The following is a 57407-nucleotide window of genomic DNA, read 5'->3' as shown; positions in this document are numbered from 1 at the left end:
ATATCCGGAAACACCGTACCCACACCTGGGCAATAGTACTTAAAAATCCCCCTACTGTTTATATCATCGCCGCTCCCAATACTTGCATGAATTAGCCTAGAGACATTACTGCAAGATGGAGAAACCGATGAACCATCAGCCTTATCGTTATTATTAGTCCCATCAAAACCAAGTGTAATATGGATAGCTTTACAGCAAGGCGCACCACCGACTACGTCACCTTCAGAAAGCCTTTTTTGCTCTTGCGCCCTTGAAAAAACCCGTTCATCGCTCTGCTGCTTTAATATATTTTCTGATAATTTTTTAGAATCATAAATCAGGCGCCCTGCCACAGGATGGGCGGGTGCTATATGAAATCCAAAATTAGGCATCTTCCCACCTGCCTTCAGTTAGCCGGACATATCGTTGACTTTCTCATCTCGAAATAGGCCTTATCAGGATATTTTGGATGATTTGGCCCATAACAAGTCGTAGAAACAGCCACCTCGTCACACGGCAAGAAGTGCACCTGCAGCAAGCACACCTTTTCATCATACCTAGGCACATTCACAGTCGCCTTGTGACGGGTGTAACTTGAGGCATGCCTCAAATAATCACTCTCATCCAACCGCCCATATTTATCTCGTTTTATAACGGCACGGGGATTTGGATCCTTCTCCCATTCCACAATAACTTTCAAATTTGGATTCCATCTCTTTGGAATTACCCCACAACAAACTTGACTACCATCTCCCTGATAAGGACCTAAGTTCGGTCCGCCAGCACCATTCACCGTGAATTCGTTAATCGCCGCCGGAGTATGGTTGTAACCCATGATAGGTGCAGACAGCACTTCAGGCCCAGCCTGGCATGCCACCAGCCCAAAGAAGGTGCTGAGAAAAACCACCAGCCCAATGGAATTTTTATTTCCCACACAGATCAAGCTCATCAACTTCTGCATGACATACCCCTCATATCAAAGCAACCTTTATTCGGATATTCAGGATGAAACGGCGTATAACAGGCAGCTGAAGTAGCAACCTTATCACATGGAAGAAAGTGTATTTTTAGCGAACAAACCTCCTTACTATCACAAGGAGGTATATCGACGGCTTCCTTATGACGAACATACAAGAGCCCATGCTCTCTCATACGTTTTCTCCAGCCATCTGAAAATATCTTTCCGGCCAGTCTTTATAAGCCCCTGGCTCAGGAACCACCTCCCACTCTACGGTTGCCTTCAAGCCCGACTTCCAAACTCTAGGAACGACACCACAACATACCTGCCCTGCTCCCCCTGAAATGGACCAAGGTTTAATCCGCCAGCACCATTTACACTGAATCTGTTAATAGCCGCCGAAGTATGGTTGTATCCTCCGATAGGAGTAGACACCATATCAGGGCCTGCCTGGCACGCTTGTAAAAACAAAAAACCTATCAGTAAAGCAATCAGCCAATCAGGTGTCCTTAACCCCTTTGCATTCAAGAGCTTTTGCATGAAGGCTCTCTCTTCTGAAAATACTTTCTATCTGGGTACTCTGGATGCCCCTGGCTGTAATAGGTTGTTGAGACCGCGACCTGGTCACACGGGAGGAAATGCACCTGCAACAGGCATATTTTTTCACTATATCTAGGTATATCCACGATCATCTTGTGTCGGGTGTAGCTTGAGGCATGTCTCAAGTAATCATCTTTATCCAGCCGTCCATATTTATCTCGCCTTATAGCGGCGTGCGGTTTGGGATCTTTCTCCCATTCCACGACAGCTTTCAAATTTGGATTCCACTTCTTTGGAATCACTCCGCAACAAACCTGGCTACCATCCCCCTGATAAGGGCCTAAACGCGGTCCACCCGCCCCATTCACCGAAAACCAATTGATCGCCGCGGACGTATGGTTGTAACCCATCACCGGCGCCGCCAGCATGTCCGGCCCGCTCTGGCAGCTCGCGGCCAGCAGGGGCCCCGGAAGCAGGGCGGGAAGGCCGATGCCGCGCCCGTTCATGCGCGACTCGTTCCCGCCGGGGAAAAGCCGGGGCCGGGGGTCTGTTCGCGTAGCCATTGGGCGACGAAGGCATCGCGCTGGTCGAAGTCCTGCAAGCCCTGGCGGTCGGCGGCCAGGTGCGCCTGGACCAGATGCTGGAGCAGGCTTTCCTGGCTGCCCAGGCCATGCTCGCGGGGCAGCACGAAGTATTCGCGGCGGTAGGCTTCGGCCTCGCTCCAGGCGCGCAAGGCAGCGACCTGGTGCGCTTCCAGGCGGAGGGCCGCTTGCAGCGGCGGCGTCTCGTGGGCCTGGTAATGACCGGCCAGCGCCCTCGGCCGGCCGTCGCGGTCCAGCCAGTGCCAGCTGGAAACCGGGGCATGCAGGTAACGGCTCTGCCGGGGATCGAGCATGTCGCTGACGGCCATGAACAGGCCCGGCTCGTAGAAACGCAGTACGCCGCTGGAACGACCCTGGTTCCACTCGGCCTGGGTGCAGCTGCGCAGGTGCTCGCCCAGGCGCGGCAACGGCCAGGGGCTGAACAGGAGCATCAGGTGGCGGCGGCAGTCGATGCGTTCGAGCAGTTCGTCCAGCCAGGCCGCGTGGCCGTCTTCCAGGCGCAGCAGCAGCGGGCCCTCGTCGGCCAGGGCGGCCTCCGGGGTTTGCTCCAGCAATTTGAACAGCGCCGGAGGATCGCTTTGCCGCGCATGCTCGGCGAGCAAGGGATAGTCGTCCAGCCCGGTGGCATCGACCAATACATCGATGTGGGTCTGCAAGCCGCGATCGCGGGAGCGCTGCCACAGCTCACGGGCCCAATGGCGGGGGTTCGGCGTCATCGCGGTTCCTCAGCGCTCGGCGAGCGCCTGGCCTCTTTTCTTCGCCTGTAGCAGGCACTCTTCGCAGACCGGTTGCCGCGGCGGCAGGTTGGCCGCGACCGCCTCGGGTGGCGCGCCGGAGCTGTCCTGGTCGGCCATGCCCGGCACCCGCGGCATCTTGATCGCGATCCCCGAGCCGCTTCCCGGCGCGCCGCCTGCATTGATCCGTGCCAGCGGGCCGCTGATGGCGATGCCGCTTGCGTCGAGCCGGATGAAGCTGCCGCCGGCCTTCACCGTCAGTTCGCTGTCAGCCTCGATCACCATCTTCTGCCCGGCCTTCAGGTGGATCTCGCGCCCGGCCCTGGCCAGGTAGGCACGACCGAGCTTCACGTGCTGGCTGTCGCCGACCGTCAGGTGGTCATCGGCCTTCAGCTCGACCTTGCGCTCTCCGTGCACGGTGTGATGCTCCTCGGCCTTGAACTCGCTGTAGCTGTTCGCCTCCACGGTGTCGTGGCGTTCGTGGCCGACGCGGATCTTCTGGTCATGCTCGATGTTCTCCTCCCAGTCGCGCTGGGCATGGACGAAGATCTGTTCCTGGCCCTTGCGATCCTCGATGCGCAGCTCGTTGTAGCCACCGCCGCCAGGGCTGCTGAGGCTCTTGAAGACGCTGCGGGTCTGGTTCGCCGGCAACTCGTAGGGCACCGGGTGGGCGGCGTGGTAGACGCAGCCGCTGACCAGCGGCTGGTCGGGATCGCCTTCGAGGAAGTCCACCAGCACTTCCATGCCGACCCGCGGAATGACGATGCCGCCATAGCCGTTGCCGGCCCAACCGCTGGCTACGCGCAGCCAGCAACTGCTCTTGTCGTCGCCCTGGCCCTCGCGGTCCCAGTGGAACTGCACCCTGACCCGGCCGTAGCGGTCGCAGTGGATTTCCTCGCCTGGCGGGCCGGTCACCACCGCGGTCTGGCTGCCCAGCACGCGCGGCTTCGGGTGCTCCAGCGGCGGGCGGAAGAACACCTCCCAGGGCGTCGCGAGGAAGCGGTTGCGGTAGCCCTGCTGGAAGTCGTCCGTGCTGGCCGACGTGTCGGAGGTAACGTTCTCTTCCAGCACCTGCGGCTGCTTGCCTTCGTGGAAGACTTCGCTGAGCAGCCACAGGTCGTTCCACTCCGCGCGCGGGTGCTCGGCGATCTCCAGGAAGTGCCCGCTGACCAGCAGCGGCTGGTCGCTGACCCCTTCGCCCAGGCGCCGGTCGGCGCGGTGGCGCTCCAGGGCGCGCTGGCTGAGCAGCTTGCCGCGCTGGCGATCGACGAAGCGACCGGGGTAGTCGTAGTCCTCCAGGTCCGGCTCGGCCGGGGCGTCGGCAGCGGGGCGGTTGCCGGCCTCCAGCAGCAGCCGCGGCTTCTCGAAGTCGTAGTCGCGGCGGGTGGTGCGCGTGGTGCGGCTGGCCAGGCGCAGGCTGAAGCGCTTGATCACCGGTTCGTCGGCGACCAGCCCGCTGTCGTGCACGTAGGCGGTGGGACGGCCCAGGCGAGGGAACACCGTCTGGTCGTCGCCGAACACCAGCAGGTGCGCCTCGGCGCTGTGCCGGAAATGGAAATGGATGCCCTCTTCGGCACAGAGGCGCTGGACGAAATGCAGGTCGCTTTCGTCGTACTGCACGCAGTATTCGCGCTCGGGATACCGGGTGCCGAGCTGGAAGCGGTAGGCGTCGGCGAGGATGCCGTGCTCCTCGAGGATCAGGGCGACGATCTGCGGCACCGTGAGGTGCTGGAAGATCCGCTGGTTGTTGCGCTGGGCGAGGTAGGCCAGGTGCGGGACGAGGGTGAGGCGATAGCGGGTCAGGCGCTTGCCGGCATCGCCCTGGGCAGCGCCGTAGACCAGGCCGTGGACACCCTGGCCCTGCGGGGTGAAGGCGAGGAAGGCGGGCCGGTGGAGGAACGTTTCGAGGTCGAGGCCGGCGCGCTCTCCGACCAGTTCGAGTTCGAAACGGTAGGGGCGACTGATGCCTTCGTGGCCGTTGAAGGCGAGGACCTGCAGGTCGTGGCGGAGGCCGTCGAGGGTGAGGCTGAAGTGGGTCTGGTTGGCCGGGTTGAACATCCGCTGTCCCCTGTTGCTCGAAAAACCTGCACGGCTGGCGTCCCTGTTCGTCGTGGTCGCTCCGAAGAGCGGGATGTCGCGGATGCTACGTCAAAAAAACTGTGCAAATTGTTGCGCACATCGCCGGAAAACCGCGGCGCGCCTGACCCTCGACAGTATGTAACAAAATATTTCAGAAAAATCCGACGAGCGAAGGACCGCCCCCGAACCGGGCCGGCCCATGCGCAATCAGCCTTGCAGACGCTGCGCCAAACGCTCCTGAAGTTGTGCGAGCACTTCCGGGTCGCCCTGCTTCGCCGCATGGATGCCGAGATTCTCGCCGCTGAAGCGCGGGATGACGTGGAAATGGATGTGGAAGACCGTCTGCCCGGCGGGGGCGCCGTTGAACTGGGCGACCTGCACGCCGTCCGGCTGCACCTCCTCGACCAGGGCGCGGGTCAGGCGCTGGACCACGGCCATGACCTTGGCCAGGTTCTGCGCCTCGATCTCGAGCAGGTTGCGCGCCTCGGCGTGCTTGGGAATCACCAGGGTATGCCCGTAGGACTGCGGGAACAGATCGAGGAAGGCGAGCACGTCCTCGTCTTCGTAGACCTTGTAGCAGGGAGCTTCGCCGCGAATGATCTTGGCGAAGATGTTCTGGGAATCGTAAACGCCGTGCAGACTCATGGAGGCTTTCCTTGAACGAACCGGAATAGACCTGCGCACCATACCGGCTCGCTCCCCGCTCGTCACGACGTGATGCGTCGCGCGCGCCACACACTTCGAAAGAAATTGTCACAAGCCCGTCATCACCCTTCCCTACTTTCGTAGCACTCGCCGGATGGCCCTGCCGTCTCGCACAGCCACCTCCTCAACATAGGGAAATGCGTCATGACCCCAGGTTATCCCCTCGCCCTCTCTCTTGCCGTCTCCATGGCCGTGCTCGGCAGCGCCTTGCCGGCCCAGGCGCGCCAGGACGATCCGTCGCTGTTCAACCGCCAGGCCCGTGGCGAACTCAGCGAGTACGGCGGCGCACGGCGCGTCGAGCAGGACCTGACCCAGGCCCTGAAGCAGTCGCTGTCGAAGAAGAAGGCGAAGAACGTGATCCTGCTGATCGGCGACGGCATGGGCGACTCCGAGATCACCGTGGCGCGCAACTACGCGCGCGGCGCGGGCGGCTACTTCAAGGGTATCGATGCGCTGCCGCTGACCGGCCAGTACACCCACTACTCCCTGCACAAGGACAGCGGCCTGCCGGACTACGTGACCGATTCCGCCGCCTCCGCCACCGCCTGGACCACCGGGGTCAAGTCGTACAACGGCGCGATCGGCGTGGATATCCACGAACAGCCGCACCGCAACCTGCTGGAGCTGGCCAAGCTCAACGGCAAGGCCACCGGCAACGTCTCCACCGCCGAGCTGCAGGACGCCACCCCCGCCGCCCTGCTCGCCCACGTCACCGCTCGCAAGTGCTACGGTCCCGAGGCCACCAGCAAGCAGTGCCCGAGCAATGCCCTGGAGAACGGCGGCGCCGGCTCGATCACCGAGCAGTGGCTGAAGACCCGCCCTGACGTGGTTCTCGGCGGCGGCGCCGCGACCTTCGCGGAAACCGCCAAGGCTGGCCGCTATGCCGGCAAGACCCTCCGCGCCCAGGCCGAAGCCCGCGGCTACCGGATCGTCGAGAACCTCGACGAGCTGAAAGCCGTGCGCCGCGCCAACCAGAAGCAGCCGCTGATCGGCCTGTTCGCGCCGGGCAACATGCCAGTGCGCTGGCTCGGTCCGACCGCCACCTACCACGGCAACCTGAACCAGCCGGCGGTGAGCTGCGAGGCGAACCCGAAGCGCACCGCCGACATCCCGACCCTGGCGCAAATGACCAGCAAGGCCATCGAGCTGCTGAAGGACAATCCGAACGGCTTCTTCCTGCAGGTCGAGGGCGCGTCCATCGACAAGCAGGACCATGCCGCGAATCCGTGCGGCCAGATCGGCGAGACCGTCGACCTCGACGAAGCCGTGCAGAAGGCCCTGGCCTTTGCCAAGGCCGATGGCGAGACCCTGGTGATCGTCACCGCCGACCACGCCCACTCCAGCCAGATCATCCCGCCGGAAACCGCCGCGCCGGGGCTGACCCAACTGCTCACGACCAAGGACGGCGCGCCGCTGGCGATCAGCTACGGCAACTCCGAGGAAAGCTCCCAGGAGCACACCGGCACCCAGTTGCGCATCGCCGCCTACGGCCCGCAGGCCGCCAATGTCACCGGCCTGACCGACCAGACCGACCTGTTCTTCACCATCCGTCGCGCACTGAACCTGCGCGACTGATCGGACCAGAACGAAAAAGGCGCGCCGGTTTCGACCGGCGCGCCTTTTTCATTTCGCGCGGTATCCCTGGAACTAGCCCTCGACCTGGCTCCACTGCTTGGCCAGGCGCTTGTCCGAGACCGGCAGCCGGGTTCCCAGTTGCTGGGCGAACAGCGAGACCCGGTACTCCTCCAGCATCCAGCGATACACCTGCAACTCGGCGTCGCGCTTGCCTTCCTGGGCGTGCTTGGCGAGGCGCGCCTGGTATTGCGCCCAGAGTTCGCCCAGCTCGCCGCTCCACACCCGGTCGCGCTGGACCTGGCCGGCGACCTTGTCCAGGCGCTGCTCGATGGCCTTGAGGTAACGCGGATACTCCTTCAACCACTCCAGCGGGGTGGCGCGGACGAACCCCGGATACACCAGGTTGGCCAGTTGGCCCTTGACGTCGTTCAGCGGCACGGTCATGGCCAGCTCGACCTTGCCCTTGAAGCGCTTCTGCAGGCCGTGCCAGAGCTTGAGGATATCCAGCACCAGGCGTGCCAGGCGCTCGGCGTGCTCGTTCCAGGCAGCGCGCTTGCGCTCGGCCAGCGCGGCCAGGGCGGCGCCGTCGCGCGGCAGGCTTTCGCCCTGCAACACGCAACTGTCGAGACTGGCCAGGAGGATGTCCTCGACCAGCGCCTCGACCCGTCCCAGCTCGCGGTACAGCAGGCCCATCTCGGTCTGCCCCGGCAGCTTGGCGCGCAGGTACTTGGCCGGCTCGGCCAGTTGCTGCAACAGCAGTCGTTGCAGGGCGCGGCGGTGTTGGTAGTCGGCCTCGGCCTGGGTCGGGAAGCGCCCTTCCTTGACCTCGCCCTGCTCCTCCACCAGCGCCGGGTATACCGTCATCGACAATCCGGCGACCTTCTGCTGGGCCTTCTCGGCGACGCTGGCGAAGGCCTTGGCCTCCACCGGACGCTGCTGTTCCTTGTCGGCCTGGGGTATCGCCAGCGCCGCCTGGCTGGCTTCGGCGAAACGCGCGATGAGTTCGGCCAGGTCGCGGCCCTCGCCGAGGAACTTGCCCTGGGCGTCGACCACCTCGATGTTCATCCGCAGGTGATCGTCCAACTGCGTCGCCGCCTCGGCCCAGGCCTCGTCGGCTACCCGCACGCCGGTCATGCGCTGAAGCTCGCGGCCCAGCGCCTGCGGCAGCGAACCTTCGCCGAAGGTGATGCGCTCCAGGGCGGCGCGGACGAAGTCCGGTACCGGCACGAAGCTCTTGCGGATCGCCTTCGGCAGGTTGCGCACCAGCGCCACCGCCTTGTCGTAGAGCAGGCCGGGCACCAGCCAGTCGATGCGTTCGGCCGGCAATTGCGGCAGCAGCGGCGCCGGTACCCGCACGGTGACGCCGTCGCGCGCGGTGCCGGGCTCGAACTGGTAGCTCAGCGACAGGTGCAGGTCGCCCAGGCGCAGGCGATCCGGGTACTGCGCCGCAGTGACTTCGCTGGCTTCACGGGCCAGCACGTCTTCCTCGCGCATCAGCAGCAGGTCCGGCTGGTTCTGCCGCTCGCGGGCGTACCATTTCTCGAAACTGGCGGTCTGGTAGATATCCGCCGGCAGGCGCGCGTCGTAATAGGCGAACAGGGTTTCCTCGTCGGCCAGGATGTCGCGCCGGCGCGCCTTGGCTTCCAGCTCGTCGAGCTTTTCCAGCAACTGCCGGTTGGCGCTCAGGCACTTGGCGCGGCTGTTGATCTCACCGCGCACCAGGCCTTCGCGGATGAACAGCTCGCGCGCCACCGGCGGGTCGATCGGACCGTAGTGCACCGGACGTCGACCGATGACGATGAGGCCGTAGAGGGTGACCTGCTCGAACGCCACCACCTGGCCGCGACGCTTCTCCCAGTGCGGCTCGAAGTGGTTGGTCTTGATCAGGTGCCCAGCCAGCGGCTCCAGCCAGTCCGGCTCGATCTTCGCGACCATTCGGGCGAACAGCTTGGTGGTCTCCACCAGTTCCGCGGCCATGATCCATTGCGGGCGCTTGCGAGCGATGCCGCTGGACGGATGGATCCAGAAACGTCGCTGGCGAGCGCCGAGGTAGTCGCCTTCCTCGGCCTTCTGCCCGATCTGGCTGAGCAGGCCGGACAGGATCGCTTTGTGGACCGCCGCGTAATCGATCCCCGGTACCTCGCGTTCGTTGTCGGCCGACGCGCCTTTCTTCGCCTCCGGCTTGCGCGCCTCGGCCTTGGCCGGACGCCCGAACGGCAGCTTCAGTTCGCGGCAGATCAGGGTCAGTTGGCGGTGGGCGTCGCGCCACTCACGCAGGCGCAGGTAGTTGAGGAAGTTCTTCCGGCACCAGCTGCGCAGGGCATTGGAACCCAGCGCCTGGCGCTGCTCCTCGAAGCCACGCCAGAGATTGATCAGCGCGGCGAAGTCGGAATCCGGGTCCTTCCATTGCGCGTGCGCCTGGTCGGCGGCCTGCTGCCGCTCCACCGGACGCTCGCGCGGGTCCTGCACGGACAGCGCGCTGGCCACCGTCAACACTTCCTCGAGGCTACCCTGCTGGGCCGCCTCCAGCAGCATGCGGCCCAGCCTCGGGTCGATCGGCAGGCGCGCCAGTTGGCGCCCCAGCGGGGTCAGCTGGCCTTCGCGGTTGACCGCCGACAGTTCCTGCAGAAGGGTGAAGCCGTCCTTGATCGCCTTGCCGTCCGGCGGCTCGATGAAGGGGAACGCCTCGATGTCGCCGAGGCGCAGGTGCAGCATCTGCAGGATCACCGCGGCCAGGTTGGTGCGGAGGATTTCCGGGTCGGTGAAGGCCGGACGCGCGTTGAAGTCCTCCTCGCTGTAGAGACGCACGCATATGCCCGGCTCGACCCGTCCGCAACGGCCCTTGCGCTGGTTGGCGCTGGCCTGCGACACCGCCTCGATGGGCAGCCGCTGGACCTTGGCGCGGTAGCTGTAGCGGCTGATCCGCGCGGTGCCGCTGTCGATCACGTAACGGATGCCCGGCACCGTCAGCGAGGTTTCCGCGACGTTGGTGGACAGCACGATCTTGCGTCCCGGGCGCGGCTGGAAGATCTTCTGCTGCTCGGCCGGGGTCAGTCGCGCGTACAGCGGCAGCACCTCGGTGTGGCGCAGGTTGGCCTTGCGCAGCATCTCCGCGGCGTCGCGGATCTCCCGCTCGCCGGGGAGGAACACCAGCACGTCGCCGGGCCGCTTGCCGACCTCGCGTTCGTGGGCGGCGATCTCGTCGAGGGCGGCGAGGATGCCCTGGTCCACCGACAGGTCGTCCTCGACCCGGTTGCCCTCCTCGTCGGTTTCCGCCGCCAGCGGCCGGTACCAGGTCTCCACCGGATAGGTGCGGCCGGAAACCTCGATCACCGGGGCGCCGTCGAAATGCCGGGAGAAACGCTCCAGGTCGATGGTCGCCGAGGTGATGATCAGCTTCAGGTCCGGACGCCGGTGCAACAGGGTCTTCAGGTAGCCGAGGAGGAAGTCGATGTTCAGGCTGCGCTCGTGGGCTTCGTCGACGATCAGCGTGTCGTAGCGCTCCAGGTAGCGGTCATGCTGGGTCTCGGCCAGGAGGATGCCGTCGGTCATCAGCTTGACCAGGGTGCTGTCGTCGCTCTGGTCCTCGAAGCGCACCTGGTAGCCGACCAGCGCGCCCAGCGGCGTGCCGATCTCTTCCGCGACCCGCGTCGCCACGCTGCGCGCCGCCAGCCGACGCGGCTGGGTATGGCCGATCAGGCCGTGGATGCCGCGACCCAGCTCCAGACAGATCTTCGGCAACTGGGTGGTCTTGCCCGAGCCGGTCTCGCCGGCGATCACCACCACCTGGTGGGCGGCGATAGCGGCCTTGATCTCGTCGCGCTTGGCGGCGATCGGCAGGCTGTCGTCGTAGCGGATCGCCGGCACGCTGGCGCGCCGCGCCTCGACCTTGGCGCAGGAGGTCTGGAAGCGCTCGACCCACTGCGCCAGGCGCGCGTCGTCGGGCTGCTTGCGCAGTTCGTGGAGCTGCCGGCGCAAGCGGTGGCGGTCGCTGATCTGGGCCTGGTCGAGGCGCCGGACGAGTTGGTCAAGGGAAGGAGTCTGGTCGGTCATCTAGGCTTTTCGAATGCTGTGAGCGTGCCGCAGTCGCGGAGGACGGGAGAAGCTCCGGCCACTGCCGAGGCGAAAAATATTCGGAATTGTCGCAGATTTGAGCGGAAGAGGACGAATCCCGGTTAACGCTCGCTGCCGCGATACGGCCGACGCTGCTGGTGGGCGATGGCCCTCTCAGCGCCCCAGTCGCTTGAGCATCTCGGCCAGCGGCAGCGCATCGGCGGTGCCCGCTCGGCAGTCGGCGAGGCGATCCTCGGCCACTGGCGGCCATTGGCGCTCCACCTCGGGGCCGGCGCGATGCAGCAATGCCTGGGTCAGTTCCAGACGCCGGCTGATCGGCAGACGGCGTATTTCTTCGGCCAGGGCAGGATCGAGGCGGGCCATGGGGGGTTCCTCCGGCAGGTGATGCGCTGCCGGCACGTCCGCACAGGCCCGCTCACCCCGCAACCGACTGCCTGCAACGAAGAAGCCCCGCATCGGCGGGGCTTCTTCAGGCAACGGCGGACTTACTTCTGGCCCGCTTTCTTCAGCTCTTCGTCGCGCAGTTCGCGGCGCAGGATCTTGCCGACGTTGGTGGTCGGCAGGCTGTCGCGGAACTCCACGGCCTTCGGCCGCTTGTAGCCGGTCAGGTTGTCATGCATGTGCTGCATGACCTGTTCCTTGGTCAGGGTCGCCCCCGGCTTGACCACCACGAAGACCTTGATCGACTCGCCGGACTTCTCGTCGGGGATGCCGATCGCGGCGCACTGCAGGACGCCCGGCAGGGTCGCCAGCACGTCTTCCAGTTCGTTCGGATACACATTGAAGCCGGAGACCAGGATCATGTCCTTCTTCCGGTCGACGATGCGCATGTAGCCGTCTTCCTGGATGATGGCGATATCGCCGGTCTTCAGCCAACCATCGGCGTCGAGGATCTCGTCGGTGGCCTCCTGGCGCTGCCAGTAGCCCTTCATCACCTGCGGACCCTTCACGCAGAGTTCGCCGCGCTCGCCCAGGGGCACTTCCTGGCCGTCGTCGCCAATCACCTTGCACAGGGTCGAGGGCACCGGGATACCGATGGTGCCGACCTGGATGTTCTGGAACGGGTTGACCGATACCACCGGCGCGGTCTCGGTCATGCCGTAGCCTTCGCAGATGGCGCAGCCGGTGACTTCCTTCCAGCGCTCCGCGGTGGCCAGTTGCAGCGCCATGCCGCCGGAGAGGGTCAGCTTCAGCGCGGAGAAGTCCAGCTTGCGGAAGGTTTCGTTGTTGCACAGGGCGACGAACAGGGTGTTCAGGCCGACGAAGCCGGTGAACTTCCACTGGCCGAGGTCCTTGAGCATCGACGGCAGGTCGCGCGGGTTGGTGATCAGGATGTTGTGGTTGCCGGTGAGCATCATCGCCATGCAATGGAAGGTGAAGGCATAGATGTGGTACAGCGGCAGCGGCGCGATGAGGATCTCGCAGCCCTCGTTGAGGTTGGCGCCCATCAGCGCCTTGCACTGCAACATGTTGGCCACCAGGTTGCGGTGGGTCAGCATGGCGCCCTTGGCGACCCCGGTGGTGCCGCCGGTGTATTGCAGCACGGCGACGTCGTCGGCCTGCGGCGCGGCTTCCTGGAACGACTTGCCGGCGCCCCTGGCCAGCGCGTCGGTCAGCTTGGTGGCTTGCGGCAGGCTGTAGGCCGGCACCATCTTCTTGATGTGCTTGACCACGAAGTTGACGATGAAGCGCTTCAGCGGCGGCAGGATGTCGCCGACTTCGGTGACGATCACCTGCTTGACGCCGGTCTTCGGCAGTACGCCCTCGACCAGGTGGGCCATGTTGGCCAGGCAGACCACCGCCTTGGCGCCGGAGTCGTTGAACTGGTGTTCCAGTTCGCGCGCGGTGTACAGCGGGTTGGTGTTGACCACGATGAGGCCGGCGCGCATGGCGCCGAAGACCACGATCGGGTATTGCAGGACGTTGGGCAACTGGACGGCGATGCGGTCGCCGGGCTTGAGATCGGTGTGCTGCTGCAGGTAGGCGGCGAAGTCGCCGGACAGCTTGTACAGCTCGCCGTAGGTCAGGGTCTTGCCCAGGTTGGTGAACGCGGGCTTGGTGGCAAAACGTTGGCAGGACTCCTTCAGTACCGACAGGATGTTCGGGTACTGGTCGGGATTGATCTCGGCAGCAATACCCGCTGGGTACTTGTCCTTCCAGAAGTTTTCGATCATGGAAGCCCACTCCTAAGCAACAGCTAATCTTCACCGCTCATGGCGGCATCTTGTTGTGATCTGCTCGCTAACCCTGGACCCAGGGCTATTAGGCGCGCCGAGATTATCAGCTTTGCCAGAGGCAGACCAGCACCAAACATGACCTATTCGGTCAAAAAAATGACCGAGACATTAGTCTCGGTCACGGTCTTTCCTGTCCCCGGCAAATGCCCGTTTCAGAGCCTTGTAAGGCTATCAGGCGATTTCGCGCAGCTCACGACGGAGGATTTTACCCACAGGCGTCATCGGTAATGCATCCTTGAGCACAATCTGTCGCGGAATTTTGTATCCGGTGAGGTTTTCCTTGCAGTAGGCCTTGAGTTCCTCGACCGACAGGCTGGGGTCGCGGGCCACCACGAACAGCTTCACCGCCTCGCCGGACTTCTCGTCGGGAATGCCCACTGCCGCGCAACTGGCCACCTTCGGATGGGCCATCACCACGTCTTCGATCTCGTTGGGGTAGACATTGAAGCCGGAGACCAGGATCAGGTCCTTCTTGCGATCGACGATGCGCACGAAGCCGTCCTCGTCGATCACCGCGATGTCGCCGGTCTTCAGCCAGCCTTCGGCATCGAGAATCTCCTCGGTGGCCTCGGGACGCTGCCAGTACCCCTTCATCACTTGCGGACCTTTCACACAGAGTTCGCCACGTTCGCCGACAGGCAGCTCGTTGCCCTGCTCGTCGATCACCTTGAGCGCCGTGCCCACGACCGGTATCCCCACCGTACCCAGGCGTGCCTGCTCGCCGTAGGGGTTGGTGGTCACCACCGGCGAGCATTCGGTGAGGCCATAGCCTTCCACCACGGTGCAGCCGGTGACGCCCTTCCAGCGCTCGGCGGTGGCGCTGACCAGTGCGGTGCCGCCGGAGTTGGTGAGCTTCAGGTTGGAGAAATCGACGTCCTTGAACCCGGGGTGCTCCATCAGCGCGACGAACAGGGTGTTGAGGCCGAGCAGCGCGGAGAAACGCCACTTCTTCAGTTCCTTGACGAAACCGGGGATGTCGCGCGGGTTGGTGATCAGCACGTTATGGTTGCCGCTGACCATCATGCACATGCAGTTCGCGGTGAAGGCATAGATGTGGTAGAGCGGCAGCGGCGCGATCATCACCTCCTGCGCCTCCTTCATCAGCGGCAGGCCATCCTTGCCGAGCTGGGAAAGCTGGGCGTGGACCTGCAGCATGTTCGCCACCAGGTTGCCGTGGGTGAGCATCGCCCCCTTCGAGACCCCGGTGGTGCCGCCGGTGTACTGCAACACGGCGACATCCTCCAGGCCGACCCTGACCGGCTGCAGGGCATGGCCCTGGCCTTGCTTCAAGGCCTGCCTGAACGGCAGCGCCTGGGGCAAGCGATAATCGGGGACCATCTTCTTCACCGACTTCACCACGCTGTTCACCAGCCAACCCTTCAGCGCCGGCAACAGGTCGCCCATGCGCGCCTCGATCAGGTACTCGATCCGCGTATCCGGGAGCACTTCCTCGACCAGCTTGCCGAACACGTTCAGGTAGACCAGCGCACGCACGCCGGCGTCCTTGAACTGGTGGCGCATTTCGCGGGCGGTGTACAGCGGATTGGTGTTGACCACCACCAGCCCCGCGCGCAAGGCGCCGAACACCGCGATGGGATATTGCAGGACATTGGGCATCTGCACCGCGATGCGGTCGCCGGGCTGGAGATCGGTCTGTTTCTGCAGGTAGGCGGCGAAGGCGGCGGACAGACGATCGAGTTCGGCGTAGCTGAGCGTCACGCCGAGATTGCTGAAGGCCGGGCGGTCGGCGAATTTCTTGCAGGAGCGCTCGAAGACCTCGACCACGGAACGGTAGGCGGCGAAGTCGAGACTGTCGGGTACGCCGGCCGGGCGTTTGTCGTTCCAGAATTCAGGTTGCATTTATTCTTGTCCTCTTACCTGAGCGGGTCTGGCCCGCATGTGCGGGGCATCGGGCAACTTAGCAGTTGCGTCGGACAGCGCAAATACTCCTCCTGCCCTTATTGATAGTGTGAATCTCCAGCCTGTCGCTCTTCGCCGCCCGCCATTCCAGAGCGGCCCGTGCCCAAGGGTGGCGCTTTTCCGGGACGAAGCCGCGTACGCTGCTAGAATGCGCCGGAACGCGTCCGCCCGGCACAAGGAACGAACATGCCCGCCGCTGCCTACTGGCTCCCCGCCAGCGACGAAACCCCGCTGTACACCCGCCACTGGCCGAGCGCAACGGCCGTCGGCGCGGTGATGCTGTCCCACGGCATGGCCGAGCACGCCGGTCGCTACGAGCGTCTCGCCGCCGCGCTGAACGCTGCCGGCTACCACTTCTATGCGATCGACCAGCGCGGCCACGGCCGGACCGCCGAAGCCGACGAGCTGGGCCACTTCGCCGACCAGGGCGGCTGGGGCAAGGTGGTCGGCGACCTGGCCAGCCTGAACCACCATATCCGCCAGCAGCACCCGGAACTGCCGATCTTCCTGCTGGGCCACAGCATGGGCAGCTACATCTCCATGGCCTACCTGCTGCACCACAGCTGCAGCCTGCAAGGGGCGATCCTTTCCGGTTCCAACTACCAGCCGCAAGCGCTCTACCGGATCGCCCGCCTGATCGCCCGCTTCGAGCGCTGGCGCCAGGGGCCGCTGGGCAAGAGCGCGCTGATCGACTTCCTCTCGTTCGGCTCGTTCAACAAGGCGTTCAAGCCCAATCGCACGGCCTTCGACTGGCTCAGTCGCGATCCGCAGGAAGTCGACAGGTACGTGGCCGACCCGCTGTGCGGCTTCCGCTGCAGCAACCAGTTGTGGGTGGACCTGCTCGGCGGCCTGGCCGATATCACCCCGCCCACCCACCTGCGGCAGATCGATGCCGACCTGCCGCTGCTGGTCATCGGCGGCGAACGCGACCCGGTCAGCCAGGGCAAGCGCCTGGGCGACCTGGCCGACGCCCTGCGCGGTGCCGGGCTGCGCCAGGTGACCCTGAAGACCTATCCCGAGGCCCGTCACGAGCTGTTCAACGAGAGCAACCGCGACGCGGTCACCCAAGACCTGATCGACTGGCTGGAACAGGCCCTGCGCCACCGCCGGGATCATTCGACAAAGGAGAGAACATGAGCCAGGTCCAGAACATTCCCTACGCCGAGCTAGAGGTCGGGCAAAAGGCCGAGTACACCAGCAGCATCGCCGAGCGCGACCTGCAGTTGTTCGCCGCAGTCTCCGGCGACCGCAACCCGGTGCATCTGGACGCCGCCTACGCGGCCACCACCCAGTTCAAGGAACGCATCGCCCACGGCATGCTCAGCGGCGCCCTGATCAGCGCGGCGATCGCCACCGTGCTGCCCGGCCCAGGCACCATCTATCTCGGCCAGACCCTGCGCTTCACCCGTCCGGTCAAGCTCGGCGACGACCTGAAGGTCGAACTGGAAGTCCTCGAGAAGCTGCCGAAGAACCGCGTGCGCATAGCCACGCGGGTGTTCAACCAGGCAGGCAAGCAGGTGGTCGACGGCGAAGCGGAGATCATGGCGCCGGAAGAGAAGCTCAGCGTCGAGCTGGCCGAACTGCCGCCGATCAGCATCGGCTGAGCGGCTTTCCCTACCGTCGGGCCATCCGGCCCGGCGGACTTGCCGGGCCGCCGCGCGCTGCTCTACCCTGTCCGCTGTCTTACCTCAATCATCAGGGATAACCGAAGGCACTCCACCGCCCGAAACCCCTTACCGGGAATCGGAGCCGCCATGGACCTTCGCTTGCTGTTGCTATCCCTGACCACCTTCGCCGCCGGCCTGGCGGAAAGCATCCTGATCGGCATCCTGCCGCCCCTGGCCGAAGACCTGCGGGTCTCCATCAGCCTGGCCGGCCAGCTCACCACCCTGTTCTCCCTCGGCTTCGCCCTCGCCGCACCGCTGCTCGGCTGGCTGACCCGGCGCATCGAACGCCGCCGCCTGCTGCTGGCGACCCTGCTGCTGTTCGCCCTCAGCAACGCGCTCGCCGCCCTCGCTCCGGGCTATCTCGGCCTGCTCCTGGCTCGCCTGGGAATGTCGGCCTGTTGCGGGCTGCTGATCGTCCTCGCCAGCCTGCTCGCCGCCGAGCTGGCCGCCCCGGCCCAGCGCGGCCGGGCGATCGGCCTGATCTTCATGGGCATCAGCGGTTCGCTGGTGTTCGGCGTGCCACTGGGCGTACAGATCAGCGACTGGTTCGGCTGGCGCTGGATCTTCGCCGGCATCGCGGTCTATTCGCTGCCCTTGTGCCTGCTGCTCTGGCGCTACCTGCCGCAACGCCAGGCCGGCGACCTGCCCGGCCGCGAAGGCTACCTGCGGCAGTTGCGCCAGCCCGCGCTGTGGCTCGCGCAACTGGTATCGATCCTGTTGCTCGGCGGGCACTTCACCCTGTTCGCCTATTTCACCCCGTACCTGGCGAGCATGGCCGGTATTCGCTCGCCCAGCGAGATCAGCCTGATCCTCCTGCTGATCGGCCTGGCAGCGCTGAGCGGCGGCTATATCGGCGGCTGGCTGGCCGACCGCCTCGGCCACCGGCGCGCCCTGCGTCTGGTACCGGCGGCCTTCGCCCTGGCGCTGGCGGCGGTGCCGCTGAGCCTGGGCAGCATCGGGTTCCTGCCGGTACTGATGGTCTGGAGCGCGATCAGCTGGATGATCTCGCCGGTGGTGCAGAGCTTCCTGCTGCGCAGCGATCCGGCCAGCGGTTCCGCCGGCGTCGCCCTGAACACCTCGGCCATGCACCTGGGCGTGGGCCTCGGCGCGGCGCTGGGCGGCCTGGTGGTGGCGGCACTGGGAGTCGCCGCGACGCCCTGGGTCGGCCTCGCCCTGGTGCTGGCGGCGCTGGCCTGCGCGCTTGGCGCCAGCACGCTGGATGGCGCCACGCAAGCGCTGCCGTTCAGTCCCCCTGCACGGTGACGCTGGCGGTCATCCCGGCGCTCAGGTGGACATCCGCCGGCACCTGGTCGAGGCGGATGCGCACCGGAATGCGCTGCGCCAGGCGCACCCAGTTGAAGGTCGGCTCGACATTGGCCAGCAACTGGCCGTCCGGCGTCGAGTTGCGGTCGGTGATACCGCTGCTGATGCTCTCCACCGTGCCGTCGATCGGCTGATCGCCGCTCATCAGGCGGACCTGGGCGCGCATGCCGACGCGGATGCCGGGCAGCTTGGTTTCCTCGAAGTAGGCGACCACATAGAAGGACTGCTGGTCGACCAACGCCATCACCGCCTGGCCCGCCGTGGCGTAGTTGCCCTGGGCCAGGCGCAGGTTGGTCACCTGGCCGTTGCGCGCGGCGCGCAGCTCGCTGCGCTTGAGGTTGAGTTCGGCGATCTTCACCTGGGCCAGCGCCTCCTGGTACTCGCTGCGAGCGATGGCAGCATTGATCTGGGCGTTTTCCTTGTCCTCGGCGCTGATCGCGCCGATGCCCAGGCGGCTGCGCCGGGCCGCCTCGTTCTGGCGCAACAGGTATTGCTGGTGACGGGTCTCGGCGACGGCGCGGGCCTGCTCCAGGTTGGCCTGGTAGCGTTCCTGGTCGATGCGCATCAGCACGTCGCCGACCTTGACCACCTGGTTGTCCTTGACCTCCAGGTCGGTCACCCAGCCGGACACGTCCGGCGCCACCACCACCACGTCGGCCCGCACCCGGGCATCGCGGGTCCAGGGCGAGAGCATGTAGTAGCGCCAGAGCCAGATGCCGGCGAGGACAGCGGCAGCGACCACCAGCAGGGTGACGACGACGCGAAGCGATGCACGCATGCGAATCTCCTTCTCGGGGCGACGATTCAGGTCGTAGCCGCCCAGGTAATGCCACTCAACATCAAAATGAACAGGGCGCAGTCGAACAGCGCCTCGTGCCAGACCCAGCGACGCAACGGCGTTTTCTGGATCAGCACCCGCAGCGCGGCGGTGGCCGCCAGCGCCAGCAGGGCATAGACGAACAGCGGGCTGAGGTAGACGCCGCCCCAGGCCGATTCATGCAGACTCATGGCTTTCCTCCTGATGGCACCACTGCTGCCAGGTGAACAGCAGTTGCGCCAGGGCCGCGCGCGCCAGGCGGCTGGCTTCGTCGTCGTGGCGAGCGTCACGCTCCAGGGCTTCGCGCAACGGCAGGCTGATCCGCTCCAGGCGGTCACTGCGCGGACCCGCGGGACCGGCCTCAAGCAGTTCGCCCAGTTCCCCGAGGAAGCGGTCGCGCGCCTTGCGCAGGACGCCACGGGCGCCTTCCAGGCAGGCCCGCAGGTGGATCAGTTCGTTACCCAGGTCGAGCGCCAGGAGGCCATCGTCCCAACGCCGCCGCTCCTGCTCCGGCAACAGGTTGGCGTGCCGCGCCAGGCGCAACAGGCGGTCGGCCATGCGCCCGCCGAACCAGTTCTCCGCCTGCGCCAGCGGGCGCCGGGTGAGGCGGCCGAGATCGACGCAGGTGGCGTCCAGCAGGCGTCGGGTCAGCCAGCCCGGACGCAAGGTCAGCAAGCGGAAGATCACCACCGCGAAGCCGACTCCGATCAGCACGCCCTGGGCGGAATTCAGCAGGGTCGCGAGGTTGTAGTCCATCTGGTTGCGCGGCGCGACCAGGACGATGAAGTGGATCGCGAACGAGGTGGCGGTGCCGGCGGTAACCGGTACGGCCATGCCCAGGGTGGCGAAGAACAGCGGCACGCCCATCGCCAGGCAGAGCAGCGGGAAGCCATTCCACTGCGGCAGCAGCCACTGGCTGACCAGCATCGCCGCCGGGATCGCGTAGACGATGCCGCGCAGGAAGCTCAGGCCGATGGCCACCGCGTTGTCGCGGTTGGCGAACAGGCTGCACACCACCGCCGCCAGCAGCATCGCGCCGGACGCCGCCGGCCACGCGGTATAGATCCAGTAGACCGACAGCCCGAGCAACGCCAGGGCGCTACGCGCACCGTAGAACAGCGCCATCTGCAGGTCGCGGTGCCAGGACAGGGTACCGGCGCTGCCCACCCGCCCCTCGACCTCGCCGCTGGCCACCGCGCGCATGCCCTTCTCGGCATTCACCGCCTTGAGCAGCAGCACCGAGCAGCGGGTCAGCAGGTAACGCTGGTCGTTGCTCCACTGCGGCTCGACCGCGACCTGCGCCAACTCCTCGCGCAGCGCCTGCATCGACACCGGATCAGTTCCTTCCAGGGCGCTGGCCAGCGCGGCCAGCCAGCGCTCCACCCGGCGCTCTTCCTCTTCGCTCAGCCGCGCCCGTTGCCGGGCCACGCCGCGCGCGGTGCGCAACAGGCTGAGCAGGTCGCGCGAGAGCAACGCCAGGGCGCCGGCCCGGCGCCGCCCGCGCTCGCCTTCGAACCAGGCATGGTCGCGCTGCGCATCGACCTCGACGATCTTGCTTAGCGCGTTGAGCAGCCCCTGCGGCTGCCGCTGGCGCGGGTCGATCTCGCCGCGCGCGGCCTGCATGCCCAGCAGCCAGGTGGCGTGGGCCTGCTTGTCGAGGTTCTGCTCGACCCGCTGCGGCCAGAGGATCGCACTGACCGCCGAGGCGCAGATGATCCCCAGGCAGATCTCGGTACAACGCGCCACCGCCTGCTCGAAGACCAGCAGCGGCTGGTCCACCGCCGGCAGGCCAATGATCGCCACCGTATAGCCGGAAAGTACGAAGGCATAGGAAACGTGGTTGCGCAGGGAGGTCGAGGCCGCCGTGCAGAGCCCCAGCCAGAGCGAGATGGCCAGCAGGAACAACCAGGGCGCCTGGGCGAACAGCGCGATCATCAGCACCGACATCGCGGTGCCGACCAGGGTGCCGAGCAGGCGGAACAAGCCCTTCGCCACCACCATGCCGGACAACGGCTGGGACACGATCAGCACGGTCATCAGCGCCCATTGCGGCTGCTCCAGGTCGAAGCGAAAGGCGCACCACAACGCCAGGCCGCCGGCCAGGAGCGTCTTGATGGCGAACTTGAGCGCCAGCGTCGAGGGTGCCAGGAACGGCTTCCAGTGAATGGGCACAGGGTCTTCCGAAACGGGGTCTACATCAGCATAGATAGCCGGCGAACGCCGAGGCGATATGTGCAGCCTATATTATTAGGCTGCTAACAATATCGTCCAGCGACATTCGTAGTATCCCGATCGCTGCGCCGGTGTTTTTCCAGGCGCAAAAAAAACGGGCGACCGAAGTCGCCCTAAGTGCCTTGCGTGCTCTGTGTATCCGGGAGGATCAGCCTTTGCGGCTATGGGAATCCTTCCAGATGAAGTAACCGACCCCACCGAAGAAAGCGACCATGAGGCCTACTGTAAGAATCCCTGCGAGAACCACTTCGTCGATGAACATGTTGATGGCCTCCAGTTGCCGGTTGGGTGTTGCTCGATGGGCTCAGATTAGCGAGGCGCGGCGGCGCAATATTGACCTGGATCAATCGCCCGGACGGGCTTTTTCGGCCAGGTGCATGACACTGACCCAGGTCAAGTTTCGCAGGAGGGAGAATGCGGTCGGACGCCGCAGATAACCGGGAAAAACCTGCCCGATCGCCGCACGTTGCCCGCAGGAATGCGCCGCCGGCGAACGCGGCGGCGGAGGCTTCAGCGCTTCTTCGGCTTGCCTTTCGGCTTCTTCCGCGGCTTGCCCAGCGGCAACACCTGTTCGAAGGCCTTGCGGACCTCCTGCAGGCGCTTCTCGTGCACGTCGTGGATGCGCTTGTCGCGCTCGGCGCTGAGGTCGATCACCTTGTCGTCGTCGTTCATGGCTGGGGGTACACCAGGCGGAAGGTCAGGTTCAAACGGGGCATGCAGGAGCGGCGGGTCTTCGCCACCTGATGTTGCCAATGATGCTGGGTTGCGCCGCGCATGACCAGCAGGCTGCCATGGGTCAGTTCCAGAGAGTGGGCGATGCGGGTCTGGCCCTTGCGCCGCAGGTCGAAGCGGCGGCTGCCGCCGAGACTGAGCGAGGCGACCAGCGGATCGCGGCGCAGCTCTGGCTCGTCGTCGCTGTGCCAGCCCATGGAGTCCTGGCCGTCGCGGTAGTAGTTCAGCAGCACGCCGTTGAGCCGCTGGCCGACCTCGCGCTCCACGCGCTCGCGGATCTCGCCGAGCAACGCGGTCCATGGCAGCGGCCGGTGGACCTGGCCGGAATAACGGTAGGCGGCGTCAGGGTCGCCGTACCAGGCCACCAGGCGCGGGGTCGGATGCTCCTCGCCATGGATGCGCAGGATCGGCTGTTCCCAGGGCGTTTCCTGTTCCAGGCGCAACAGCCAGGCGCTCGCCAGCGGCGCATCCAGCCAATGCGGGAGATAGCGCAGGTCGGCGTCCGGCAGGGTCAGGGGTGCGTCGGCGAACAGGTCCATGGGCCGCAGGTTACTACGCCGCAAGGCCGCTGCTGAAGCCTGGAAAACCAGGGTTACACTTCGATGTCGATCAATTGTCCCTTGCGCGGCAGCTCGTCCGCCTGGGCGCTCTCCCCCGCCTCGTCAGCCGGCGCCTCGTCCCCCTCGTCGCTCCGCGCGTGCGCCTCGCCGCCCTGGCGGCGCTGGCGACGGCGGTATTCCTCTTCCAGCCAGCTTTCCTCGTCGCGCTCCTGGCGCAAGGCGACGCCATCGCTGCCCGCGCCAGCCTGGGTCGGCGCGACCGGCGGCGTGGCCGGACGGGGCTTGGGCGGGTCCTGCTGGACGGTGACCGGGATCAGGCCCTGGGGGATCGGCGGAAGCATGCAGGCAACCTCTCTGGGTAGTGCCGCGTCATGGGTTCTCGCAGCGTGCCGGTTTGCGGCGTTGTTCTACAAGGGTTATCGGTCGACCCGCCGCTCGACTTGAGAACCAGCCGCCAGGCGGTCGCTCCCGTACCGACGGACGGCTCTCCGACGAAGCCGTGGCGCAACACGCAATCCATCGCCAAGCGTCGCTCAACGCCACGCGTTGCGGTACCATACCCGGCTTTTTTGGGAGGTGGACATGGCGCAGTATCAACCGGGGCAACGCTGGATCAGCGACAGTGAAGCGGAATTGGGCCTGGGGACCATCCTGGCCCAGGATGGCCGCCTGCTCACCGTGCTCTATCCGGCGACCGGCGATACCCGCCAATACGCCTTGCGCAATGCGCCGCTGACCCGCGTGCGCTTCGCCCCCGGCGATGAAGTGACGCACTTCGAAGGCTGGAAGATGACCGTCCGCGAGGTCGAGGAAAGCGAAGGCCTATTGGTGTACCACGGCCTCACCGCGCAGAACGAGCAGCGCACCCTGCCGGAAACCCAGCTCTCCAACTTCATCCAGTTCCGCCTCGCCAGCGACCGTCTGTTCGCCGGACAGATCGATCCCCTGCCCTGGTTCTCCCTGCGCTACCACACTCTCGAACGCCGCAGCCAACTGCTCCAGTCCTCGCTCTGGGGCCTCGGCGGCGCCCGCGCCCAGCCGATCGCCCACCAGTTGCACATCGCCCGCGAAGTCGCCGACCGCATGGCGCCGCGCGTCCTGCTGGCCGACGAAGTGGGCCTGGGCAAGACCATCGAGGCCGGCCTGATCATCCATCGCCAGTTGCTCTCCGGCCGCGCCGGGCGGGTGCTGATCCTGGTCCCGGAAAACCTCCAGCACCAGTGGTTGGTGGAGATGCGCCGGCGCTTCAACCTGCAGGTGGCCCTGTTCGACAAGGAGCGCTTCGCCGAAAGCGATGCCAGCAATCCCTTCGAGGACACCCAGTTGGCCCTGGTCGCCCTGGAGTGGCTGAAGGAAGACGAACGCGCCCAGGACGCCCTGTTCGCCGCCGGCTGGGACCTGCTGGTGGTCGACGAAGCCCACCACCTGGTCTGGCACCAGGACCAGGTCAGCGCCGAATACGCGCTGGTCGAGCAACTGGCGGAGATCATTCCCGGCGTCCTGTTGCTCACCGCGACCCCGGAGCAACTCGGCCAGGACAGCCACTTCGCGCGCCTGCGCCTGCTCGATCCGAATCGTTTCCACGACCTCGAAGCGTTCCGCCGGGAGAGCGAGCAATATCGCCCGGTCGCCGAAGCGGTGCAGGAACTGCTCGACCACGGCAGTCTTTCCGCCGGCGCGCGCAAGGCCATCCACGGCTTCCTCGGCAGCGAGGGCGACGAGCTGCTGGCCAGCGTCGAGGGCGGCGATGAAGAAGCTCGCTCGCGCCTGGTCCGCGAGCTGCTCGACCGCCACGGCACCGGTCGCGTGCTGTTCCGCAACACCCGTGCCGCCGTGCAGGGCTTCCCCCAGCGCGAACTGCACGCCTATCCGTTGCCGATGCCGAGCCAGTACGAGGAATTGCCGGCCGGCGAACACCCGGACCTGTATCCGGAAGTGAATTTCCAGCAGCAGTGGGAAGACGGCGACGACAACAACCGCTGGTGGCGCTTCGACCCGCGCGTCGAGTGGCTGATCGATACCCTGAAGATGCTCAAGCAGTTCAAGGTCCTGGTCATCTGTGCCCACGCCGAGACGGCCCTCGACCTGGAAGACGCCCTGCGCCTGCGTTCGGGCATCTCCGCCACGGTGTTCCACGAAGGCATGAGCATTCTCGAGCGCGACCGCGCCGCCGCCTACTTCGCCGACGAAGAGTTCGGCGCCCAGGTGCTGATCTGCTCGGAAATCGGCAGCGAAGGCCGCAACTTCCAGTTCGCCCACCATCTGGTGCTGTTCGACCTGCCGGCCCACCCGGACCTGCTCGAGCAGCGCATCGGCCGCCTCGACCGGATCGGCCAGCGACACACCATCCAGTTGCACGTACCGCACCTGGAGAACAGCGCCCAGCAGCGCCTGTTCCAGTGGTACCACCAGGCGCTGAACGCCTTCCTCAATACCTGCCCCACCGGCAACGCCCTGCAACACGAGTTCGGCCCGCGCCTGCTGCCGCTGCTCGACGGCGGCGAGGACAAGGCCTGGGACGCGCTGCTCGCCGAAGGCCGCGCCCGTCGCGAAGCCCTCGAAGCGGAGCTGCACAGCGGTCGCGACCGCCTGCTCGAGCTGAACTCCGGCGGCGCCGGCGAAGGCGAGGCGCTGGTGGAGGCCATCGAGGAACAGGACGACGACTTCGCCCTGCCGATCTACATGGAGCGCCTGTTCGACGCCTACGGCATCCACAGCGAAGACCATTCGGAAAATGCCCTGATCCTCAAGCCAAGCGAGAAGATGCTCGACGCCGGCTTCCCCCTCGGCGACGACGAAGGCGTGACCATCACCTACGACCGTGCCCAGGCGCTGGCCCGCGAGGACATGCAGTTCCTCACCTGGGAACATCCGATGGTTCAGGGCGGCATGGACCTGGTGCTGTCCGGCTCGATGGGCAACACCTCGGTGGCGCTGATCAAGAACAAGGCGCTGAAGCCCGGCACCGTGCTGCTCGAACTCCTGTTCGTCAGCGAGGCCGTGGCACCGCGCGCCCTCCAGCTCGGCCGCTGGCTGCCGCCGCAGGCCCTGCGCTGCCTGCTCGACGCCAACGGCAACGACCTGGCCGGCCGGGTATCCCTGGAAACCCTCAACGACCAGTTGGAAAGCGTGCCACGGGTCAGCGCCAACAAGTTCGTCCAGGCCCAGCGCGACGTGCTGGCCAAGCAGTTCGACGTGGCCGAGGGCAAGATCGTCCCGCGCCACGAGGAACGCGTGGCCAGGGCCAAGCAGCAGTTCGCCGCCGCCATGGACGAGGAACTGGCGCGCCTGACCGCGCTCAAGGCGGTCAACCCGAGCGTCCGCGACAGCGAGCTGGACAGCCTGCGCACCCAGCGCGAGGAAGGCCTGGCCCTGCTCGACAAGGCCTCCCTGCGCCTCGAGGCGATCCGCATCCTGGTCGCCGGCTGACGCCCGGCAACGGCTGCGCGAAACGAGAAGCCATGGGCATCCCCCATGGCTTCTTTCATTTCATTTCCAGCGAAGGCCACAACGGCGAATGGCCGCGCGGCGACCGTTCGCCCCGTTCCCCGGCCCCCGCCGGGCCGCGAGCCAGGCGTCGCAGCGGAATCGCGACGATCGCCCTGCGACTTATTGACCTCCGGCAAAGGTCCGCCGGCCGCGAGGATCTACAGTGTCCTTGAAGTTTCAAGAACGCCCGGCGGGCGGACACTCACTCTGGAGGGACACCTTATGTACGATCGCATTCTGGTAGCCGTGGACGGCAGCCCGGTCTCCGACCGCGCCCTGGAAGAGGCCATCAAGCTGGCCGGCCTCAGCGGCGGCAAGCTGCGCGTCATCACCATCGTCGACAGCCCGCTGCGCCACCTTCCCGACTACGCGGTGTACTACAACCCCGAGCCGCTGCGCGAAGCCGCGCTGAAAGCCGCCGATGATGTCCTGGCCAAGGCCCGCGAGAAGGTCGAGGCGAGCAACGTCGAAGGCGCCACCTTCGATCGCGTCTGCCAGGAGCGCGCCAGCGAGGAAATCGCCGAGCGCATCGAGCTCGAGGCCCAGGCCAGCGATGCCGACGTGGTGGTCATGGGCACCCATGGTCGTCGCGGCATGCGCCGCCTGATGCTCGGCAGCGTGGCGGAAGGCCTGATCCGCGTGGCTTCGCGTCCGGTCCTGCTGGTCCGCGACAAATAAGGCGAAAGCCGACGAAAAAGGCCGTGGGGGGAATCCTCCACGGCCTTTTTTCTTTCAGCCCCCGTCGCTCACTGGGCTGCCCTGGGCGCGCGGCAACTGGCGAAGATGTCCAGCGCCGGCTGGTACAGCGAAGTCTGTACGTCCAGCAGGCCGAGCACCGAGTGGAACAGGTTGTCGTGGCTCAGGTCCTTGTCGTCGCGCTTGCCGTCCAGGCAACTGCGCTGGATGCCCCAGTTGCCCAGCGCCTGCGGGGCGAACCACATGACCATCGGCACGTGGATCTGCGCCTGGGGCGCGATCGAATAGGGCGCCGCGTGCAGGTAGACGCCATTCTCGCCCAGCGACTCGCCGTGGTCGGACACGTAGATCATCGCCGTATCGCGCTTGTCGGCATTCCGCTTGAGCAATTCGATCACCTTCGTCAGGAAGTGGTCGGTATAGAGGATGGTGTTGTCGTAGACGTTCACCAGCTCTTCCTTGCTGCAACTGCCGAGCTGGTTGGTCCGGCATACCGGCTGGAAGCGCTCCATCTCCTTCGGGTAGCGCTCGTAGTACTCGGGACCGTGGCTGCCATCGGAGTGCAGGACGATGATGGCGTCGTCCTGCAGGCCGTCGATGTACTCCTGCAGGCCTACCAGCAGCGACTCGTCCAGGCAGTTCTTGCCGTCGCAGAACGGACTCGGCTGGGTCTTCGGGATGTCCCGGTTGGGCACCCGCAGGCAGGTGCCCTTGCAGTCGCTGTTGTTCTCCAGCCACAACACCTGCACGCCGGCACGCTGGAGAATGTCCAGCAGGCCTTCGTGGGTCTTGGCCTTCTTGTCGCTGTAGTCCTCGCGCGGGTACTGGGAGAACATGCAGGGCACCGAGACCGCGGTGGAAGTGCCGCAGGAACGGACCTGGGTGAAGTTGACGATGTCCTGCTTGCTCAGCTCCGGGTTGGTCTCGCGAGCGTAGCCGTTCAGCGAGAAATGATCGGCACGGGCGGTCTCGCCGACCACGAACACCAGCAGCGATTTCTTCTGTCGCTGCAGCGCAGCCGGCGCCTGGCGGGCGTCCAGGCCGATCGGCTCGACCACCAGGTGTTCCTTGATCACCAGGCGCTGCTTGGCGTACTTGCCCACCGCGTAGATGTAGTTGGTCGGGTTGATGAAGTGGGTCAGCTTGTCTTCCTCGCGGAAGATCGGGGCGTAGGTGGAATAGAAGCTGCCTACCATTACCGCGACGATCAGCAGGCAGCCGAGCAGCGTCAGGATCTTGTTCAGCAGGCCGCGGAAGAACGGCCGGTAGCGTACCGGCCAGAGCCAGATCAGCAGCGAAGGCAGGACACCGAGCAACAGCAGATAGCCGAGCAGGGTCGGGTTGACCAGGTCGCCGGCCTCGGTGGCGTTGGTCTCGAAGACGTTCTGCACCATCACCGTGTCGATGCTGATGCCGTAGCTGCCCATGAAGTAGGTCGCGCCGGCCGAGCACAGGGCGACCAGGGTCAAGGCCGGCTTGAGCAGCGGGCGGAAGGAAACCAGGGTCAGCAGGAGCGTGAAGGCGGCCCACAGGAACGCCGCGAACGAGGCGAAGAACGCGAAGCCCTTCAAGCCTTGCAGCGGCACCAGGCCATGCAGGGCCTTCCAGGTCGCCGCGTTGTAGAACACCACCAGAACCAGCGCGAACAGCATCACCAGCCGGGTCGAACCGATAGCCGGCAAGAAACGCTTGATACCCCCACCCATTGAAGCAACTCCTGAAACGTAACGGACCGCCGCCACCCCCCGTGGCGGGGCGCCCGAACTCTATCGGGCGCCTGGTCAAAATTTCGTGAAGCCTCGCGAGCCCTCGCGGGCGCAGCGATCATGCCCGTGGCGAGGGAGCCGGAACAAGCTCAGCTATGCCTTTTCTCCCCGGGAAAATGCCGAAACCGGCCGTATGTCGGCGGCCAGCGACTTCCTTCCATGCCGACCTTGCAGGTGGCTCCCGCTATCTATACTGGAAGCACAATGCCACCCCCAGCCCGCACCCGCGCCGTCCGCGGGTTTTCCGTGTCCAGGGAGACACCGCTATGGATTGGCAAGGCCTGCGCTTCCTCGGAGAGTCTCCCGTCGACGGCTACGTGCTGCAGAACTGCACCTATTCGCCGTCGCTGGTGGCGCTCGCCTTCCTCGTCGCCTGCCTCGCCGGGTACACGGCACTGGACATGGTCGAGCGGGTCGGCAACAGCCTGAGCCACCCGCGCCTCTGGCAATGGATCGGGGCGTTCTGCCTGGGCAGCGGCATCTGGGCCACGCATTTCGTCGCCATGCTCGCGTTCCACGCGCCGATCGCCCTGCGCTACGACCTGCCGATCACCGGCCTGTCGCTGCTGATCGCCGTCGCCGCCTCGTACCTGGCGATGAACATGACCGCCCGCCCGCGCTTCGGCCTGCTGCCCTGCCTGCTCGCCGCCTGCTGCATCGGCCTGGGCATCGCTGCCATGCACTACACCGGGATGGCGGCGATGCGCTCGGTGGCCACCCAGTACTACCAGCCATCGCTGTTCGCCCTTTCGGTACTGATCGCCATCGGCGCCGCCTTCACCGCCCTCGCCGCGGTCCCCTACCTGCGCGGCCGGCGCAGCGCGCGCTACCGCTACATGAAACTGATCGCCAGCCTGCTGCTGGCCGGCGCCATCGCCGCCATGCATTTCACCGGGATGGCCGCGCTGGTGCTCAGCGTACCCGCCGGCACGCCGCTGGAACTGCAAGCCAGCGCCGACTCGCTGCGCCTGGGCTGGCTCACCGGAGTACTCGCCAGCGCCATCGCCGCCTGCGGCATCTGGGCCGCATGGTCGGAGAAACAACGGGAGCGCCGGCTCAGCGAAAACAGCCGGGTCAACGCCCTGCTCAACCAGCTCGACCACGCCCACGCCTCGCTGCGCCAGATGGCTCGCTACGACAGCCTGACCGGCCTGCAGAACCGCACGGCATTCAACGAAGTGTTCGTCCAGCACCTGGAGAACTGTCGCCTGAGAGGCAAGGGCCTGGCGGTGATGTTCCTCGACCTCGATCACTTCAAGCGGATCAACGATTCCCTCGGCCACGACTCTGGCGACCAACTGCTGAAGATCGTCTCCGAACGCATCCGCAGCGTGTTGCGCGATAGCGACGTGGTGGCGCGCTTCGCCGGCGACGAGTTCTGCGTGCTCGCCGACCTCACCCAGGACCACGAGGCGCACATCCTCTCGCAACGCCTGATGCAGAAGATGAAGGAACCCATCGCCCTGGACGGGCGCACCCTGGTGATGACCGCCAGTGTCGGCGTCAGCCTCTACCCGAACGACGGCGAGCAGTGCGAGGAGCTGCTGAAGAACGCCGGCCTGGCCCTGCACCAGTCCAAGGCCTGCGGGCGCAACAACGCGCAGTTCTTCAGCCGGCAACTGCTGGTGCGGGCGACCCAGGAACTGCAGATGGAGGAGGAACTGCGCCAGGCCCTGCGCGACGACCAACTGGAGCTGCACTACCAGCCGATCCTCGCCCTCGCCGACGGCGAGGTACACCAGTTGGAAGCATTGGTGCGCTGGCGCCATCCGACCCAGGGCCTGCTCGGTCCGGACCGCTTCATCGGCCTGGCCGAAGCCAACGGCATGATCGACCAGCTCGACGACTGGGTGCTGCGACGCGCCTGCCGCGACCTGCGCAGCCTGCACCTGGCCGGCCACGAACGGCTGCGGGTGGCGGTCAACTGCTGCGCCAGCAATCTCGGCCGGGCCAGCCTGGTCGACGAAGTCCGTCATGCGCTGGAGCAGGCCGGGCTGGCGGCGTGCTTCCTCGAACTGGAGGTGACCGAGGACGCGCTGATGTACAACATCGACCAGACCATCCCGCTGCTCGAACGCCTCCGCGAGCTGGGCGTCAGCCTGTCGATCGACGACTTCGGCACCGGCTATTCGTCGCTCGCCTACCTGCGGCGCCTGCCGCTGGACGCGCTGAAGGTGGATCGCTCGTTCATCATGGACATCCCCGCCTCGCAGCGGGACATGGAAATCGCCCAGGCGATCATCGCGATGGCCCAGAAGCTCCATCTGAAAGTCGTCGCCGAGGGCGTGGAGACTCCGCAGCAACTGGCGTTCCTGCGGGAGAACCATTGCGAGCTGGTGCAGGGCTACCTGTTCAGCCGGCCGCTGCCGCTGGCGGCCCTGGAAGAGTTCCTCCGCGCCTACCGCTTCGACGCCGCGCCGCCGCTGCGCAGCCTGAACCAGGCCTGAGGTTCACTCGACGGCGGTCCGGTATTGCTCCACCAGGGTCGCCGGATCGCGTTCGAGATAGCCCTGGCTGCCGTGCAGACGCATCAACTGCGCGGCCAACCCGCTCATCGGGGTGGCCGCGCCTTGCTCGCGGGACAGCTTCACCGCGGTATCGAGATCCTTGAGCAGGGTCCGTACGTGCCACTTGACCGGCTCGTAACGGCTCTCGGCCATTTGCGGGGCGAGGATCTGCAACGGCTTCGAGTCGGCGAAGCCGCCCGCCAGCGCCGGAGCGACCAGGCTGGCGTCGACCCCGGCCCGCTCCGCCAGCGCCACCACTTCGGCGATCACCAGGGCGTTGCAGGCAACGATCATCTGGTTGCAGACCTTGGTCACCTGCCCGGCGCCCACCTCGCCCATGCGCGTCAGGCGCTGGCCAAGCCGGGAGAGGACCGGCCGCAGGCGTTCGATATCCGCTGCGCGTCCGCCGGCCATGATCGCCAGGCTGCCGCTTTCCGCGCCCGGCGTGCCGCCGGAGACCGGCGCGTCGACCCAGCGCACGCCGCAGCGCGCCTCCAGCTCGGCGGCCATCTCGCGGGTGGCGGCCGGCTCGGCGCTGGAGAAATCCACCAGCAACTGCCCGGGCCTGGCGTTCTCGACGATGCCGCCGGCGCCGAACACCACTTCGCGCACCGCCGCGGTATCGGCCAGGCAAAGCATCAGGATTTCCGCGTCGGCGGCCAGTTCGGCCGGGACCTCGACGGCTTTCGCGCCCTCGGCCGCGAGCAACTCGCGTTTGCCCGGCGAACGGTTCCACACCGCCAGCGGATAGCCGGCGGCCAGCAGCCGGCGGCACATGGGCACGCCCATCAGGCCGAGACCGGCGAAGGCAAGGGAAGGCAGGGAAGCGGACATGGCGAACTCCAATACGCAGCGAATGGGCACGGGGAGCGCCATATTACCCGCGAGGCGCCGGCGAGCAACGCCGCGACGGCTGCCCAAGCGGGCCGCGCACCACTATACTCCCCGGGTTTTTTCCGCCATTGAACCGGAGAACTCTCCCATGTTGAAACGCTCCCTGGCGCTCGCCGCCGGCATCGCCCTGTCCCTGTCCGCCGCGCTCGCCCACGCCGAAACCCTGAAAGAACTCAAGGTCTCGGCGATCCCCGACGAGGCGCCCACCGAGCTACTGCGCAAATTCAAGCCGCTCGGCGCCTATCTGGAGAAGCAACTCGGCATGCCGGTGAAGTTCGTCCCGGTGGCCGACTACGCCGGGGTGGTCGAGGCGCTGGCCGCCGACCGCCTGGACATGGCCTGGCTGGGCGGCTTCACCTTCGTCCAGGCGCGGCTGAAGACCGGCAACGCCATTCCCCTGGTGCAGCGCGAGCAGGACCAGCAGTTCACCAGCAAATTCATCACGGCCGATCCCCAGGTGAAATCCCTGCAGGACCTGAAGGGCAAGACCTTCGCCTTCGGCTCGGTCTCCTCCACCTCGGGCAGCCTGATGCCGCGCTACTTCATGCAGAAGGACGGCATCGTCCCCGAGCAGTTCTTCTCCCGCGTCGCCTACTCCGGCGCCCACGACGCCACCGTAGCCTGGGTCCAGGCCGGCAAGGTCGACGCCGGCGTGCTGAACGCCTCGGTCTGGCAGAAGCTGGTGGACAGCGGCAAGGTCGATACCGCCAAGGTCAAGGTCTTCGCCACCACGCCGACCTACTACGACTACAACTGGACCGTGCGCGGCAACCTCGACCCGGCCCTGGCCGAGAAGATCAAGCAGGCCTTCCTCGCCCTCGACCCGGCGAAACCGGCCGACAAGGAGATCCTCGACCTGCAGGCCGCCAGCCGCTTCATCGAGACCAATCCGGACAACTACAAGGGCATCGAGGAGTCCGCACGCGCCGCCGGCCTGCTGAAGTGAGCCTGAGCCTCGACGGCGTGGACCTGGTCCACGCCGACGGCCAACGCGCCCTTGCCGACATCCGCCTGCGCCTGGCCGCTGGCGAACGGGTGGCCCTGATCGGACCTTCCGGCGCCGGCAAGACCAGCCTGCTGCGGGTGCTCGCCAGCCAATGGCGGCCCAGCGTCGGCCGTGTCGAACTGCTCGGCGAGGAGCCCTGGGCGCTATCCGCCGCCGCCCGCCAACGCCTGCGCGCGCGCATCGGCCTGGTCCACCAGGCACCGCCGCTGCCGCCACGGCAGCGGGTGGTCAGCGCGGTACTGGCCGGGCGCCTCGGCCAGTGGCCGCTATGGAAGAGCCTGGTCAGCCTGGTCTATCCGCTGGACCGCGCCGGCGCCCACGACGCACTGCAACGCCTGGATCTCGGCGACAAGCTGTTCCAGCGCTGCGACCAGCTTTCCGGCGGCCAGTTGCAGCGGGTCGGCATCGCCCGGGTGCTCTACCAGCGCGCCGAGCTGATCCTCGCCGACGAACCGGTCTCGGCCATGGACCCGGTGCTCGCCGGCCATACCCTGGCCCTGCTCAACCGCGAGGCCGCCGCGCGCGGCAGCACCCTGCTGGCCAGCCTGCACGCGGTGGACCTGGCGCTGCAACACTTCCCCCGGGTGATCGGACTGCGCGCCGGACGCATCGCCTTCGACCTGCCCGCCGGCGAAGTCGACCGCGCCGCGCTGGACGCCCTCTACGCCAACGAACAACTGCAGGCCGAGCGCGCCAGCCCGGCCGGCGAACCCGCCGTGGTGCACATCCCACGATGCTGAACGCCGCTTCTCCGCCGCGCGACCCCGCCGCCCTGCCGCGCCTGCTGCTGACCCTGGCCGCGTTGCTGCTGCTCTGGCCGGGGCTGCGCCTCAGCGAACTGGATATCCCCGGCCTGTTCAGCGGCGACAACGCGCGCACCATGGGCGGTTTCCTCGCCGGCTTCTGGCCGCCGGCACACGATCCCGGGTTCCTCGCCCTGCTCGGCCGCGCCACCCTGGAAACCCTCGCCATCGCCACCGCCGGCATGGCCCTGGCCTGGCTCCTGGCGTTTCCCGCCGCACTGCTGGCGACCCGCGCCCTGTCGCTTTCGGCACTGCCGCGCGGCGGCCTGCCGGCCTGGTGGGCACGGGCACTGCGCTGGCCGGTGCGCGGCCTGCTGATCCTCCTGCGCAGCGTGCCGGAAATCGTCTGGGCGCTGCTGTTCGTCCGCGCCGTGGGCCTGGGGCCCACCGCCGGGGTGTTGGCCATCGCCATCACCTATGCCGGCATGCTCGGCAAGGTCTACGCGGAAATCTTCGAGTCGGTGGATCCGCGCCCCACCCGCGCCCTGCTGCTGGGCGGCGGATCGCGGCTGGCGGCGTTCGCCTACGGGGTGCTGCCGAACGCCGCCGGGGAAATGATTTCCTACACTGTCTATCGCTGGGAGTGCGCGATCCGTGCTTCGGTGGTGATGGGCTTCGTCGGCGCCGGCGGCCTCGGCCAGCAGATCGACCTGTCGCTGCGGATGTTCGCCGGCGGCGAGGTTGCCAGCATCCTGCTGACCTTCCTCCTGCTGGTCCTCCTCACCGACCTGCTGAGCCGCTTCCTGCGCGGGAGGCTGGCATGAGCCGGACCTGGCGCCTGCTGCTCTGGCCGCTGCTGGTGGTGGCCGCGGTGGGCGCCTCGTTCGCCTATCTGGACATGGACACCGCAGGTCTTTTCAGCGGCAAGGGACTGGGCCAGATGGCCGCCTACGCCAGCGAGTTCTTCCCGCCCGACCTGTCCGCTCCGCACCTGCGGGCGATTGGCCGGGGGCTGCTGGAAACCCTGGCCATGTCGGCCATCGGCACCCTGCTGGCGGCGCTGCTCGGCCTGCTCTTCGCGCTGCCGGCGGCAGGTCGCTTCGGCGTGCCGGCGCAGAGCCTGGCGCGACTCCTGCTCAATGCGCTGCGCGCGGTGCCGGAGCTGGTCTGGGGCGCGCTGATGGTGCTGGCGGCCGGGCTCGGGCCGAACGCCGGGACCCTCGCCCTGGCGCTGCACACCGGCGGCGTGCTCGGCCGGCTGTTCGCCGAAGCCCTGGAGAACACCCCGGCGCAGCCCGCCGAGGCCTTGCGCCTGGCCGGCAGCGGACGCCTCGCGGCATTCGCCTATGGCACCCTGCCGGGGGTCTGGCCGCAACTGGTGGCCTATACCCTGTACCGCTGGGAGAACAATATCCGCATGGCCAGCGTGCTCGGCTTCGTCGGTGCCGGCGGGCTCGGGCAGATGCTCTATTTCAGCCTGAGCCTGTTCCAGCAGGCCCAGGCCGCCACGGTGATCCTGGCCATGCTGGTCCTGGTGCTCGGGGTCGACAGCCTGAGCGCCTGGGCGCGGCAGCGCTGGGTCAGCCAATAGGAAGACGCGCCGCCGCGCCCGTTCGAGGAAATTTACGAAGCCCGCCGAAGATCGGGCATCATCGGTGCTCGGAGCCATCAGGGAGGCACCCCGCCTCCAGGTGTCCAGGGAGAGGAAGGAACCATGCGCAAACCACTGCTATCCGCATTACTGCTGGGCCTGCTGGCCCTCGGCGGCTGCAGCCTGCCCCAACAGCAGGCCGGCGCGCCGACCGAGCAGCGGCTCGGCACCCAATGGGGCGAAGGCGTCGCCTCGCCGGTCACCTCGGTGGCCCTGCGACGTCTATCGGAGCAACCGGTCGATCGCCGCCAGGTGTTCTACAGCGCGAGCCGCTTCGATGGACGTGCCATCAAGGAACTGCCCCTGGCCAAGGGCAGGGTGGGCTTCGCCGTACTCGACGAGGATGGCGGCAAGTTCGACCTCGTGCAGCACCGCAGCACCCTGCAATTGCAGGGTCGTGAAGGCCAGCGCTACCGACTGTGGCTGAACAACCTCGGCAGCGCGACCTACGAGGTGGTCGCCACGGTAGACGGCCTGGACGTGCTCAACGGCCAGCCGGGCAGCCTGAAGAACCGCGGCTATGTGCTGGAACCGGGCGAGAGCCTGGTGATCGAGGGCTTCCGCAAGAACGAACGGGAAGTCGCGGCGTTCCGCTTCGCCAGCCCCGACGATGCCTACGCCAGCAACAGCGCGGCCGGCGACAGCCGCAACCTCGGCGTGATCGGCGTGGCCCTGTTCGAGCTGGACGCTCCGGCCAGCGGTCGCGAGGCGCCGGCCGACGGACCGCAGGCATTTCCCGCCGACGCCCGGAACGGCGGCGGCTACGCGCCGCCACCACGCTATCGCGACTGAGGCATCTTCACGAAAACTGCGCGGCGGCGTTCCTTCATAAGCAATCCATCTCACAGGAGCCGCCGATGAACCGCTTTTCACTGCCCCGCCCCGACGCACGCCAGTGCGTCGCCGGCCTGGGTTTCTCCGCCCTTCTGCTGCTGGCCTCCTCGGCCAACGCCGCCGCCTGCCGCGACATCACCAGCGTGCAGCAAAGCGCCGACGCCACGCGCAATACCTCGATGGGCGGCCACGTGACCCAGCACATCTACGGGATGACGCCGCCGTCCGGCTCGTCGCAGAAAGACAAGACCCTGTTCAAGTCGAGAGGCAACTACGACGCGGCCTGGCGCCAGTACGGATACATCGACAATCCGGTGGCCTGCAGCGGCAACAGCAAGTTCCAGGTGGTTTCCCTGGAGAAGCTGCACATGGGCAAGATCGATGCCTACTCCTGCAAGCAGGCCGACGGCCAGGGCGTCTGCACGCGCTGGGATACGTACATGGCCAAGGAGATTTCGTACGGTTTCGTCCTGAAGGACGGCAAGTGGATCCTCAATACCCTCTACCCGGTTCCCCTCGACTAGGGCGCAGGCCGTCCGCGCCGGCCGCCCCATTGCAGGGAGCCGGCGCGGCCGTCCGGGTCAGAAGGTCAGCGTGCCCAGGCCCATGCCCGGGTCGCTGAAGCCGGAGCGACCATCTTCCATGCGACCGCTGAAACGCCGCAGGAAGCTGTCCGCCCCCTGCGCGCTGACGCTGAAGTCGTACCAGTTGCCGCTGCTGCGCAGCGAATAGCGGACTTCCCGGCGCTGTCCCGGCGGCACGTTGACGGTACGCCGCTCGCCCTGGCGATAGACGTTGTCCTTGACCGTCAGCTTGACCGGATGGCGGCCACGGTTGATCAGTTGCACGCGCAGGTTGCCGAACAGCGGCTCGTAGTCGATCCGCACTTCCGGCAGCGGCGCCTTGCGCTCCGCCAGGTCGCGCCGCAGGTTGCCGCGAAAGACCCGGAGGAAACCGTTCGGACCGTGCACTTCCAGGTGGTAGTCGCCGCTGGCGTCGCCCTGGAAGCTGTCGTGCAGGCGCTTGCGCGCGCCGACGGTGTAGCGTTTCGGCGGGTTCTCGCTGTCGAGCAGGTCGAACACCTGGAACACCGCGCCGGCCTTGCCGGTGTTGGCGAAGGTCAGGCTCAGCGCATCTCCGCCGCTGCGGTAGCGCGCATGCACGCCCAGCTCGTAGGGCAAGGCGCGGGCCGGACGGATGCCCATTTCCTGCTTGGGCATGGCGGCCACCGCCGGCGGCTTCGGCTTCGGCAGCTTGATCTGGCTGGCGACGATGGCGTCGGCCTGGCTGGTGTCGGGCAGTTCGGGGAACGGCTCGTTGTTCGGGTTGGCGAAGTTGAACGCCGAGGTCAGGTCGCCGCAGACGGCACGACGCCAGGGACTGATATTCGGCTCCATGACCCCGAAGCGCTGCTCCAGGAAGCGGATCACCGAGGTGTGGTCGAACACCTGGGAGTTGACCCAGCCGCCCTTGCTCCACGGCGAGATCACGTACATCGGCACCCGCGGGCCGAGGCCGTAGGGCTGGTTGCGATAACGGATATCGCCCTTGGTGTGCCATTCGAGGGTGGCGTCGGCGGTGGTCTTGCCGCGCAGCGTGCCGTCCTTGTTCAGGCTCGGCGCGGCCGGCGGGGCGACGTGGTCGAAGAAGCCGTCGTTCTCGTCGAACATCACCAGCAGCGCGGTCTTGCTCCAGACCTCCGGGTTGGCGGTCAGCGCGTCGAGTACCCAGGAAGTGTACTCGGCCCCCCAGATCGGGCTGGACGGGCCGGGGTGTTCGGAGTACTTGGCCGGGGCGACGATCCAGGACACCTGCGGCAGGCTGTTGGCCAGCACGTCGCGCTTCAGCGCATCGAGCTTCCAGGTGCTCAGGCCGTTGACGATCAGCGGCGAGTCAGGCGCCGCGGCGCGGTACTGGCGGAAGCCGATCAGCGGGTTGTCGGAGAAGTTGTCGGCCATGTCCTGGTAGACCCGCCAGGTGATGCCGGCAGCCTGCAGGCGCTCGGGATAGGTGGTCCAGGTGTAGCCCTGCTCCACCGGGCCGTTGCTGTCGTGGTCGTTGGTGGTTACCGGACCACCGTGCTGGCCGAGCGGGTCGTTGGTGCCGGTCCAGAGGAACAGCCGGTTGGGGTTGGTGCCGCCCTGGAACGAGCAGTGATAGGCGTCGCAGATGGTGAAGGCATTGGCCATCGCGAACTGGAAGGCGATGTCCTGCTCCTTGTAGTAGCCCAGGGAACGCTCGGTCTTGGCCGGCAGCCACTTGTCCATGCGCCCTTCGTTCCAGGCCTGCTGGGCGTCCGGCCAGGTGTGCGGGGTGCCGTCGACGCGCTGGGCGCTGGTGGTGCTGGTGTCGAAGTGGTAGGGCAGGATCTCGCCCTTGCTGCCCTTCTGGTGCCAGACCCGCTGGCCATCGGGCAGCGGGATCGCCATGCGGTCGCCGAAGCCGCGGACGCCCTTGAGGGTGCCGAAATAGTGGTCGAAGGAGCGGTTCTCCTGCATCAGGATCACCACGTGCTCGACGTCCTTGAGGTTGCCATGCCGGCGGTGCGCGGGAATCGCCAGGGCCGCCTGGATGCTCGACGGCAGCATGCTGGTGGCGACGGTGGCGCCGACCGTACCGGCGGCCAGGCGGATGAAGCTTCTTCTGCTTTTCGAAATCATCGGGGGACTCACCAGGTCAGGGTGTGGCACAGGGCTGCCGAGCGCATCCATGACGCCCGCAGGCTCACTCGGCAGCAAGCTGTTCGAACCCCGACGACGCTAGTGAGGGAAAAAGACGCTTTGGTTTCAACACGCTTTGCAACAACTATTCATGCCAACTTCGTCACAATTTGAGATCAAGATTTTGGTCTAGGCCAGATTCCACTTGACAGCCTTCGCCGGCACTCTCCTCACGCTCTTCCCCGCCATTGCAGGAGCAATACCCCCGCCACCACCAGCGCCAGGCCGAGATAGCCCTCCCAGGACAACCGGCGCACCGGGAAACCGGCCCAGCCGAACTGGTCGCAGAGCGCCGAGACCAGCATCTGCCCGGCCACCACGCACGCGATGAAAGTGGCGGCACCCAGGCGCGGCGCGACCAGGATCGCCACCGTCAGGTAGGCCGCGCCGAACAGCCCGCCGAGCCAGCTCCACCAGGGCGCGCCGCCGAGGCTGGCGGTAGCCGGCAGCGGCACCCGCACCAGCAGCAGGCCCAGGCTGACCACCCCGAGGCTGACGCCCAGCGAAGTCAGGCTGGCGCTCAGCGGATGGCCGAGCAGGCGCCCGAGCAAGGCGTTGCTGCCGGCCTGCAGCACCACCATGCCGCCCACCGAAACTGCCATCAGTACCATCAGATAATTGGGCATGCTGATTCTCCTCCTCCGGCCCTTGCCTCTGGAGCAGAGTTTTTGCTATCCACTTCGCGAATGGAAATCGATAGTTGGTACACTTTCCATGCAGCAGATTCATGACCTACGCCGTATCGACCTCAACCTGCTGGTGGTGCTCGACGCGCTCCTCAGCGAGCGCCACGTGTCCCGCGCGGCGCAGCGCCTGGCCATGTCGCAGCCGGCGGTCAGCCACGCCCTCGGGCGTCTCCGCGAACTGTTCGGCGATCCACTGCTGGTGCGGGTGAAAAGCCGCATGCAGTTGACCAGCCTGGCGCTGGAGCTGGCGCCGAAGCTCCAGGCCAGCCTCGACCAGGTACGCGGGGTGATCGGCGGGCCGACCTTCGAACCGGTGCGCAGCCGACGCCACTTCCGCCTGGGCATGTCCGACTACGGCGCCTGGGTGGTGCTGCCGGCGCTGCTGCGCCAGCAACAGGCGCTGGCGCCCGGGGTGAGCTTCGGGATAGTCCAGGAACCGCGCCTGGAAACCGCCCGCCAGGTCGCCGAAGGACAGCTGGACTGCGCGCTGGGGGTATTCCCCCTGCTTCCGGAGGGCGTGCGCGCCAGGCGCCTGTTCGAGGAGCGTTTCGTCTGCGTCTGTCGGCGCAGCCTGTTCGACCGCCCCGACGGCCTGTCCCTCGACCGCTACCTGGCGGCCCGCCACGTGCGCGTCTCGCTACAGGACAACCCGGCCGAGGAAGTCGACAGCGCCCTGGAAAAACGCGGCCTGCGCCGGCAGGTGGCGCTGACCCTGCCGCACTTCACCGTGGCCCCGGCGCTGCTGGCCGGCACCGACCTGGTACTGACCATCGCCGAACGCACCCTCGAAAGGTTGCGGCTACCCGAGGAACTGGCGCTCTGCGAGCCGCCGCTGGCGATCCCGCGCTTCGACTATGTGCAGATCTGGCGCGGCGACGCCGAGCGCGAAGCGGCCGGCGCCTGGCTGCGGGAACAGATCCAGGCGGCGGCGCGGAAGATCTGAAGAAGAGTCAGGAAGGCTTTTCCAGCTTGCGCAGCATCTCGCCGACACGCTCGCCGAGCATTTCGTTGGCCGACAGCTTGAGGCCGCGCGCCAGTTCCACCTGGACCACGTGTTCCGCCAGCGGGCGCAGGCGCAGGAACACCTTGGCCAGCTCCTGCAGGTCCGGCGCCCCGGGCAGCAGGTCGGTGCCGCGGCCGTCCACCAGGTGGGTGACGATCAGGCGGACGATTCCCGCCGCCAGATGCTCGGTGTCGCTGCGCAACTCGCCGAGTTGATCGAGCAGCGCCTCCAGCGGGATGCCGCTGCGGTACAGTTCCAGCCCGGCCTGGAACAGCCGTGGACTGGGGATCTTCATGCGCTCGCCGTCGAACAGCAGCAGGCCCAGCGCCTGGGCCTTGTCGATCACCCGGTCGTTCAGTTCGTCGCCGAAGATCGCCTGGAGTTCGTCGAAGCCGATGCTGCCGGGCGTCTCCAGGTTCCACTCGCCGATGATCGCCTGGTCCAGGCCGAGCACATGGTCGAGGTCGCGGCCCTGTTCCCAGGCTTCCAGCAGTTCCTTGATGTTGGCGCTGGAATAGCCGCGCTCGAGCAACTGGCTGATCAGCCGCAGGCGCTTGAGATGACTGTCGAAATACACGCCGACCCGGCCGCGCCGCTCCGGCGGCGGCAGCAGGCCGCGGTCCTGGTAGGCGCGTACGTTGCGCACGCTGCTGCCGGCCGCGCGAGCCAGTTCGTCGACGCTGTATTCGCGGGCATCCTCGGCGGACGGCTGCTCGCCACGTTGCAGCAGGCGCTGCAGGAGGGTCAGGGGTGTGCTCATGGAGGCGGATCATAACGAGGCCCGCCGAACGGCCACAACCTCCGGGGGCGCAACGCTCTTTGCCGGCGTCCGGATGCGCGGGCGCCAACCAAAGACTGGACTCGTCGGTCAGCCGCTTCTCCGGCACCACCGCCAAAACCCGGGGGAAACGTCCCGAGCCTTCTGCCCCGGGCCTTCCGGCGCCGGTAGCAAGTGCCGTAACACCGGCGTGAAGAGACTTCCCAGGGCTGGCGCAACGCCTGCTTATGGGCCAGCATCAACCATGACATCAATCAATGTCACAATAACGACAAGCCAGCCTGGAGAGAGCCATGTCCCAAGGCGCCTGGGTACCCACTCCCGACGATCTCGATCACTTCCGCCAGGTCCAGCGACTGGCCTATACCTGCTGCGAAACCATCCACGGCGAACTGCGCGCCGGCATCAGCGAGAGGGAAGCCGCGGCGCTGATGAAGACCTGGCTGCAGGATCATGGCGTCGACGACTGGTTCCACCAGCCCTTCGCCTGGTTCGGCAGCCGCACCTCGTTCAAGGGCTTCGACGGCCTGCGTCATCTCGGTGGCTTCAACCTGGCCTTCTACCCCGGCAAGCAGCGCCTGGAGGAAGGCATGCCGTTCATCCTCGACTGCGCGCCGACCCTCGGCGCCTATACCGCCGATGTCGGCTACTCCGGCGCACTAGGCCACAACCTGTTGCAGGAGCGGCTGATGGACGACCTGCTGATACACCGACGCACCATCCTTGACCTGGTCCGCGAACGGCGCCCCCTGGCCGAAGTCAGCCAGGCGGTCGACCGGCTCTGCGTGATCCAGGGCACCCTGCCACGGCACAAGGCCTATCCCTTCGAAGTGCTCGCCCATCGCGTGGAAAAGCTCGGCAACCGCCGCGGTCCCTCGGTGGCGCGCTTCGGCGTGCGCAACCTGTACACCCTGACGCGCAACGCGCTGGTCACCGGCAAGCGCGAAGGCTGGTCGCCGCTGTGGTCCAGCGGCAAGCGCTCCGAGCACCCGCCGACGCCCGGTCTCTGGGCGGTGGAACCGCACCTGGGGCTACGCGGGGTGGGCGCCAAGTTCGAAGAACTGCTGGTGGTCACCGAAGACGACGCCTACTGGCTCGACGACGACCTGCCGCACGTCCGCCGCTGGCAGGCGCGCGGCCTGCTGCCGCAAGCACGGGAGGCCGCATGAACGCGCTCCTCGCCCTCCCCGACCTGCAGCCGGAACGCCTGTTCGTGCAATCCGGCGACGTGCGCCTGGCGGTTCATTGCTGGGGCGCGCCGGACAACGGCAAGCCGACGCTGCTGATGGTGCATGGCTACCCGGACAACCACGAGACCTGGCTGCCGCTGATCCGCCAACTGGCCGGGCGCTACCGCATCGTCGCCTACGACGTGCGTGGCGCCGGCGCTTCGGACAAGCCACGCTGGAGCCGCGACTACCACCTGCAGCGGCTCAGCGAAGACCTGCAGGCGGTGATCCGCGCCACCAGCCCGGACCGCCCGGTACACCTGCTGGCCCATGACTGGGGCTCGATCCAGACCTGGGAAAGCGTCACCGATCCGCAGTGCCGACCGCTGATCGCGTCCTATACCTCGATCTCCGGGCCCTGCCTGGACCATGTCGGTTTCTGGATGCGCGAAAACCTCAGGCAGCGCAGTCCGAAGGCCCTGAAAGCGGTATTCGGCCAGTTGCTCCACTCCTGGTACATCGCCTTCTTCCATACCCCCGTCGTACCCGAGCTGCTCTGGAGCGCCGGCCTGGCCCGGCTCTGGCCGCAGTTCCTGAAGCACGCCGAAGGCGTCCGCCATCCGCAGGTCAACCCGACCCAGGCCAGCGACGGCCGGCACGGGGTCAAGCTGTACCGCGGCAACTTCATCCGCAGCCTGTTCCGTCCGCGCAAGCGCCACACCGAAGTGCCGGTGCAACTGATCGTACCGACCCGCGACCGTTACGTCGGCGCCCAGCTGTTCCAGCACCTCAGCCTGTGGGCGCCACGCCTGTGGCGGCGCGAGGCGAGCGTCGGCCATTGGCAACTGCTGGCCGAGCCGGAGCAACTGGCCGGCTGGCTCGGCGAGTTCATCGACGCCCAGGAAACCGGCGAGTCGCCGCCGGCCCTGCAACGCGCCCAGGTCCGCCCCGACGCGCGCTCGATGAGCGGCAAGCTGGTGGTGGTCACCGGCGCCGGCGGCGGCATCGGCCGTTCGACCCTGCTCAGCTTCGCCGAGCGCGGCGCCAGCCTGCTAGCCGCCGATCTCGACCTGGAAGCCGCCGAACGCAGCGCCGAACTGGCCCGCGCCCTTGGCGCCACGGCCCATGCCTACCAGGTCGACGTCGGCGATACCCAGGCCATGGAGCGCTTCGCCGAGTGGGTCCGCGACACCCTCGGAGTCCCGGATGTGGTGGTCAGCAATGCCGGCATCGGCATGGCCGGACCGATGCTCGACACCTCGCCCGCGGAATGGGAGCGCCTGCTGCGGGTCAACCTGTGGAGCGTGATCGACGGCTGCCGCCTGTTCGGCCGGCAGATGATCGCGGCGAACAAGCCGGGGCACCTGGTCAATGTCGCCTCCGGCGTGGCCTTCGCGCCGTCGCGCAACTACCCCGCCTACGCCACCAGCAAGGCCGCGGTACTGATGCTCAGCGAATGCCTGCGGGCGGAACTGGCCGGACGTTCGATCGGAGTCACCGCGGTGTGCCCGGGCTTCGTCGATACCGGCATTGTCCAGGCCACCCGCTTCGTCGGCATGGACGCCGAACGCCAGGCGCGGCGTCAGTCGAAGATCCAGCGCTTCTACAAGCGACGCCGGCTCAGCCCGGACACCGTCGGGGAAAAGCTGGTGCGCGCCGTGGAGCGCAACAAGGCGGTGGTCTCGGTGGGCAGCGAGGTGCACCTCGGCGCCCTGCAATGGCGCTTCGCGCCCTGGGCCACGCGGTTTCTCGCGCGCTTCGACCTGACTTCCTGAGAGCCTGCCATGAGCGAATTCCACCACAAGCTGGTCCAGCGCAAGGTCCGCTTCGACTTCAGCGATACCCCCCTGCACTGGGTTCCCGGCGAAGCGGAAGCGTCCCAGGTGATGAACGTCCTGCACATGCTCCTGCCTTCCGGCGAACTGTGGTTCTGCCGCCTCTACAACAAGGCCCTGCCGCTGGTTAGCGACGCCCGCCTGCGCGACGACGTGCAGGGTTTCATCCGCCAGGAAGCGATGCATTCGCGGGCCCACGACGGCGCGATCCAGCGCTACCTGAGCAGGTTCGACATCGACTCCAAGCCGTTCACCGACAAGATGGATTTCCTTTTCGAACGCCTGCTCTGCGACTACCCGCTGGGGCAGAACCGCCTGACCCGCGCCCTCGACGGCTGGTGGCTGCGCCAGCGCTGCGCGATCATCGCCGCGGTGGAGCATTTCACCTGCGTGCTAGGCAAGTGGGTGCTGGAGGCCCGGGAGCTGGATCGCCGCGGCAGCGACCCGGTGATGCTCGACCTGCTGCGCTGGCACGGCGCCGAGGAAGTCGAGCACCGCAGCGTCGCCCACGACCTGCACGTGCATCTGGGCGGCAGCTTCGTCACCCGGCAACTGACCATGCTGTTGGTCATCGCGATACTGGTCTACCTGCTCGCCGACGGCACCCGCACCCTCCTCGACCAGGACCCGAGCCTGCGCGGCGCCAAGCGCCAGGGATTCCTACGAACCTGGTGGCGGCTCGGCAAGCAGGGCCTGCTGCCGAACCTCGCGCGCACCTTCCGCGACGTCGCCCGTTACTTCAATCCCTGGTACCACCCCGAGCACGAGGCGAATACCCAGGAAGCCCTGGAATACCTGGCCAACTCGCCGGCGGCCCGGCGCGCGGCGAACGCCTGAAAACAATTCACTGGAAATACCGGCAAGCGCCGCGGAAGCTGGAACTTTCCCGGCGCTTGTCCATTGTTACGTCAGGGCGAGTCAAACAAGGCCGGCAGACGGAAGGTAATTTCCGTAAGCCTGAAAAATGTCGCTCGATAGAATGATTGAAAATAACGGGCGCGCGACGTGAGACTTTGCAAAAGCCTGCCATTCTTGCTGATGGCATTTTGAAAGCAAGCAAAATAAAAGTAAGAAAAGTTACCCTATCGATCGGAAATTAAAGAAAGAAAAGCGAGCGAGAAGAGAATCGGGAAATACGCTCTTCGCGCCCGCCTTCGTATTTATCCGGCCTGCGGAAACTCACTGGCCAGGCAGCGTGATCTCCCGTTCCGAAACGATGATCTTGTTGACCAGGCCGTACTGCACGGCCTCCTCCGCGTTCAGCCAGAAGTCGCGCTCGGTATCGGCACTGATCTTTTCCGGCGTCTGCCCGGTGGCTTCGGCGAAGATCCGGTCGAGGCGTTCCTTCATCCGCACGATCTCGCGGCGGTAGATCTCGATGTTGCTCGCCGGCCCCTGGATGCCACCCGACGGCTGGTGCAGGAGGAAGCGGGTATTGGGCAGCGAATAGCGGTTTTCCTTGTCCGCCGCGGCATAGATCAGCGCGCCGGCGCTGGCAACGCTGCCGGAACCGATCATGATGACCTTCGGTGTGATGAAGCGGATCGCGTCGAAGATCATGTCGCCGGACTCGACGTGGCCACCCGGGGAATTGACGAACATGTAGATCGGATCGTCGCTGATCGAGGCGAGGATGTGCAGCTGCTGGACGACGTCCTTGGCCATCTTCTCGTCGACCCCGCCGGTGACGAACACCTTCCTGACCTTGAGCGCGTACTCCATCAGCTTGGCGCCGATGGCGCCGTGGGAGTCGCCGCCTTCGCGGTCCTTGTCATCGGTTTTCATGCAACCTCCTGGAACTGTTGGTAATCCATCCGGCAAACCTTTCAGGGCATGCGTTCGTTGTTCGCCAGGGCGCGGATATATATCCGTTAACGCGCCTCTTCCGAGCGGCCCATTATGCATCAGCCAGACACTTTCGAAAGGCTTGCTTCAACTTCGAAAAGACCGGCGAAGGTAATCTCGTGAAGCATAGCCATGCAGGGCCGCGACGCACGTTTCCCGGAACCTAACAGATTTGTAAGTTGCCTCGTAAATACCTACCAGAATTAACAGTTAACAACGCGATTACCCTGCAAGAATTAACAGCTATTTCTTCGAGCCTGCCAAAAGTAATAGTACACCCCGCTCTTGCTTCGGGTGCCGCCGCTTCCCTGCCAACCACGCTGGCTACGGCGCGCTGAAACGTCGACGGGTGGAACCTGTCCGGCGAGGCGTGCGGTGCCCGTGTTCGCCGAATCGATGGATTGTTGAAGAGGACGCAGGGATGGTTCGTTTCGCTCGCTTGCCGCTATCGCCCTACCAACGGGACATCTGGGTCGCCGCCGCGCAGTTTCCGGAACTCGACCAGTACACCATCTTCAGCTACGACCGCTTCACTGGCGAGGTCGATACCCAGGCCCTGGAACGGGCGCTGCTGCAGGCGGCGCGAGACACCGAGGCGTTCCGCCTGCGCCTCGGCGAGACGGACGGTACGCCGTACCAGTGGCTGGACGCGGATGCCGAGTTCGAGGCGCGCCACGTCGACCTGCGCGCCGACCGCGACCCCGAGGCCGCCGTGCGATCCTGGCTGCGCGACGCCTTCCGCCACGCCTACCCGCTGGACGGCCGCAGCCTGGTGGACCTGGCCCTGCTGCATAGCGACCAGGCGCTCTACGTCTACGTGCGCACCCACCATATCGTCAGCGACGCCTGGGGCCTGCAGCTATTCCTCAGCCGGGTGCGCGCCGGCTACCTGGGCGAGCTAGGCGAGCCACAGGCGCAGATGCCGACGGCTTCCCTCCTGGCGCAGCTCGAGACCGACAACTACTCCGGTTCGGAACAGTACCGCGGCGACCGCGCCTATTTCGCCGAGGCCCTGGAGGGCCTGGAGCCGGCCCTCTTCACCCGCAGGCGCCCGGCCGGGCTGCGCCGCACCGCGCGCCACAGGCTGACGCTGGAACGCACACTGCTCGATGCGATCCGCGATCGTGGCGAATCGCCCTTCCTGTTCCTCTCCGCCGCCGTGGCGCTGTACCTGGCGCGGATCCACCAGAACGACGACGTGGTCCTCGGCGTACCGGTGCTGAACCGCGCCGACCGCGCGGCCAAGCAAGTGGTCGGGCACTTCGCCAATACCCTGCCGCTACGCATCCGCACCGCGCCGGAACAGACCGTCGACGAATTCCTGGCGCAGTTGCGCGAGGCGACCCGGACGCTGCTGCGCCACCAGAAGATGCCCCTCGGCGACCTGTTGCGCGGCGCCTCGCCACTGTTCGACACCACCCTTTCCTACATGCGCTGGCCCGCCGCCCAGGCGATCCCGAACGCCAGCGTCGAGACCGTGGCGCAAACCCACGCCCATGACCCGGACGCGCTGGCCATCTGGGTCTCCGAGTTCGACGGGCACAGCGACGCGCAGGTGGATTTCGAATACGCCTGCGATGTGTTCGACGCCGACTTCCCCATGGACGCCGCGGCGCGGCATATCGAAACCTTCCTGCGCGCCCTGGTGGAGGGCGGCGAGCGCCGCCTCGGCGAACTCGATCCGCTGTCGGCCGCCGAGCGCGAGGAACTGATCCACACCCGCAACGCCACCGACCAGGCATTCCCCGAGCAGGCTACCCTGCCCACACTGTTCGCCGAGCAGGTGGCGCGCACCCCGCAACGCACCGCGCTGCTGGAAGCCGACGGCGGCACGCTCAGCTATGCCGAGCTGGACGCCAAGGTCCAGGCCGTGGCCGACGCCCTGCGCGCAGCGGGTGTGAGGACCGACGAGCGGGTAGCGCTACTGGTCGCCCGCGGTCCCCACCTGCTGCCGGCGATCCTCGGCGTGCAGCGCGCCGGCGGCGCCTATGTGCCGATCAATCCCGACCATCCCCTGGAGCGCGTCCGCCTGCTGTTGGAAGACTGCGGTGCCCGCGTGGTGCTGGTGGACGAGCGCGCAGCGACACTCGGCGAGAGCCTCGGCGAGACGCGCGTGCTGCACCTCGAACGCCTGCCGCAGAGCACCGGCGACCTGCCGGCGGCCAACGTGGCGCCCGGCGACCTGGCCTATGTCATCTATACCTCCGGTTCGACCGGCATGCCCAAGGGCGTCATGGTCGAGCACCGCTCGGTGGTCAACCGCCTGAACTGGATGCAGCGTCGTTATCCGATCGGCGAACGCGACGTGCTTCTGCAAAAGACTCCGGTGACGTTCGACGTATCCGTCTGGGAGCTGTTCTGGTGGAGCTTCACCGGCGCCCGCCTGTCGCTGTTGCCGCCCGGCGCCGAGAAGGACCCGCGAGAAATGCTGCGGAGCATCCAGCGCGACGCGGTCACGGTCATCCACTTCGTACCGTCGATGCTGACGCCGTTCCTCGACCTGCTCAACGGCGACCCGACCGCCCGCGCGGCGGCAAGCTCGCTGCGCCTGGTGTTCTGCAGCGGCGAAGCCCTCGCGCCGTTGCAGGTCACGCGCTTCCGCCGGCTGTTCGGCGACGCCGTGCGACTGGTCAACCTGTACGGACCGACCGAGGCCACCGTCGACGTGTCCGACCATGAATGCGCCAGCGACAACCCCACGCGGGTCCCGATCGGCCGGCCGATCGACAACCTGCGCCTGTACGTCCTCGACCGCGCGCTCAGGCCGCAGCCCCTCGGTGCCGTCGGCGAGCTATATATAGGAGGCGTCGGCGTCGCCCGCGGCTACCTGAACCGGCCGGAGCTGAACGCCGAGCGCTTCCTCGTCGACCCCTTCGTCGCCGGCGGCCGTCTCTACCGTACCGGCGACCTGGCCCGCTGGCTGGCCGACGGCAACCTCGAATACCTCGGCCGCGCCGACGACCAGGTGAAGATCCGCGGCAACCGGGTCGAACCCGACGAAGTACGCGACCGCCTCGCCGCGCTTCCCGGCGTACGCGACGCCGCGGTCGTGGCACGCGATTCGGCGGTACGCGGCACGCACCTGGTCGGCTACTACGTGGCTGCGGCGGAACTCGACCCCGGTCAATTGCGCGCCGGACTTTCGGCGACGCTGCCGGACTTCATGCTGCCAGCCTTCTTCGTGCGCATCGACAGCCTCCCGCTCAGCGCCAACGGCAAGCTCGACCGCCGGCAACTGCCGGCACCGCCGGAACAGGTGGCGGCGGTTGCGCCGCGCACGGCGACCGAGGCCGAACTGGCGGCGGTGTGGGCCGATGTCCTCGGCGTGGCGGAGGTCGGCGTGCACGACGACTTCTACGCCCTCGGCGGCGACTCGATCCTGATGCTGCGCATCCGCGCCGCCGCACAGCGGCGCGGCCTGGGCTTCGAACTCGCCGACCTGATGCGCAACCCGACGGTGGCGGGCCTCGCCGAGCGCCTGGTGCGTCCGCTCGCGGAGCGAAGCTACCAGCCCTTCGAACTGGTTTCCGAAGTCGACAAGCCGCGCCTGGAAGGGCTGGAGGACGCCTTCCCGACCAGCCGGCTGAGTCTCGGCCTGCTCTTCCATAGCCGCCAGCGCCCCGACTCGTCGGTCTACCACGACGTGTTCCACTACCGCTTCGACCTGGCCTGGGACGAAGCCGCGTTCCGCCACGCGCTGGACCGGGTGGTCGCCGCCTATCCCGCGCTGCGTTCGTCGTTCGACCTCAGCGGTGCATCCGAACCGCTGCAACTGGTGCATGCCCAGGCGCGCAGCGAACCGCTGATCCTGGACCTGCGCGGTAACCCGGAGGCCGGGACGGTGCTCGACGAGCACATCCGCCAACGCCGCTTCCATCGCTATTCGCTGCAACAGCCCGGGCTGTTCCTGTTCGCCGCGTTCGTCCGCGAGGACGGCCTGGACCTGGTGTTCAGCTTCCACCATGCGATCCTCGACGGCTGGAGCGTGGCCAACCTGATCGTCGCGCTGGTCGCCGCCTACCGTGGCGAGCCGCTGCCGGGCCCCGCGCCGGCGCTGGCCTGCCATGTCCGCGAGGAGCTGGCCGCGCTGGCTTCGCCGGCCGCCGTGGGGTACTGGACCGGGCTGCTGGAGGGCGCGAGGATGACCCGCCTCGACGGCTTCGGCGCCCACGAGCCGCAAGCCGCGCAAGGTCCGGCCAGCCATCGCGAAACGCTGCCGGACGGGCTGCTCGAACGACTCAAGGCCACTGCGGCGCAACGCGGACTGCCGTTGAAATCGCTGCTGCTCGCCGCCCATTGCCTGACCCTGCATCTGTTCTCCCGCAGCGACAGCGTGGTCACCGGCGCGATCAGCAACGGCCGCCCCGAACTGCCCGACGCCGACCGCATGGTCGGCCTGTTCCTGAATACCGTGCCGGTCCGCTCGGAGATTGCCGGGCATAGCTGGATCGAGGTAGCCGATGCGCTGTTCCGCCAGGAGCGCGACGGACACGCCCATCGCCGCTATCCGCTCAGCGCCATCCAGCAGATCGTCGGCGACGAACTGAGCAGCGCCTTCAACTACGTCAACCTGCATGTCCTCGAACCGCTGTGGCAACTGCGCGACTTCCACGTCTGGGAAGAAACCAACTTCGCCCTGCTGGTCAACGTGATCGCCACGCCCAGCGACGGCATGTACCTGCGCATCGACAGCGACGGCCGCGGCATCAGCCGCAGCCAGGCCGCGCTGATCGGCGCGACCTTCGTCGAGCTCCTGTGGCGCCTCGCCGAGCATCCCGACGAAGCCGCCGACTTCGCCTTCCTCGCCCCTCGCCGCGACGCCGCTTCCCAGCCCGAGCCGCTGGTCGACGTCGTCAGCCTGTTCGAACGCCAGGTCGAGGCGCTGCCGGGCAGCGCCGCGCTGGCCTTCGAGGAGCAACGCTGGACCTATCGCGACCTCGACCATGTGGCGCGCTGCGTGGCCACCCGCCTGGTCCGCGCCGGCGCGCGCCGCGGCGATGCGATCGGAGTGGCGCTGAACCGTTCGCCGGAGATGATCGCGACGATCTGGGGCATCCTGCGCGCCGGCCTGGTCTGCGTGCCGCTGGACGTCAGCTATCCCGCGCAGCGCCTGGCGCTGATCCTGGAGACCGCACAGCCGTTCCGGGTGGTCGCGCACCCCGAGCACGCCCATGTCGCCGCGGCGGAACGGGTGCTGCCGGTAGAGGAACTGGTCGCCGACATCGAGCCCGAGACCTTCGCCGCGCCGCAGCTCGACGAGCTGGCCATGCTGCTGTTCACCTCCGGTTCCACCGGGCGGCCGAAGGGCGTCGAGCTTAGCCATCGGATGTGGGCCAACTACACCCAGTGGCAATTGCGCGTCGCCAGCGGCGTACCGGGGCTGCGCACCCTGCAGTTCGCGCCGCTGAGCTTCGACATGGCCTTCCAGGAGATCTTCTCCACGCTGTGCGGCGGCGGCGAGCTGCAACTCATCTCCAACCGCGAGCGGATGGACCCCTCCGCGCTGCTGCATGTCCTCGAACGCCGCCAGGTCCAGCGCGTGCTGTTGCCCTTCGTCGCCCTGCAACGCCTCGCCGAGGCCTCCAACGCGCTGGGCGTGCGCCCCGGCGCCCTGCGCGTGGTGGTGTCCTCCGGCGAGCAGTTGCGCATCACCGAAGACGTCCGCGCGTTCTGCGCGGCGATGCCCGGGCTGCTGCTGGAGAACCAGTACGGTCCCACCGAGACGCACCAGGTCACCTACCACTCGCTGAGCGGCGATCCGGCGCACTACCCGGACCTGCCGCCGATCGGCCGGCCGCTGGACGGGGTCGAGGTGCAGGTGCTCGACGCCGCGCTGCGCCCGGTACCGGTCGGCGTTACCGGCGAGCTGTACTTCGGCGGCGACTGCCTCGCGCGCGGCTACCACCGCGCCCCCGAACTCACCGCCGAGCGCTTCGTCGAACATCCCTGGCGCCCCGGCGCCAGGCTCTACCGCACCGGCGACCTCGGGCGCATCCTCGGCAACAGCGAGATCGTCTGGCTCGGCCGCGCCGATACCCAGGTCAAGGTCCGCGGCTTCCGCATCGAGCCGGCCGAGGTCGAGCTGGCGATCATGCGCCAGGCCGAGCGCCAGCCGGGCCTGCGCGGCGCGGCGGTGGTCGCTCGCGAGCGCCAGGGCAACGATGCATTCCTCGCTGCCTTCCTGCTCGGCGAGCCCGAGGCGGTGGATCTCGCCGAACTGAAGCAGGCACTGCGCAGCGAACTGCCGGAACACATGGTGCCGGCACACTTCGCCTGGGTCGACGGCTTCGCCCTCACCCCCAGCGGCAAGCGCGACGACGCCGCCCTGCGCGCACTGCCGCTGGAGCACGGGACGAACATCGAGTACCTGGCCCCGCGCGACGACTACGAGCGCACCCTGGCCGGACTCCTCGGCGAGTTGCTGGATCGTCCCCGGGTAGGCATCCGCGACAGCTTCTTCGACCTCGGCGGCACCTCGCTCAGCGCGATGCGCTTCATGCTGCTGATCGAGAAGCGCTATGGCGTCGACTTGCCGATGGCCGCGCTGATCGAGACGCCGACCGTGGAGGGCCTGGCCGAACGCCTGCGGGAACGCTCGGCGGTGCGCGCCTTCGACCCGCTGGTACCGATCCGTGCCGGCGGCAGCCGCCCGCCACTGTTCCTCGTCCACCCGCTCGGCGGCCACGTGCTCTGCTACCTGCCGCTGGTCCGCGCACTGCCGCCGGACCAGCCGGTATATGCCCTGCAGGCGGCCGGCACCGGCCAGGGCAGTACGCCGCTGGCGGTCCTCGAGGACATCGCCGCCAGTTACCTCGCGGCGATCCGCCGGGTGCAGCCGGAAGGCCCCTATTACCTCGGCGGCTGGTCGTTCGGCGGCTTCGTCGCCTACGAGATGGCCCGGCAACTGCGCGCGCTCGACCCGCAGGCGGTCGCCCAACTGATCGTGCTCGACTCCATCACCGTCGACCGCAACCACGCCGGCAGCGCCAGCGACGAAGCCCTGCTGCTGTTCTTCTACTGGGAACTGGTCTGGTTCGAGCGCAGCGACGAGGAGGTCGAGCCGCTGCCTGAAGGCGCGAGCCTGGAGCAGAAGCTCGACCACATCGTCGAACGCGCCATCGAGGCCGGCGTACTTCCCGCCGGCACCCCGCGCGCCACCGTGCAGCGTCTCTACGAGCTGTTCCGGGCGAGCTGGCAGGCACTCATCGGCTATCGCCCGGAAGTCAGCGACCAGGACATGACCCTGCTGCGCGCGGACGGCCCGCTGCCGCTGGCGCTGAAGCCGATGCACGACGCCGCCGGCACCCACTACGGCGACCCGAAGAACGGCTGGCAGCACTGGACCAGTGGCCGCCTCGATGTGATCGACGTCCCCGGCGACCACCTGGTGCTGATGAAAGAACCCTATGTCGAGACGGTCGCGGCAGAAATCGCCGCGTTGCTCGAACCCTCCACCTCCAGCGAACGGACCCGCCCATGAGCAGACACCCCCTGAAGATCGTCATCGCCGGCGCCGGCATCGGCGGGCTCGCCGCGGCCGCCTGCCTGAAGGCCGCCGGCTTCGAGGTCGAACTCTACGAGCGGGCCAGGGAGCTGCGCGCGGTCGGCTCGGCGCTGTCGCTGATGCCCAACGCGCTGACCGCCCTGGAGAGGGTCGGCGTGCGCCCTGACCTTACCCGCGCCCAGGCCTTCGACTCGCTGCGGTTCCTCACCCGGCGCGGGCGACCGATCCGCGCCATCGACTTCGGCGGCCTGGCCCGTCAGCTCGGCCAGCCGAGCCTGGCGATCCACCGCGCGAGCCTGCAGCAGGCGCTGCTGGAACAGGCCCGCGACTGCCGCATCGAACTGGGCGTGAGCGCCACCGGCTACCTGCGCCACGCCGACGGCGAAGGCGTCACCGTGCTCTGCAGCGACGGCCGCGAAGTGCACGCCGACGTGCTGATCGGCGCCGACGGCTTCAACTCGGCGATCCGCGCCACCATGACCGGCCCGGAGCGTCCCACCGACTGGCACTACGTGATCTGGCGCGCCACGCCGGCGTTCCGCCATCCGAAGGTGACGCCGGGCTACGTCGCCCATTACTGGGGCCGTGGGCAGCGCTTCGGTCTCGCCGACATCGGCGAAGGCAACGTCTATTGGTGGGGCACCCGCAACATGCCGGCCGAACAGGCGAAGGACTGGCGCGGCGGCAAGGCGGGCATCCAGCGCCTCTACGCCGGCTGGGCCGACGAAGTGCAGGCGGTCATCGAGGCGACCCCGGAGGCCGACATCAGCAGCCTGCCGGCCCAGGACCGACCGTTCCTGGAGCGCTGGGGCGACGGCCCGGTGACCCTGCTCGGCGATGCCGCGCATCCGATGCTGACCAGCCTCGGCCAGGGCGCCGCCATCGCCATCGAAGACGCCGCGGTGCTGGCCCACTGCCTGGCCACCATCGACGACCCGCAAGCCGCCCTGCGCGCCTACGAGAACCGCCGTCGCGACCGCGCCAGGGCGATGGTCGAGACCTCGCGGGCGCTGAGCCGCATCGAGCAGTTGGAGCATCCGCTGCGCACCGTCGCCCGCGATCTCTACTTCCGCTTCGCTCCGGAGCGAACCTTCGCCCGGCAGAACGAACTGGCACTGACCTTCCCAGGAGTCGAATGATGGCCGAGATACGACGCCCGCTGTCCGCGGTGGAACGCTGGTACTGGCTCAGCGACCAGTTCTCCGCGCTGAACGTGATTTCCCGGGTGCGGGTCCATGGCCGGTTGTCCATCGACGACCTGCGCCGCGGCCTCGACGCGCTGCAGGCGCGGCATCCGCTGCTGCGCGCGCGGATCGAGCACGATGCCGGGCTCGATCCGCGCTGGGTGCCCTGCGAGCAGCCCATCCCGCTGCGCGAGGTGCGCGGCGGCGGCGAGGAGCAATGGCTGCGGGAAATCAACGAGCGCGAATTGCCGGAACGCATCGATCCGGACAGCGGGCCACTGATCCGTACCGTGGCGATCGCCACCGACGCCGGCGCCCACGACCTGCTGGTCGTGGTACCGCACATCATCGCCGACGGCACTACCGTGCTGACCCTCGCCGAACAATGGCTGACCCTGGCCGCCGACCCCGCCGCGCAACCCTGGACCGCCAGCGCCCTGCCGCCGGCGGAGGATCTGCGTCCGCGCCGCTTCACCGGCGACGAAGGCGCGGCGCGCCTGGCCGAGCAGACCGCCCAGGACGAAGCGCTGGTCGGTCGCCACCGCCCGGGCCGGATCGAGCCGAGCAACCCGGTGCCGCTGGAAGCGCGGCGTACCCGCCTGCTCCACCGGGAGCTGGACGGCGCGCAGCTGGAACAGCTGCAACGACGCGCCCGCGAACACGGCACCACGGTACACGGCGCGCTGACCGCGGCGCTGGCCATCGCCGCCGGCCACGACCACCAGCGCCGCCCTAGCCACATCGCCATCGGCTCGCCGATCGACTTCCGCGACGAACTGGAGCCGCCGGTGCGCCCCGACGAAGTAGGCACCTACGTCGCCACGGTACCGGTGGTGCTGGACATCGCCCGGCCGTTCTGGGAGGTCGCCCGCGCGCTCACCGACGACCTCGGCGAACGCCGTCGCCAGGGCCATCATTTCAACCTGGTCACCCTGGTCGCCAGCGCTGCGCCGCGCTGCATGGCCGACGCGCGGCCATTCATGGCCTTCATGGAAGCCGAAGGGCCGATCAACCTGTGCTCCTCCAACATCGGTCGCTATCCGTTCCCCGAGCGGATCGGCGCCTTGCGCCTCTCCGACGCGCAGTTCCTCACCGGCATCTCGGTGAACGGCTACTTCGTGGCCGCCATCAACTCCAGCCATGGCCGGCTGTTCTGGAACTTCACCTATATCGACGAAGCGGTCCCCGGCGAACGCGCCGAACGCCTGGCCGAAGATTGCCTGGGCACCCTGCTGTCGGCGATCCACGCCCCCCAACGATCCGCCCTCGAGGAGCAATGACATGTTATTCACCAGCAAACCTCTCTCGCCCCAGGGCCGCCACGTACTGATCACCGGCGCCTCCAGCGGCCTCGGCCGGGAAACCGCGCTGCACCTGGCCGAACAGGGTTTCCAGGTGATCGCCGGGGTGCGCCGCCAGGAGGATGGCGAGCGCCTGGCGAACGCCTGCCCGTCCGGCCGGATCAGCACGCTGCTGATCGATGTCACCGACGAGGAATCCATTGGCCGGGCCGCCGCGCAGGTGGCGGAGAAAGTCGGCGATACCGGGCTCTGGGGCCTGGTGAACAACGCCGGGATCTGCATTTCCGCGCCGCTGGAATGCGTCTCCAGCGACCTGCTGCGGCGCCAGCTGGAAGTCAACCTGATCGGCCAGCTCGCGGTGACCCGGGCGATCCTGCCGCTGCTGCGCCGTGGCGGCGCGGCGCGCCTGGTGAACGTCACCTCGGGCCTCGGCTCGGTCGCCATTCCCTACCTGGGCGCCTACTCCGCCGCGCAGTTCGCCAAGGAGGGAGTGAGCGACGCCCTGCGCCGCGAGCTGGCACCCATGGGCATCCAGGTCTCGGTGGTCAGCCCCGGGGCGATCTGGACGCCGATCTGGGGCAAGATCGCCAGCGAGGGCGAGCGCGCCCTGGCCGACGCCCCCGACGCCGTCGCCGACCTCTATCGCGATACCTACCTGCGCTTCCTCCAGGCCAACGAGGACGGCGCGCGCAACAGCGCGACCAAGCCCGCCGATGTCGCCGCCGCGGTGCATGCCGCGCTCACCGCGGCCAAGCCGCGGACCCGCTACCGGGTCGGCGCCGACGTGCGCCGCGGTACCCTGCTGGCGCGGCTGCTGCCCGATAGCGTGATCGACGGGATGTTCCGCCCCATCGTCACCGCCGCCCCGGCGGCGAAGGAGGAGCAACGTGCCTGATCGCAAACTGAGACTGGGCGAGGAACTGATCTCGCCACTGCACGCGCTCTACGACGGCCTGCAGGTGGACGGCGCGCCGCGTCCCGCGCATCGCGCCGCCGAGCATCCGGTGTGGGTGGTGACGCGCTACCGCGACGCGCGCAAGGTCCTCAACCATCCGGGCGTCC

General features: G+C 67.1%; 48 protein-coding genes (2 of these 48 only partly in view). 22 read left to right on the top strand and 26 right to left on the bottom strand.

The genetic code is table 11. The features are described 5' to 3' along the window. The 9 genes from ACI766_RS08415 to ACI766_RS08375 form a co-directional block, all read right to left on the bottom strand. Window positions 1-371: the 5' end (the start) of a T6SS phospholipase effector Tle1-like catalytic domain-containing protein gene (locus ACI766_RS08415; protein WP_128723219.1), read on the bottom strand. Its footprint begins 2278 nt before the window's first position; the window shows 371 of its 2649 coding nt (coding positions 1-371); it begins with the start codon at window positions 369-371; its stop codon lies off the left edge, out of view. 14 nt (window positions 372-385) lie between these two features. After that, complete coding sequence (locus ACI766_RS08410) at window positions 386-940, bottom strand: DUF3304 domain-containing protein (protein WP_003452902.1); 555 nt, start codon at window positions 938-940, stop codon at window positions 386-388. Then, window positions 928-1131: a DUF3304 domain-containing protein gene (locus ACI766_RS08405; RefSeq protein WP_071534017.1), complete on the bottom strand. Its 204-nt coding sequence runs from the start codon at window positions 1129-1131 to the stop codon at window positions 928-930. Before ACI766_RS08405 ends, ACI766_RS08410 begins: the two co-directional genes overlap by 13 nt. Further along, window positions 1128-1298, bottom strand: coding sequence for a DUF3304 domain-containing protein (locus ACI766_RS08400; RefSeq protein WP_221885854.1), 171 nt, complete (start codon window positions 1296-1298; stop codon window positions 1128-1130). Before ACI766_RS08400 ends, ACI766_RS08405 begins: the two co-directional genes overlap by 4 nt. Continuing rightward, entirely contained in the window at window positions 1220-1477 is a 258-nt protein-coding gene (locus tag ACI766_RS08395; RefSeq protein WP_079384150.1) for a DUF3304 domain-containing protein, read from the bottom strand. The genes ACI766_RS08400 and ACI766_RS08395 overlap by 79 nt, the downstream gene beginning before the upstream one ends. Beyond that, a complete protein-coding gene (locus ACI766_RS08390; RefSeq protein WP_004351092.1) occupies window positions 1462-1983 on the bottom strand; it encodes a DUF3304 domain-containing protein in 522 nt (173 codons plus the stop codon). Before ACI766_RS08390 ends, ACI766_RS08395 begins: the two co-directional genes overlap by 16 nt. Beyond that, window positions 1980-2795 carry a DUF4123 domain-containing protein gene (locus tag ACI766_RS08385; RefSeq protein WP_003107607.1) on the bottom strand — a complete coding sequence of 272 codons (816 nt, stop codon included), beginning with the start codon at window positions 2793-2795 and terminating at the stop codon, window positions 1980-1982. Before ACI766_RS08385 ends, ACI766_RS08390 begins: the two co-directional genes overlap by 4 nt. Before the next feature lie 9 nt (window positions 2796-2804). Beyond that, complete coding sequence (tssI, locus tag ACI766_RS08380; protein ID WP_058164756.1) at window positions 2805-4871, bottom strand: type VI secretion system tip protein TssI/VgrG; 2067 nt, start codon at window positions 4869-4871, stop codon at window positions 2805-2807. A 228-nt stretch (window positions 4872-5099) separates the two neighbouring features. Beyond that, window positions 5100-5537 (bottom strand): HIT family protein, encoded by a 438-nt coding sequence (locus ACI766_RS08375; protein ID WP_023128704.1) that lies wholly within the window; start codon window positions 5535-5537, stop codon window positions 5100-5102. A gap of 204 nt (window positions 5538-5741) precedes the next feature. On the opposite strand from ACI766_RS08375, the gene phoA reads away from it, so the two are divergent. Continuing rightward, complete coding sequence (gene phoA / locus ACI766_RS08370; protein WP_028680956.1) at window positions 5742-7172, top strand: alkaline phosphatase; 1431 nt, start codon at window positions 5742-5744, stop codon at window positions 7170-7172. A 72-nt stretch (window positions 7173-7244) separates the two neighbouring features. Here the strand turns inward: phoA and hrpA are convergent, their stop codons facing one another. The 4 genes from hrpA to fadD2 form a co-directional block, all read right to left on the bottom strand. Then, on the bottom strand, window positions 7245-11225 hold the full coding sequence (hrpA, locus tag ACI766_RS08365; protein WP_023081503.1) for an ATP-dependent RNA helicase HrpA: 3981 nt from the start codon (window positions 11223-11225) through the stop codon (window positions 7245-7247). Window positions 11226-11399: 174 nt separating this feature from the next. Beyond that, the gene (locus ACI766_RS08360; RefSeq protein ID WP_003105496.1) at window positions 11400-11609 is read right to left on the bottom strand and encodes a hypothetical protein; all 210 of its coding nucleotides are present in this window, start codon (window positions 11607-11609) and stop codon (window positions 11400-11402) included. A gap of 122 nt (window positions 11610-11731) precedes the next feature. Beyond that, window positions 11732-13420, bottom strand: coding sequence for a long-chain-fatty-acid--CoA ligase FadD1 (gene fadD1 / locus ACI766_RS08355; protein WP_003091643.1), 1689 nt, complete (start codon window positions 13418-13420; stop codon window positions 11732-11734). Window positions 13421-13654: 234 nt separating this feature from the next. Further along, window positions 13655-15343, bottom strand: a complete 1689-nt coding sequence (gene fadD2, locus ACI766_RS08350; protein WP_003091644.1) for a long-chain-fatty-acid--CoA ligase FadD2 — start codon at window positions 15341-15343, stop codon at window positions 13655-13657. Between the two features lie 246 nt (window positions 15344-15589). On the opposite strand from fadD2, the gene ACI766_RS08345 reads away from it, so the two are divergent. The 3 genes from ACI766_RS08345 (at window position 15590) to ACI766_RS08335 (ending at window position 18333) form a co-directional block, all read left to right on the top strand. After that, window positions 15590-16540, top strand: coding sequence for an alpha/beta hydrolase (locus tag ACI766_RS08345; protein WP_003122430.1), 951 nt, complete (start codon window positions 15590-15592; stop codon window positions 16538-16540). Next, the gene (locus ACI766_RS08340) at window positions 16537-17007 is read left to right on the top strand and encodes a MaoC family dehydratase (RefSeq protein WP_003117593.1); all 471 of its coding nucleotides are present in this window, start codon (window positions 16537-16539) and stop codon (window positions 17005-17007) included. The genes ACI766_RS08345 and ACI766_RS08340 overlap by 4 nt, the downstream gene beginning before the upstream one ends. A 150-nt stretch (window positions 17008-17157) precedes the next feature. Beyond that, complete coding sequence (locus tag ACI766_RS08335; protein WP_003117592.1) at window positions 17158-18333, top strand: MFS transporter; 1176 nt, start codon at window positions 17158-17160, stop codon at window positions 18331-18333. Here the strand turns inward: ACI766_RS08335 and ACI766_RS08330 are convergent. The 7 genes from ACI766_RS08330 to ACI766_RS08300 all read right to left on the bottom strand — a co-directional run bounded on the left by ACI766_RS08330 (window position 18314) and on the right by ACI766_RS08300 (window position 23075). Then, complete coding sequence (locus ACI766_RS08330; RefSeq protein WP_003091654.1) at window positions 18314-19171, bottom strand: HlyD family secretion protein; 858 nt, start codon at window positions 19169-19171, stop codon at window positions 18314-18316. The two genes, ACI766_RS08335 and ACI766_RS08330, sit on opposite strands and share 20 nt — an antisense overlap. 26 nt (window positions 19172-19197) lie before the next feature. Continuing rightward, entirely contained in the window at window positions 19198-19401 is a 204-nt protein-coding gene (locus tag ACI766_RS08325) for a DUF1656 domain-containing protein (protein WP_003091655.1), read from the bottom strand. Further along, window positions 19388-21382 (bottom strand): FUSC family protein, encoded by a 1995-nt coding sequence (locus ACI766_RS08320; RefSeq protein ID WP_009876836.1) that lies wholly within the window; start codon window positions 21380-21382, stop codon window positions 19388-19390. The genes ACI766_RS08325 and ACI766_RS08320 overlap by 14 nt, the downstream gene beginning before the upstream one ends. A 208-nt stretch (window positions 21383-21590) precedes the next feature. Next, window positions 21591-21704, bottom strand: coding sequence for a cytochrome c oxidase subunit CcoM (gene ccoM, locus ACI766_RS08315; protein ID WP_003091657.1), 114 nt, complete (start codon window positions 21702-21704; stop codon window positions 21591-21593). Window positions 21705-21952: 248 nt separating this feature from the next. Continuing rightward, on the bottom strand, window positions 21953-22114 hold the full coding sequence (locus ACI766_RS08310; protein WP_003091659.1) for a hypothetical protein: 162 nt from the start codon (window positions 22112-22114) through the stop codon (window positions 21953-21955). Then, complete coding sequence (locus tag ACI766_RS08305) at window positions 22111-22713, bottom strand: alpha-ketoglutarate-dependent dioxygenase AlkB family protein (RefSeq protein ID WP_087823934.1); 603 nt, start codon at window positions 22711-22713, stop codon at window positions 22111-22113. Before ACI766_RS08305 ends, ACI766_RS08310 begins: the two co-directional genes overlap by 4 nt. Before the next feature lie 53 nt (window positions 22714-22766). Beyond that, window positions 22767-23075, bottom strand: coding sequence for a hypothetical protein (locus tag ACI766_RS08300; RefSeq protein ID WP_003091664.1), 309 nt, complete (start codon window positions 23073-23075; stop codon window positions 22767-22769). 235 nt (window positions 23076-23310) lie between these two features. On the opposite strand from ACI766_RS08300, the gene rapA reads away from it, so the two are divergent. Together rapA and ACI766_RS08290 are read left to right on the top strand one after the other, a co-directional pair. Continuing rightward, entirely contained in the window at window positions 23311-26163 is a 2853-nt protein-coding gene (gene rapA / locus ACI766_RS08295; RefSeq protein WP_003119658.1) for an RNA polymerase-associated protein RapA, read from the top strand. 282 nt (window positions 26164-26445) lie between these two features. Continuing rightward, window positions 26446-26901 carry a universal stress protein gene (locus ACI766_RS08290; RefSeq protein WP_003091672.1) on the top strand — a complete coding sequence of 152 codons (456 nt, stop codon included), beginning with the start codon at window positions 26446-26448 and terminating at the stop codon, window positions 26899-26901. Window positions 26902-26969: 68 nt separating this feature from the next. On the opposite strand, the gene ACI766_RS08285 is transcribed toward ACI766_RS08290, so the two are convergent. Next, the gene (locus ACI766_RS08285) at window positions 26970-28625 is read right to left on the bottom strand and encodes a phosphoethanolamine transferase (protein WP_003091675.1); all 1656 of its coding nucleotides are present in this window, start codon (window positions 28623-28625) and stop codon (window positions 26970-26972) included. Between the two features lie 326 nt (window positions 28626-28951). Here ACI766_RS08285 and ACI766_RS08280 point away from each other — a divergent pair, with 326 nt between their 5' ends. Further along, window positions 28952-31132 (top strand): putative bifunctional diguanylate cyclase/phosphodiesterase, encoded by a 2181-nt coding sequence (locus tag ACI766_RS08280; protein ID WP_277610295.1) that lies wholly within the window; start codon window positions 28952-28954, stop codon window positions 31130-31132. 3 nt (window positions 31133-31135) lie between these two features. Here ACI766_RS08280 and ACI766_RS08275 read toward each other — a convergent pair whose 3' ends face one another. Beyond that, window positions 31136-32026 carry an NAD(P)-dependent oxidoreductase gene (locus ACI766_RS08275; protein WP_003113156.1) on the bottom strand — a complete coding sequence of 297 codons (891 nt, stop codon included), beginning with the start codon at window positions 32024-32026 and terminating at the stop codon, window positions 31136-31138. Between the two features lie 148 nt (window positions 32027-32174). On the opposite strand from ACI766_RS08275, the gene ACI766_RS08270 reads away from it, so the two are divergent. The 6 genes from ACI766_RS08270 (at window position 32175) to ACI766_RS08245 (ending at window position 36844) form a co-directional block, all read left to right on the top strand. After that, window positions 32175-33032 (top strand): putative selenate ABC transporter substrate-binding protein, encoded by an 858-nt coding sequence (locus ACI766_RS08270; RefSeq protein WP_003113155.1) that lies wholly within the window; start codon window positions 32175-32177, stop codon window positions 33030-33032. Then, entirely contained in the window at window positions 33029-33832 is an 804-nt protein-coding gene (locus ACI766_RS08265) for a phosphonate ABC transporter ATP-binding protein (protein WP_003117585.1), read from the top strand. Before ACI766_RS08270 ends, ACI766_RS08265 begins: the two co-directional genes overlap by 4 nt. Continuing rightward, a complete protein-coding gene (locus ACI766_RS08260; protein ID WP_412828495.1) occupies window positions 33826-34659 on the top strand; it encodes a PhnE/PtxC family ABC transporter permease in 834 nt (277 codons plus the stop codon). The genes ACI766_RS08265 and ACI766_RS08260 overlap by 7 nt, the downstream gene beginning before the upstream one ends. Beyond that, entirely contained in the window at window positions 34656-35426 is a 771-nt protein-coding gene (phnE, locus tag ACI766_RS08255) for a phosphonate ABC transporter, permease protein PhnE (RefSeq protein ID WP_003091685.1), read from the top strand. The genes ACI766_RS08260 and phnE overlap by 4 nt, the downstream gene beginning before the upstream one ends. 123 nt (window positions 35427-35549) lie before the next feature. Beyond that, window positions 35550-36278 (top strand): hypothetical protein, encoded by a 729-nt coding sequence (locus tag ACI766_RS08250; RefSeq protein ID WP_003113151.1) that lies wholly within the window; start codon window positions 35550-35552, stop codon window positions 36276-36278. A 65-nt stretch (window positions 36279-36343) separates the two neighbouring features. Further along, on the top strand, window positions 36344-36844 hold the full coding sequence (locus ACI766_RS08245; RefSeq protein ID WP_003091690.1) for a hypothetical protein: 501 nt from the start codon (window positions 36344-36346) through the stop codon (window positions 36842-36844). 57 nt (window positions 36845-36901) lie between these two features. Here ACI766_RS08245 and ACI766_RS08240 read toward each other — a convergent pair whose 3' ends face one another. Both ACI766_RS08240 and ACI766_RS08235 read right to left on the bottom strand, forming a co-directional pair. After that, window positions 36902-38980: a phosphocholine-specific phospholipase C gene (locus tag ACI766_RS08240; protein ID WP_003113149.1), complete on the bottom strand. Its 2079-nt coding sequence runs from the start codon at window positions 38978-38980 to the stop codon at window positions 36902-36904. A gap of 230 nt (window positions 38981-39210) precedes the next feature. Next, complete coding sequence (locus ACI766_RS08235) at window positions 39211-39666, bottom strand: DMT family transporter (RefSeq protein ID WP_003091697.1); 456 nt, start codon at window positions 39664-39666, stop codon at window positions 39211-39213. A gap of 88 nt (window positions 39667-39754) precedes the next feature. Between ACI766_RS08235 and ACI766_RS08230 the strand changes: the two genes are divergently transcribed. Continuing rightward, complete coding sequence (locus ACI766_RS08230; protein ID WP_003113148.1) at window positions 39755-40669, top strand: LysR family transcriptional regulator; 915 nt, start codon at window positions 39755-39757, stop codon at window positions 40667-40669. Window positions 40670-40676: 7 nt separating this feature from the next. Here the strand turns inward: ACI766_RS08230 and ACI766_RS08225 are convergent, their stop codons facing one another. Beyond that, window positions 40677-41375 carry a MerR family transcriptional regulator gene (locus ACI766_RS08225; RefSeq protein ID WP_003143427.1) on the bottom strand — a complete coding sequence of 233 codons (699 nt, stop codon included), beginning with the start codon at window positions 41373-41375 and terminating at the stop codon, window positions 40677-40679. A 425-nt stretch (window positions 41376-41800) separates the two neighbouring features. On the opposite strand from ACI766_RS08225, the gene ACI766_RS08220 reads away from it, so the two are divergent. From ACI766_RS08220 to ACI766_RS08210, 3 genes are read left to right on the top strand one after another with little or no spacing between them, the layout of a single operon-like run. Next, the gene (locus ACI766_RS08220) at window positions 41801-42676 is read left to right on the top strand and encodes a M24 family metallopeptidase (RefSeq protein WP_003091703.1); all 876 of its coding nucleotides are present in this window, start codon (window positions 41801-41803) and stop codon (window positions 42674-42676) included. After that, window positions 42673-44451, top strand: a complete 1779-nt coding sequence (locus ACI766_RS08215; protein ID WP_023086017.1) for an SDR family oxidoreductase — start codon at window positions 42673-42675, stop codon at window positions 44449-44451. Before ACI766_RS08220 ends, ACI766_RS08215 begins: the two co-directional genes overlap by 4 nt. 9 nt (window positions 44452-44460) lie before the next feature. After that, entirely contained in the window at window positions 44461-45348 is an 888-nt protein-coding gene (locus ACI766_RS08210; protein ID WP_003113144.1) for a metal-dependent hydrolase, read from the top strand. 342 nt (window positions 45349-45690) lie between these two features. Here ACI766_RS08210 and ACI766_RS08205 read toward each other — a convergent pair whose 3' ends face one another. Then, complete coding sequence (locus ACI766_RS08205) at window positions 45691-46296, bottom strand: ATP-dependent Clp protease proteolytic subunit (protein WP_003091706.1); 606 nt, start codon at window positions 46294-46296, stop codon at window positions 45691-45693. A 481-nt stretch (window positions 46297-46777) separates the two neighbouring features. Here ACI766_RS08205 and ACI766_RS08200 point away from each other — a divergent pair, with 481 nt between their 5' ends. The 5 genes in view from ACI766_RS08200 to ACI766_RS08180 are tightly spaced (at most 1 nt apart) and all read left to right on the top strand, a layout consistent with a single transcriptional unit that may run on beyond the window. After that, a complete protein-coding gene (locus ACI766_RS08200; protein WP_319061011.1) occupies window positions 46778-53836 on the top strand; it encodes a non-ribosomal peptide synthetase in 7059 nt (2352 codons plus the stop codon). After that, entirely contained in the window at window positions 53833-54999 is a 1167-nt protein-coding gene (locus ACI766_RS08195) for an FAD-dependent oxidoreductase (RefSeq protein ID WP_003091709.1), read from the top strand. The genes ACI766_RS08200 and ACI766_RS08195 overlap by 4 nt, the downstream gene beginning before the upstream one ends. Next, window positions 54996-56324: a condensation domain-containing protein gene (locus tag ACI766_RS08190; protein WP_003122420.1), complete on the top strand. Its 1329-nt coding sequence runs from the start codon at window positions 54996-54998 to the stop codon at window positions 56322-56324. The genes ACI766_RS08195 and ACI766_RS08190 overlap by 4 nt, the downstream gene beginning before the upstream one ends. 1 nt (window position 56325) lies before the next feature. Further along, the gene (locus ACI766_RS08185) at window positions 56326-57240 is read left to right on the top strand and encodes an SDR family NAD(P)-dependent oxidoreductase (RefSeq protein WP_003106196.1); all 915 of its coding nucleotides are present in this window, start codon (window positions 56326-56328) and stop codon (window positions 57238-57240) included. Then, a protein-coding gene (locus tag ACI766_RS08180) for a cytochrome P450 family protein (protein WP_087823938.1) crosses the window boundary here: on the top strand, window positions 57233-57407 show its start. 1082 nt of this gene lie beyond the right edge of the window; only the first 175 of its 1257 coding nucleotides appear in the window; the start codon lies at window positions 57233-57235; its stop codon lies off the right edge, out of view. Before ACI766_RS08185 ends, ACI766_RS08180 begins: the two co-directional genes overlap by 8 nt.

The organism is Pseudomonas sp. DL, assembly GCF_047199225.1.
Taxonomy (GTDB): domain Bacteria; phylum Pseudomonadota; class Gammaproteobacteria; order Pseudomonadales; family Pseudomonadaceae; genus Pseudomonas; species Pseudomonas aeruginosa.
This window is presented reverse-complemented; position numbering and strand designations above follow the sequence as displayed.

Coding starts and splice junctions, on each gene's coding strand:
- ACI766_RS08285 (WP_003091675.1), bottom strand. CDS start 28,625: ATGGGTGGGGGTATCAAGCGTTTCTTGCCGGCTATCGGTTCGACCCGG.
- phoA (WP_028680956.1), top strand. CDS start 5,742: ATGACCCCAGGTTATCCCCTCGCCCTCTCTCTTGCCGTCTCCATGGCC.
- ACI766_RS08395 (WP_079384150.1), bottom strand. CDS start 1,477: ATGCAAAAGCTCTTGAATGCAAAGGGGTTAAGGACACCTGATTGGCTG.
- ACI766_RS08325 (WP_003091655.1), bottom strand. CDS start 19,401: ATGAGTCTGCATGAATCGGCCTGGGGCGGCGTCTACCTCAGCCCGCTG.
- tssI (WP_058164756.1), bottom strand. CDS start 4,871: ATGTTCAACCCGGCCAACCAGACCCACTTCAGCCTCACCCTCGACGGC.
- ACI766_RS08290 (WP_003091672.1), top strand. CDS start 26,446: ATGTACGATCGCATTCTGGTAGCCGTGGACGGCAGCCCGGTCTCCGAC.
- phnE (WP_003091685.1), top strand. CDS start 34,656: ATGAGCCGGACCTGGCGCCTGCTGCTCTGGCCGCTGCTGGTGGTGGCC.
- ACI766_RS08375 (WP_023128704.1), bottom strand. CDS start 5,537: ATGAGTCTGCACGGCGTTTACGATTCCCAGAACATCTTCGCCAAGATC.
- ACI766_RS08230 (WP_003113148.1), top strand. CDS start 39,755: ATGCAGCAGATTCATGACCTACGCCGTATCGACCTCAACCTGCTGGTG.
- ACI766_RS08205 (WP_003091706.1), bottom strand. CDS start 46,296: ATGAAAACCGATGACAAGGACCGCGAAGGCGGCGACTCCCACGGCGCC.
- ACI766_RS08340 (WP_003117593.1), top strand. CDS start 16,537: ATGAGCCAGGTCCAGAACATTCCCTACGCCGAGCTAGAGGTCGGGCAA.
- ACI766_RS08360 (WP_003105496.1), bottom strand. CDS start 11,609: ATGGCCCGCCTCGATCCTGCCCTGGCCGAAGAAATACGCCGTCTGCCG.
- ACI766_RS08305 (WP_087823934.1), bottom strand. CDS start 22,713: ATGGACCTGTTCGCCGACGCACCCCTGACCCTGCCGGACGCCGACCTG.
- ACI766_RS08390 (WP_004351092.1), bottom strand. CDS start 1,983: ATGAACGGGCGCGGCATCGGCCTTCCCGCCCTGCTTCCGGGGCCCCTG.
- ACI766_RS08345 (WP_003122430.1), top strand. CDS start 15,590: ATGCCCGCCGCTGCCTACTGGCTCCCCGCCAGCGACGAAACCCCGCTG.
- ACI766_RS08185 (WP_003106196.1), top strand. CDS start 56,326: ATGTTATTCACCAGCAAACCTCTCTCGCCCCAGGGCCGCCACGTACTG.
- ACI766_RS08200 (WP_319061011.1), top strand. CDS start 46,778: ATGGTTCGTTTCGCTCGCTTGCCGCTATCGCCCTACCAACGGGACATC.
- ACI766_RS08240 (WP_003113149.1), bottom strand. CDS start 38,980: ATGATTTCGAAAAGCAGAAGAAGCTTCATCCGCCTGGCCGCCGGTACG.
- ccoM (WP_003091657.1), bottom strand. CDS start 21,704: ATGTTCATCGACGAAGTGGTTCTCGCAGGGATTCTTACAGTAGGCCTC.
- ACI766_RS08270 (WP_003113155.1), top strand. CDS start 32,175: ATGTTGAAACGCTCCCTGGCGCTCGCCGCCGGCATCGCCCTGTCCCTG.
- ACI766_RS08195 (WP_003091709.1), top strand. CDS start 53,833: ATGAGCAGACACCCCCTGAAGATCGTCATCGCCGGCGCCGGCATCGGC.
- ACI766_RS08310 (WP_003091659.1), bottom strand. CDS start 22,114: ATGAACGACGACGACAAGGTGATCGACCTCAGCGCCGAGCGCGACAAG.
- ACI766_RS08275 (WP_003113156.1), bottom strand. CDS start 32,026: ATGTCCGCTTCCCTGCCTTCCCTTGCCTTCGCCGGTCTCGGCCTGATG.
- ACI766_RS08385 (WP_003107607.1), bottom strand. CDS start 2,795: ATGACGCCGAACCCCCGCCATTGGGCCCGTGAGCTGTGGCAGCGCTCC.
- ACI766_RS08410 (WP_003452902.1), bottom strand. CDS start 940: ATGCAGAAGTTGATGAGCTTGATCTGTGTGGGAAATAAAAATTCCATT.
- fadD2 (WP_003091644.1), bottom strand. CDS start 15,343: ATGCAACCTGAATTCTGGAACGACAAACGCCCGGCCGGCGTACCCGAC.
- ACI766_RS08245 (WP_003091690.1), top strand. CDS start 36,344: ATGAACCGCTTTTCACTGCCCCGCCCCGACGCACGCCAGTGCGTCGCC.
- ACI766_RS08300 (WP_003091664.1), bottom strand. CDS start 23,075: ATGCTTCCGCCGATCCCCCAGGGCCTGATCCCGGTCACCGTCCAGCAG.
- ACI766_RS08235 (WP_003091697.1), bottom strand. CDS start 39,666: ATGCCCAATTATCTGATGGTACTGATGGCAGTTTCGGTGGGCGGCATG.
- ACI766_RS08280 (WP_277610295.1), top strand. CDS start 28,952: ATGGATTGGCAAGGCCTGCGCTTCCTCGGAGAGTCTCCCGTCGACGGC.
- ACI766_RS08210 (WP_003113144.1), top strand. CDS start 44,461: ATGAGCGAATTCCACCACAAGCTGGTCCAGCGCAAGGTCCGCTTCGAC.
- hrpA (WP_023081503.1), bottom strand. CDS start 11,225: ATGACCGACCAGACTCCTTCCCTTGACCAACTCGTCCGGCGCCTCGAC.
- ACI766_RS08260 (WP_412828495.1), top strand. CDS start 33,826: ATGCTGAACGCCGCTTCTCCGCCGCGCGACCCCGCCGCCCTGCCGCGC.
- ACI766_RS08190 (WP_003122420.1), top strand. CDS start 54,996: ATGATGGCCGAGATACGACGCCCGCTGTCCGCGGTGGAACGCTGGTAC.
- ACI766_RS08220 (WP_003091703.1), top strand. CDS start 41,801: ATGTCCCAAGGCGCCTGGGTACCCACTCCCGACGATCTCGATCACTTC.
- ACI766_RS08250 (WP_003113151.1), top strand. CDS start 35,550: ATGCGCAAACCACTGCTATCCGCATTACTGCTGGGCCTGCTGGCCCTC.
- ACI766_RS08335 (WP_003117592.1), top strand. CDS start 17,158: ATGGACCTTCGCTTGCTGTTGCTATCCCTGACCACCTTCGCCGCCGGC.
- ACI766_RS08405 (WP_071534017.1), bottom strand. CDS start 1,131: ATGAGAGAGCATGGGCTCTTGTATGTTCGTCATAAGGAAGCCGTCGAT.
- ACI766_RS08215 (WP_023086017.1), top strand. CDS start 42,673: ATGAACGCGCTCCTCGCCCTCCCCGACCTGCAGCCGGAACGCCTGTTC.
- ACI766_RS08330 (WP_003091654.1), bottom strand. CDS start 19,171: ATGCGTGCATCGCTTCGCGTCGTCGTCACCCTGCTGGTGGTCGCTGCC.
- fadD1 (WP_003091643.1), bottom strand. CDS start 13,420: ATGATCGAAAACTTCTGGAAGGACAAGTACCCAGCGGGTATTGCTGCC.